Annotated in this window: 53 protein-coding genes, 1 pseudogene and 1 riboswitch (2 of these 55 running past the window's edge); of the genes and pseudogenes, 24 read left to right on the forward strand and 30 right to left on the reverse strand. The window is 60.1% G+C overall.

All coding sequences use genetic code 11. The features are described 5' to 3' along the window. Both ACVW16_RS05875 and ACVW16_RS05880 read left to right on the forward strand, forming a co-directional pair. A protein-coding gene (locus ACVW16_RS05875) for an NADP-dependent isocitrate dehydrogenase (protein WP_456704414.1) crosses the window boundary here: on the forward strand, positions 1-422 show its 3' end. It extends 793 nt beyond the left edge of the window; the window shows 422 of its 1,215 coding nt (coding positions 794-1,215); its start codon lies beyond the left edge, outside the window; it ends in the stop codon at positions 420-422. A 98-nt stretch (positions 423-520) separates the two neighbouring features. Then, positions 521-1,021, forward strand: a complete 501-nt coding sequence (locus ACVW16_RS05880; protein WP_456735614.1) for a DUF3455 domain-containing protein — start codon at positions 521-523, stop codon at positions 1,019-1,021. Positions 1,022-1,040: 19 nt separating this feature from the next. Here ACVW16_RS05880 and alaS read toward each other — a convergent pair whose 3' ends face one another. Further along, positions 1,041-3,719 (reverse strand): alanine--tRNA ligase, encoded by a 2,679-nt coding sequence (gene alaS / locus ACVW16_RS05885; RefSeq protein ID WP_456735615.1) that lies wholly within the window; start codon positions 3,717-3,719, stop codon positions 1,041-1,043. 225 nt (positions 3,720-3,944) lie between these two features. Continuing rightward, positions 3,945-4,033, forward strand: a riboswitch (glycine riboswitch). A 145-nt stretch (positions 4,034-4,178) separates the two neighbouring features. On the opposite strand from alaS, the gene gcvT reads away from it, so the two are divergent. From gcvT to gcvP, 3 genes are all read left to right on the forward strand, one after another. Further along, the gene (gene gcvT / locus ACVW16_RS05890; RefSeq protein WP_456738190.1) at positions 4,179-5,327 is read left to right on the forward strand and encodes a glycine cleavage system aminomethyltransferase GcvT; all 1,149 of its coding nucleotides are present in this window, start codon (positions 4,179-4,181) and stop codon (positions 5,325-5,327) included. A gap of 10 nt (positions 5,328-5,337) precedes the next feature. Further along, complete coding sequence (gene gcvH / locus ACVW16_RS05895) at positions 5,338-5,706, forward strand: glycine cleavage system protein GcvH (RefSeq protein ID WP_456735616.1); 369 nt, start codon at positions 5,338-5,340, stop codon at positions 5,704-5,706. Between the two features lie 159 nt (positions 5,707-5,865). Further along, positions 5,866-8,730: an aminomethyl-transferring glycine dehydrogenase gene (gene gcvP / locus ACVW16_RS05900; protein WP_456738191.1), complete on the forward strand. Its 2,865-nt coding sequence runs from the start codon at positions 5,866-5,868 to the stop codon at positions 8,728-8,730. Positions 8,731-8,996: 266 nt separating this feature from the next. On the opposite strand, the gene ACVW16_RS05905 is transcribed toward gcvP, so the two are convergent. From ACVW16_RS05905 to recA, 3 genes are all read right to left on the reverse strand, one after another. Beyond that, positions 8,997-9,827, reverse strand: coding sequence for a hypothetical protein (locus ACVW16_RS05905; protein WP_456704418.1), 831 nt, complete (start codon positions 9,825-9,827; stop codon positions 8,997-8,999). 47 nt (positions 9,828-9,874) lie between these two features. After that, positions 9,875-10,882, reverse strand: coding sequence for a hypothetical protein (locus ACVW16_RS05910; protein ID WP_456802245.1), 1,008 nt, complete (start codon positions 10,880-10,882; stop codon positions 9,875-9,877). A 161-nt stretch (positions 10,883-11,043) separates the two neighbouring features. After that, positions 11,044-12,132, reverse strand: coding sequence for a recombinase RecA (recA, locus tag ACVW16_RS05915; protein WP_057747344.1), 1,089 nt, complete (start codon positions 12,130-12,132; stop codon positions 11,044-11,046). A 206-nt stretch (positions 12,133-12,338) separates the two neighbouring features. On the opposite strand from recA, the gene ACVW16_RS05920 reads away from it, so the two are divergent. After that, a complete protein-coding gene (locus ACVW16_RS05920; RefSeq protein WP_456738634.1) occupies positions 12,339-12,542 on the forward strand; it encodes a hypothetical protein in 204 nt (67 codons plus the stop codon). Between the two features lie 397 nt (positions 12,543-12,939). Here ACVW16_RS05920 and ACVW16_RS05925 read toward each other — a convergent pair whose 3' ends face one another. Further along, positions 12,940-13,122 carry a hypothetical protein gene (locus tag ACVW16_RS05925; protein ID WP_456704420.1) on the reverse strand — a complete coding sequence of 61 codons (183 nt, stop codon included), beginning with the start codon at positions 13,120-13,122 and terminating at the stop codon, positions 12,940-12,942. Positions 13,123-13,425: 303 nt separating this feature from the next. On the opposite strand from ACVW16_RS05925, the gene ACVW16_RS05930 reads away from it, so the two are divergent. Both ACVW16_RS05930 and ACVW16_RS05935 read left to right on the forward strand, forming a co-directional pair. Further along, entirely contained in the window at positions 13,426-13,641 is a 216-nt protein-coding gene (locus ACVW16_RS05930) for a hypothetical protein (RefSeq protein ID WP_456704421.1), read from the forward strand. A 2,585-nt stretch (positions 13,642-16,226) separates the two neighbouring features. Continuing rightward, complete coding sequence (locus ACVW16_RS05935; protein WP_092228052.1) at positions 16,227-16,430, forward strand: hypothetical protein; 204 nt, start codon at positions 16,227-16,229, stop codon at positions 16,428-16,430. Here ACVW16_RS05935 and ACVW16_RS05940 read toward each other — a convergent pair. Together ACVW16_RS05940 and ACVW16_RS05945 are read right to left on the reverse strand one after the other, a co-directional pair. Beyond that, positions 16,427-16,681 carry a hypothetical protein gene (locus tag ACVW16_RS05940; RefSeq protein WP_456704422.1) on the reverse strand — a complete coding sequence of 85 codons (255 nt, stop codon included), beginning with the start codon at positions 16,679-16,681 and terminating at the stop codon, positions 16,427-16,429. The two genes, ACVW16_RS05935 and ACVW16_RS05940, sit on opposite strands and share 4 nt — an antisense overlap. Before the next feature lie 95 nt (positions 16,682-16,776). Next, positions 16,777-17,070 (reverse strand): hypothetical protein, encoded by a 294-nt coding sequence (locus ACVW16_RS05945; protein WP_456735619.1) that lies wholly within the window; start codon positions 17,068-17,070, stop codon positions 16,777-16,779. Between the two features lie 316 nt (positions 17,071-17,386). Here ACVW16_RS05945 and ACVW16_RS05950 point away from each other — a divergent pair, with 316 nt between their 5' ends. Continuing rightward, positions 17,387-17,851: a PaaI family thioesterase gene (locus tag ACVW16_RS05950; RefSeq protein ID WP_456704424.1), complete on the forward strand. Its 465-nt coding sequence runs from the start codon at positions 17,387-17,389 to the stop codon at positions 17,849-17,851. A 119-nt stretch (positions 17,852-17,970) separates the two neighbouring features. On the opposite strand, the gene ACVW16_RS05955 is transcribed toward ACVW16_RS05950, so the two are convergent. The 3 genes from ACVW16_RS05955 to ACVW16_RS05965 form a co-directional block, all read right to left on the reverse strand. Next, positions 17,971-18,252, reverse strand: coding sequence for an HdeA/HdeB family chaperone (locus ACVW16_RS05955; protein ID WP_456704425.1), 282 nt, complete (start codon positions 18,250-18,252; stop codon positions 17,971-17,973). Positions 18,253-18,391: 139 nt separating this feature from the next. Then, positions 18,392-18,715: a hypothetical protein gene (locus tag ACVW16_RS05960; protein WP_456704426.1), complete on the reverse strand. Its 324-nt coding sequence runs from the start codon at positions 18,713-18,715 to the stop codon at positions 18,392-18,394. 186 nt (positions 18,716-18,901) lie between these two features. Continuing rightward, positions 18,902-19,135 (reverse strand): hypothetical protein, encoded by a 234-nt coding sequence (locus ACVW16_RS05965; protein ID WP_456704427.1) that lies wholly within the window; start codon positions 19,133-19,135, stop codon positions 18,902-18,904. Positions 19,136-19,308: 173 nt separating this feature from the next. On the opposite strand from ACVW16_RS05965, the gene ACVW16_RS05970 reads away from it, so the two are divergent. Both ACVW16_RS05970 and ACVW16_RS05975 read left to right on the forward strand, forming a co-directional pair. Then, the gene (locus ACVW16_RS05970) at positions 19,309-19,692 is read left to right on the forward strand and encodes a hypothetical protein (RefSeq protein WP_456704428.1); all 384 of its coding nucleotides are present in this window, start codon (positions 19,309-19,311) and stop codon (positions 19,690-19,692) included. Positions 19,693-19,804: 112 nt separating this feature from the next. Continuing rightward, the gene (locus ACVW16_RS05975; protein ID WP_456704429.1) at positions 19,805-20,134 is read left to right on the forward strand and encodes a hypothetical protein; all 330 of its coding nucleotides are present in this window, start codon (positions 19,805-19,807) and stop codon (positions 20,132-20,134) included. Positions 20,135-20,190: 56 nt separating this feature from the next. Here ACVW16_RS05975 and ACVW16_RS05980 read toward each other — a convergent pair whose 3' ends face one another. Further along, on the reverse strand, positions 20,191-20,658 hold the full coding sequence (locus ACVW16_RS05980) for a DUF6691 family protein (protein ID WP_456704430.1): 468 nt from the start codon (positions 20,656-20,658) through the stop codon (positions 20,191-20,193). 5 nt (positions 20,659-20,663) lie between these two features. Next, positions 20,664-21,092, reverse strand: coding sequence for a YeeE/YedE family protein (locus ACVW16_RS05985; protein ID WP_456735620.1), 429 nt, complete (start codon positions 21,090-21,092; stop codon positions 20,664-20,666). 182 nt (positions 21,093-21,274) lie between these two features. Between ACVW16_RS05985 and ACVW16_RS05990 the strand changes: the two genes are divergently transcribed. Continuing rightward, complete coding sequence (locus ACVW16_RS05990; protein ID WP_456704432.1) at positions 21,275-22,438, forward strand: GNAT family N-acetyltransferase; 1,164 nt, start codon at positions 21,275-21,277, stop codon at positions 22,436-22,438. Positions 22,439-22,445: 7 nt separating this feature from the next. On the opposite strand, the gene ACVW16_RS05995 is transcribed toward ACVW16_RS05990, so the two are convergent. Beyond that, on the reverse strand, positions 22,446-23,111 hold the full coding sequence (locus tag ACVW16_RS05995; RefSeq protein WP_456704433.1) for a DsbA family oxidoreductase: 666 nt from the start codon (positions 23,109-23,111) through the stop codon (positions 22,446-22,448). Positions 23,112-23,176: 65 nt separating this feature from the next. Then, a complete protein-coding gene (locus ACVW16_RS06000) occupies positions 23,177-23,998 on the reverse strand; it encodes a helix-turn-helix domain-containing protein (protein ID WP_456704434.1) in 822 nt (273 codons plus the stop codon). Between the two features lie 2,539 nt (positions 23,999-26,537). Here ACVW16_RS06000 and ACVW16_RS06005 point away from each other — a divergent pair. Beyond that, positions 26,538-26,768 (forward strand): hypothetical protein, encoded by a 231-nt coding sequence (locus ACVW16_RS06005; RefSeq protein WP_456802246.1) that lies wholly within the window; start codon positions 26,538-26,540, stop codon positions 26,766-26,768. A gap of 102 nt (positions 26,769-26,870) precedes the next feature. Here ACVW16_RS06005 and ACVW16_RS06010 read toward each other — a convergent pair whose 3' ends face one another. Then, positions 26,871-27,074, reverse strand: coding sequence for a cold-shock protein (locus ACVW16_RS06010; protein WP_028141284.1), 204 nt, complete (start codon positions 27,072-27,074; stop codon positions 26,871-26,873). A gap of 362 nt (positions 27,075-27,436) precedes the next feature. Here ACVW16_RS06010 and ACVW16_RS06015 point away from each other — a divergent pair, with 362 nt between their 5' ends. Both ACVW16_RS06015 and ACVW16_RS06020 read left to right on the forward strand, forming a co-directional pair. Continuing rightward, on the forward strand, positions 27,437-27,649 hold the full coding sequence (locus tag ACVW16_RS06015; protein ID WP_456802247.1) for a hypothetical protein: 213 nt from the start codon (positions 27,437-27,439) through the stop codon (positions 27,647-27,649). 802 nt (positions 27,650-28,451) lie between these two features. Further along, positions 28,452-29,018 (forward strand): LabA-like NYN domain-containing protein, encoded by a 567-nt coding sequence (locus ACVW16_RS06020; RefSeq protein WP_456802248.1) that lies wholly within the window; start codon positions 28,452-28,454, stop codon positions 29,016-29,018. 1,405 nt (positions 29,019-30,423) lie between these two features. On the opposite strand, the gene ACVW16_RS06025 is transcribed toward ACVW16_RS06020, so the two are convergent. Both ACVW16_RS06025 and ACVW16_RS06030 read right to left on the reverse strand, forming a co-directional pair. After that, positions 30,424-30,636, reverse strand: coding sequence for a hypothetical protein (locus ACVW16_RS06025; protein WP_456802249.1), 213 nt, complete (start codon positions 30,634-30,636; stop codon positions 30,424-30,426). A gap of 3,118 nt (positions 30,637-33,754) precedes the next feature. Further along, a complete protein-coding gene (locus tag ACVW16_RS06030) occupies positions 33,755-34,198 on the reverse strand; it encodes a cupin domain-containing protein (RefSeq protein ID WP_456802250.1) in 444 nt (147 codons plus the stop codon). A 518-nt stretch (positions 34,199-34,716) separates the two neighbouring features. Between ACVW16_RS06030 and ACVW16_RS06035 the strand changes: the two genes are divergently transcribed. Both ACVW16_RS06035 and ACVW16_RS06040 read left to right on the forward strand, forming a co-directional pair. Next, the gene (locus ACVW16_RS06035; RefSeq protein ID WP_456802251.1) at positions 34,717-35,127 is read left to right on the forward strand and encodes a hypothetical protein; all 411 of its coding nucleotides are present in this window, start codon (positions 34,717-34,719) and stop codon (positions 35,125-35,127) included. 10 nt (positions 35,128-35,137) lie between these two features. Further along, positions 35,138-36,238: a hypothetical protein gene (locus tag ACVW16_RS06040; protein ID WP_456802252.1), complete on the forward strand. Its 1,101-nt coding sequence runs from the start codon at positions 35,138-35,140 to the stop codon at positions 36,236-36,238. Between the two features lie 1,625 nt (positions 36,239-37,863). Here the strand turns inward: ACVW16_RS06040 and ACVW16_RS06045 are convergent. Further along, entirely contained in the window at positions 37,864-38,157 is a 294-nt protein-coding gene (locus tag ACVW16_RS06045) for a hypothetical protein (RefSeq protein ID WP_456802253.1), read from the reverse strand. A gap of 159 nt (positions 38,158-38,316) precedes the next feature. Between ACVW16_RS06045 and ACVW16_RS06050 the strand changes: the two genes are divergently transcribed. Together ACVW16_RS06050 and ACVW16_RS06055 are read left to right on the forward strand one after the other, a co-directional pair. Beyond that, complete coding sequence (locus ACVW16_RS06050) at positions 38,317-38,577, forward strand: hypothetical protein (RefSeq protein WP_456802254.1); 261 nt, start codon at positions 38,317-38,319, stop codon at positions 38,575-38,577. A 1,513-nt stretch (positions 38,578-40,090) separates the two neighbouring features. Then, positions 40,091-40,657 (forward strand): hypothetical protein, encoded by a 567-nt coding sequence (locus ACVW16_RS06055; RefSeq protein WP_456802255.1) that lies wholly within the window; start codon positions 40,091-40,093, stop codon positions 40,655-40,657. Between the two features lie 429 nt (positions 40,658-41,086). Here the strand turns inward: ACVW16_RS06055 and ACVW16_RS06060 are convergent. Further along, a pseudogene (locus ACVW16_RS06060) lies at positions 41,087-41,587 on the reverse strand (IS66 family transposase); the annotation flags it as partial. 201 nt (positions 41,588-41,788) lie between these two features. Here ACVW16_RS06060 and ACVW16_RS06065 point away from each other — a divergent pair. The 5 genes from ACVW16_RS06065 (at position 41,789) to ACVW16_RS06085 (ending at position 46,762) form a co-directional block, all read left to right on the forward strand. Further along, positions 41,789-42,052, forward strand: a complete 264-nt coding sequence (locus tag ACVW16_RS06065) for a hypothetical protein (RefSeq protein ID WP_456802256.1) — start codon at positions 41,789-41,791, stop codon at positions 42,050-42,052. A 722-nt stretch (positions 42,053-42,774) separates the two neighbouring features. Next, positions 42,775-43,218, forward strand: coding sequence for a hypothetical protein (locus ACVW16_RS06070; RefSeq protein WP_456802257.1), 444 nt, complete (start codon positions 42,775-42,777; stop codon positions 43,216-43,218). Positions 43,219-44,307: 1,089 nt separating this feature from the next. Then, positions 44,308-44,616 (forward strand): hypothetical protein, encoded by a 309-nt coding sequence (locus tag ACVW16_RS06075; protein ID WP_456802258.1) that lies wholly within the window; start codon positions 44,308-44,310, stop codon positions 44,614-44,616. Positions 44,617-44,699: 83 nt separating this feature from the next. Further along, the gene (locus ACVW16_RS06080; protein ID WP_456802609.1) at positions 44,700-45,788 is read left to right on the forward strand and encodes an acyltransferase family protein; all 1,089 of its coding nucleotides are present in this window, start codon (positions 44,700-44,702) and stop codon (positions 45,786-45,788) included. Between the two features lie 614 nt (positions 45,789-46,402). Further along, positions 46,403-46,762: a hypothetical protein gene (locus ACVW16_RS06085; protein WP_456802259.1), complete on the forward strand. Its 360-nt coding sequence runs from the start codon at positions 46,403-46,405 to the stop codon at positions 46,760-46,762. Positions 46,763-47,036: 274 nt separating this feature from the next. Here the strand turns inward: ACVW16_RS06085 and ACVW16_RS06090 are convergent, their stop codons facing one another. The 11 genes from ACVW16_RS06090 to ACVW16_RS06140 all read right to left on the reverse strand — a co-directional run. Beyond that, the gene (locus ACVW16_RS06090; protein ID WP_456802260.1) at positions 47,037-47,570 is read right to left on the reverse strand and encodes a hypothetical protein; all 534 of its coding nucleotides are present in this window, start codon (positions 47,568-47,570) and stop codon (positions 47,037-47,039) included. 743 nt (positions 47,571-48,313) lie between these two features. Continuing rightward, positions 48,314-48,862, reverse strand: coding sequence for a tetratricopeptide repeat protein (locus ACVW16_RS06095; RefSeq protein ID WP_456802261.1), 549 nt, complete (start codon positions 48,860-48,862; stop codon positions 48,314-48,316). Between the two features lie 25 nt (positions 48,863-48,887). Next, entirely contained in the window at positions 48,888-49,304 is a 417-nt protein-coding gene (locus ACVW16_RS06100; RefSeq protein ID WP_456802262.1) for a hypothetical protein, read from the reverse strand. Between the two features lie 12 nt (positions 49,305-49,316). After that, positions 49,317-50,915 (reverse strand): type II and III secretion system protein family protein, encoded by a 1,599-nt coding sequence (locus ACVW16_RS06105; protein ID WP_456802263.1) that lies wholly within the window; start codon positions 50,913-50,915, stop codon positions 49,317-49,319. A gap of 442 nt (positions 50,916-51,357) precedes the next feature. Then, complete coding sequence (locus ACVW16_RS06110; RefSeq protein ID WP_456802264.1) at positions 51,358-51,774, reverse strand: TadE family protein; 417 nt, start codon at positions 51,772-51,774, stop codon at positions 51,358-51,360. A gap of 7 nt (positions 51,775-51,781) precedes the next feature. Beyond that, the gene (locus tag ACVW16_RS06115) at positions 51,782-52,216 is read right to left on the reverse strand and encodes a TadE/TadG family type IV pilus assembly protein (protein WP_456802265.1); all 435 of its coding nucleotides are present in this window, start codon (positions 52,214-52,216) and stop codon (positions 51,782-51,784) included. A 9-nt stretch (positions 52,217-52,225) separates the two neighbouring features. Next, positions 52,226-53,662, reverse strand: coding sequence for a pilus assembly protein TadG-related protein (locus ACVW16_RS06120; RefSeq protein WP_456802266.1), 1,437 nt, complete (start codon positions 53,660-53,662; stop codon positions 52,226-52,228). A 3-nt stretch (positions 53,663-53,665) separates the two neighbouring features. After that, entirely contained in the window at positions 53,666-54,574 is a 909-nt protein-coding gene (locus ACVW16_RS06125; RefSeq protein WP_456802267.1) for a type II secretion system F family protein, read from the reverse strand. Next, the gene (locus ACVW16_RS06130; RefSeq protein ID WP_456802268.1) at positions 54,571-55,500 is read right to left on the reverse strand and encodes a type II secretion system F family protein; all 930 of its coding nucleotides are present in this window, start codon (positions 55,498-55,500) and stop codon (positions 54,571-54,573) included. The genes ACVW16_RS06125 and ACVW16_RS06130 overlap by 4 nt, the downstream gene beginning before the upstream one ends. Continuing rightward, positions 55,500-56,777: a CpaF family protein gene (locus ACVW16_RS06135; RefSeq protein ID WP_456802610.1), complete on the reverse strand. Its 1,278-nt coding sequence runs from the start codon at positions 56,775-56,777 to the stop codon at positions 55,500-55,502. Before ACVW16_RS06135 ends, ACVW16_RS06130 begins: the two co-directional genes overlap by 1 nt. 134 nt (positions 56,778-56,911) lie before the next feature. Beyond that, on the reverse strand, positions 56,912-57,440 hold the final stretch of the coding sequence (locus tag ACVW16_RS06140) for an AAA family ATPase (RefSeq protein WP_456802269.1). 668 nt of this gene lie beyond the right edge of the window; the window shows 529 of its 1,197 coding nt (coding positions 669-1,197); its start codon lies beyond the right edge, outside the window; its stop codon occupies positions 56,912-56,914.

Consider the following 57,440-nt stretch of genomic DNA (forward strand, 5'->3'; position numbering starts at 1 on the left):
GGGCCTGCAAGAACTACGACGGCGACGTGCAATCCGACACCGTCGCGCAGGGCTACGGCTCGCTCGGCCTGATGACCTCTGTGCTGCTCACCCCTGACGGCAAGACCGTCGAAGCGGAAGCTGCCCACGGCACGGTGACCCGTCACTACCGCGAGCACCAGAAGGGCAAGGAGACCTCGACCAACTCGATCGCGTCGATCTTCGCCTGGACCCGCGGCCTGTCGCACCGCGCCAAGCTCGACAACAATCCCGAGCTCGCGAAGTTCGCGACCACGCTGGAGAAGGTCTGCGTCGACACCGTCGAGCAAGGCTACATGACCAAGGACCTCGCACTGCTGGTCGGCGCCGATCAGCGCTGGCTCTCGACCACCGGCTTCCTCGACAAGGTCGCTGACAACCTTGTGAAGGCGCTGGCGGCGTAAGCCGTCCGGATTTCACCCGCCTGGGCTAGACATCATCACGGGCCGCGTCTTTCAGCGCGGCCCGAATTTTTTGAGAGCCCCCTTGCGGAGATCCGACCATGTCCACCAAGCTTGCCGTCCCCTGCCTGCTTCTCGCGGCCGTGACTGCGCCAGCGGGGGCGGGCGGGACGCTTCCCGACGCCATCGCCGCACCGGGCCAGAACGTCGTGCTCAGCGTCCACGCCGAGGGCGCGCAGATTTATGAGTGCAAGGCCGGCGCCGACGGCAAGCTCGCCTGGGCGTTCCGCGAGCCGATCGCGACGCTGCTCGCCGAGGGCAAGACGATCGGCCGCCACTATGCCGGGCCGAACTGGCAGCACGCCGACGGCAGCGCCGTCGCCGGCAAGGTCGCAGGCAGCGCGCCGGGCGCCACGCCGGCCGATATCCCCTGGCTGAAGCTGGAGGTCACCGCCCATCGCGGTAGTGGCGTGCTGACGCCGGTCACCACGGTCCAGCGCATCAACACCCATGGCGGCAAGCTCGACGGCGCTTGCGACAAGGCCGGCGAGTTCAAAAGCGCGCCCTACTCGGCCGAGTATGTGTTCCTGAAGAAGGGCTAGAGCAACGCGACGCAGACGCCTAAGCGCCCGCCATCGCTTTTTCGATCGCCGCCAGCGCCTCGGTCGCCTTGGCGCCGTCGGGGCCACCGGCCTGGGCCATGTCGGGCCGGCCGCCGCCGCCCTTGCCGCCGAGCGCTTCGGAGGCGACGCGCACCAAATTCACGGCGTTGAAGCGCGCGGTGAGGTCGGCGGTGACGCCGACCACGACACCGGCCTTGCCGTCCTCGGTGACGCCCACGATGGCGACCACGCCGGAGCCGATCTGCTTCTTGGCCTCGTCGGCGAGGCTCTTGAGATCCTTCATCTCGATGCCCTCGACCGCGCGCGCCATCAGCTTGACGCCGCCGACCTCGCGCACGCCGGAAGCCGCGCCGCCGCCGCTTGCTGCGCCGCCACCCATCGCGAGCTTCTTGCGGGCGTCGGACAGCTCGCGCTCGAGCTTCTTGCGTTCCTCCATCAGCGCGGTGATGCGCGCCGGAACGTCGTCGACCGAGGTGCGCAGCTCGCTTGCTGCGGTCTTCGCCAGCGCCATGGTCTCATTGGCATGCTTGCGGGCGTAGTTGCCGGTCAGCGCCTCGATGCGGCGCACGCCTGACGCCACCGCGCTCTCGCCGGTCAGCGTGATCAGGCCGATATCGCCGGTGCGCCGCACATGCGTGCCGCCGCAGAGCTCGACCGACCAGCCGAGCGCATTGGCGCCGCGCTCGCGCGCGGTCTTGCCCATCGAGACGACGCGAACCTCGTCGCCGTACTTCTCGCCGAACAGCGCGCGCGCGCCGGCCTCGCGAGCCTCGTCGACGCCCATCACGCGGGTCGTGACCTCGTCATTCTCCAGCACCACGTCGTTGGCGATGTCCTCGACGCGAGCAAGCTCCTCCGCCGTGATCGGCTTCGGATGCACGAAGTCGAAACGCAGCCGGTCCGGCGCCACCATCGAGCCGCGCTGGGCGATGTGATCGCCGAGCACCTGGCGCAGCGCCTCATGGATGAGATGCGTCGCCGAGTGATGCGCGCGGATCGACGAGCGCCTGGAATGATCGACCTCGAGCTGCAGCGCGGTGCCGACCTTCAGCTCGCCGCTCTCGACCGTGCCGACATGCACGAAGAAATCGCCGAGCTTCTTCTGCGTGTCGGTGACGCGGAATTTGATCCCGCTCTCGCCCGTCAGCACGCCGGTGTCGCCGACCTGGCCGCCCGACTCCGCATAGAACGGCGTCTGGTTGAGCACGATCGCGCCGGTGTCGCCGGCCTTGAGGTGGGCGACTTCCTTGCCGTCCCTGACCAGCGCCGAGACCACGCCTTCAGCGCTCTCGGTCTCGTAGCCCAAAAATTCCGTCGCCCCGAGCTTCTCGCGCAGCGGAAACCAGATCGCCTCGCTCGCCGCCTCGCCCGATCCCTTCCAGGACTCGCGCGCCTTGGCCTTCTGCCGCTCCATCGCATCGGTGAACGCAGACTGGTCGACGCCAATGCCGCGCGACTTCAGCGCGTCCTGCGTCAGGTCCAGCGGGAAGCCGTAGGTGTCGTACAGCGTGAAGGCGACGTCACCGTCGAACATGTCGCCCTTCTTCAACGACGCGCTCTTCTCGTCGAGGATGGCAAGGCCCCGCGACAGCGTCTTGCGGAAGCGGGTCTCTTCCAGCCGCAGCGTTTCCTCGATCAGGTTTTCCGCGCGCATCAGATCAGGATAGGCCTGGCCCATCTCGCGGACCAGCGCCCAGACCAGCCGATGCATCAGCGGCTCCTTGGCGCCCAGCAGCTGCGCATGGCGCATGGCGCGGCGCATGATCCGGCGCAGCACATAGCCGCGGCCCTCGTTCGAGGGCAGCACGCCATCCGCGACCAGGAAGGCCGACGAGCGCAGATGGTCGGCGATGACGCGGAACGAGGCGACGGTCTGCTCGTTCGGCCCGCTGCCGAGCGCGGACGCGGCCGCATCGATCAAATGACGGAACAGATCGGTCTCGAACACGCTGTCGACGCCCTGCATGATGCAGGCCATACGCTCGAGGCCCATACCGGTGTCGATCGAGGGACGCGGCAGATCCACGCGCTCCTCCTTCGTCACCTGTTCGTATTGCATGAACACGAGATTCCAGAATTCGAGGAAGCGGTCGCCGTCCTCCTCAGGCGAACCCGGAGGGCCGCCCCAGATGTGGTCGCCGCGGTCGATGAAGATCTCCGAGCACGGGCCGCAGGGGCCGGTGTCGCCCATCGCCCAGAAATTGTCCGAGGTCGGGATGCGGATGATGCGGTCGTCGGAAAAGCCGGCGATCTTCTTCCACAGCCCGTGCGCCTCGTCGTCGGTGTGGTAGACGGTGACGAGCAGCTTGTCCTTGTCGAGCCCGAAATCCTTGGTGATCAGCTTCCAGGCCAGCTCGATCGCACGCTCCTTGAAATAGTCGCCGAAGGAGAAATTGCCGAGCATCTCGAAGAAGGTGAGATGGCGCGCGGTGTAGCCGACATTGTCGAGGTCGTTGTGCTTGCCCCCGGCGCGCACGCATTTCTGCGACGTGGTGGCGCGCTGATAGGGCCGCTTCTCGACGCCGGTGAAGACGTTCTTGAACTGCACCATGCCGGCATTGGTGAACATCAACGTCGGATCGTTGCGCGGCACCAATGGCGAGGACGACACGATCTCGTGCCCGTTCTCGGCAAAGAAGTTCAGAAAGGTCGACCTGATCTCGTTGACGCCGCTCATGTTCATCCAATCGGGTGTGCTTGGACCCGCTTATCCCTGATCCAAACCTGGCGATTTGGGCGGATATCTGCGGGCCAAAGCGCTTTTAGACAAGGCCAGCTTCCCTGTCCAGAAACTGTGCAAAGAGATCAGAGGGTTGCCGCAGGCGCGTAATCCCCTTTGGAAAGCCGCAAAGCGCGCGTTGACAGGCTTGGCCGGCCTGTGGTCTGTACCCATTTGTATCGTACGGCCACGTCGGGAGAGACCGGCTTCACTGCCGGCGCCGAAGGAGCAACCGCCCCGGAAACTCTCAGGCAAAAGGACCGCGTGGCTTTGACGACATCTGGAAAGAGGCGCTGGCGGGCTTAAGACCTGGATAGCGTCCGCCGACGGGATAATACTCTCAGGCACAGCGACAGATGGGGCTTCGACCGGTGTCCCAGGGGAATCGTCCCCGGGGAACCGCCGAGGGCCCCCGTGATGCTTGCGTCGGACGACAAGAACTCCCTGAAACGTACACCCCTTTACGACCTGCACGTGTCGCTCGGCGGCAAGATGGTGCCGTTCGCGGGCTACGACATGCCCGTGCAGTACCCGGCCGGCGTGCTGAAGGAGCACCTTCAGACCCGCTCGTCCGCCGGCCTGTTCGACGTCTCCCATATGGGCCAGATCGCGCTTCGGCCGAAATCCGGCAGGATCGAGGACGCCGCTCGCGCGCTGGAGCGGCTGGTGCCGCAGGACATCGTGGCGATCGCGCCGGGACGGCAGCGCTACGCCCAGTTCACCAATGACGACGGCGGCATTCTCGACGATCTGATGGTCGCGAATTTCGGCGATCACCTGTTCCTGGTGGTCAATGCTGCCTGCAAGGCCGAGGACGAGGCGCATCTGCGCGCGAACCTGTCGGAGACCTGCATCATCGATTCGCTTGCCGACCGCGCGCTGATCGCGTTGCAAGGCCCGAAAGCCGAGTCAGCGCTGGCGAGATTATGTGCAGCAGCGCCCACCATGAAGTTCATGGATGCCGGCCCGCATGAGGTTGCCGGCCTCGGCTGTTTCGTCTCGCGCTCCGGCTATACCGGCGAGGACGGGTTCGAGATTTCGGTGCCCGCGGCCGACGCCGAACGTCTCGCCAAGACGGTGCTCGAAAACCCCGACGTGATGCCGATCGGCTTGGGTGCCCGCGACAGCCTGCGGCTGGAAGCCGGGCTCTGCCTCTACGGCCACGATATCGACACCGAAACCACGCCGGTCGAAGCCGCGCTGGAATGGTCGGTGCAGAAAAGCCGCCGCACCGGTGGCGCCCGCGCCGGCGGGTTTCCCGGCGCTGAAAAGATTCTCGCGCATTTCAATCACGGCGCATCCCGCCGCCGTGTCGGCCTGCGTGCCGAAGGCCGCGCACCGGTGCGCGAGGGCGCGCTGCTGTTTGCCGGGAACGAAGGCGGCCAGGCCATTGGAAGGGTCACCTCGGGCGGCTTCGGCCCGAGCCTGAATGCGCCCGTGGCGATGGGCTACGCGCCCACCGCTTTGAGCGCGCTCGACACGAAACTCTTTGCGGAAGTGCGTGGGCAGCGTCTGCCGCTCATCGTCGCCGCCATGCCCTTCGTGAAAAACACCTACAAACGCTGAGGACAAGACAATGACCACGAGGCTGTACACTTCCGACCATGAATGGCTCGCGATCGACGGCGATGTCGCAACCGTCGGGATCACCGATTACGCGCAGTCCCAGCTCGGCGACGTCGTGTTCGTCGAATTGCCCAAGGTCGGCCGCACCCTGAAGAAGGCCGAAGCCGCCGCCGTGGTGGAATCGGTGAAAGCCGCCTCCGACGTCTACGCGCCCATCTCGGGCGAGGTGCTCGAGACCAACGAGGCGCTCGCCGCCGAGCCCGCGCTGGTGAACTCGGACGCGCAAGCCGCGGCCTGGTTCTTCAAGATTAAAATCGCCGACAAGAGCGAGCTTGGCGGGCTCATGGATGAAGCCGCCTACAAGGCCCACACGGCGTGAGGATATGAGTCGAACCGTCTCAACATACTCACTGTCATCGTCCGCGAAGGCGGACGATCCAGTACGCCGCGGCCCATCGGCTCTGGCCGAAGCGCCTGCGCTTACTGGATGCCCCGCCTTCGCGGGGCATGACAACAACTCCTGAAGCGAGGACCCATGATGACCGCGCAGCGCAAATCCAACGGCGAGACCACCCCTTTCGTTCGCCGCCACATCGGCCCGTCGGCGCGCGATGTCACCGCAATGCTCGAGACTGTCGGCACGAAAAGCGTCGAGGCGCTGATGGCGGAAACGCTGCCGGCCTCGATCCGGCAGGCCACTCCGCTCGATCTCGGCAAGCCCCTCGGCGAGACGGAGGCGATCGCGCATATGGCTGAGCTCGCTCGTCAGAACCAGGTCTTCACCTCGCTGATCGGCCAGGGCTATTCAGGAACGATCCTGCCCGCGGTGATCCAGCGCAACATTCTGGAGAACCCGGCCTGGTACACGGCCTACACGCCCTACCAGCCCGAAATCAGCCAGGGCCGGCTCGAAGCGCTGTTCAACTTCCAGACCATGATCTGCGACCTCACCGGGCTCGATGTCGCCAACGCCTCGCTGCTCGATGAGGCAACCGCCGCGGCCGAAGCCATGGCACTGGCGGAGCGGCACTCGAAGGTCGAAGCAAAGGCCTTCTTCGTCGACAGGGACGTGCATCCGCAGACCCTGGCCGTGATGCGCACGCGCGCCGAACCGCTCGGCTGGAATCTGGTGGTCGGCGATCCGCTCACCGATCTCGACAAGGCAGACGTGCTCGGCGCGCTGCTGCAATATCCGGGAAGTTCGGGCGCGGTGCGCGACCTCAGGCCTGCGGTCGCAGCGCTGAAAGCGAAGGGCGCGCTTGCGATCGTTGCCGCCGATCTCCTGGCCCTGACGCTGCTCGCCTCGCCCGGCGAACTCGGCGCCGACATTGCCATCGGCTCGGCGCAGCGTTTTGGCGTGCCGATGGGTTATGGCGGCCCGCACGCGGCCTATATGGCGGTGCGCGATGCGCTGAAGCGCTCGCTGCCCGGCCGCATCGTCGGCCTTTCCGTCGATTCACGCGGGATGCCTGCCTATCGCCTGGCTCTGCAGACCCGCGAGCAGCACATCCGCCGCGAGAAGGCGACCTCCAACATCTGCACCGCGCAGGTGCTGCTCGCCGTGATCGCCGCAATGTACGCGGTCTATCACGGTCCCGAGGGGCTCGCGCAGATCGCACGCAACGTGCATCGCCGCACCGCCGTGCTCGCGAGCGGCCTGCGCAAGCTCGGCTTCGCACCGCAGTCCGAGAGCTTCTTCGACACGCTCAGCGTCGATGCCGGCACAGGGCGCGCCGAGATCATCGCGCGCGCGGCGGCCGAGAAGATCAATCTCGGCGTCGGTGAGACCGGCTTGCGCATCGCGCTCGACGAGACCACCACGGCTGCGACCGTGGAAGCGGTCTGGCGTGCCTTCGGCGGCCAATTGTCCTACGCGGAGATCGATGCCACGACGCACGAGGCGCTGCCGGACACGCTGAAGCGTACGACCTCTTTCCTCACCCATCCGGTGTTCCACGCGCATCGCTCGGAAACCGAGATGCTGCGCTATATGCGCAAGCTCAGCGATCGCGACCTCGCGCTCGACCGCGCGATGATTCCGCTCGGCTCCTGCACGATGAAGCTGAACGCGACGACTGAAATGATGCCGCTGACCTGGCCGGAATTCGGCAGCCTGCACCCGTTCGCCCCGCGCGAGCAGGCCAACGGCTATCACGCGCTGTTCGCGCAGCTTGAAAAATGGCTCTGCGACATCACCGGCTATGACGCCATCTCACTGCAGCCGAACTCGGGCGCGCAAGGCGAATATGCCGGACTTCTGGCTATCCGGGGTTATCATGCCGCGCGCGGAGAGAGTCACCGCAAGATCTGCCTGATCCCCTCCTCCGCTCACGGCACTAACCCGGCCTCGGCCGCGATGGTCGGCATGGACGTGGTGGTTGTGTCTTGCGAGAAGAACGGCGACGTCGATGTCAACGATCTCCGTGCGAAGGCCGAGAAGCATTCGAACGATCTCGCCGCGGTGATGATCACTTATCCCTCGACCCATGGCGTGTTCGAGGAGCATATCAAGGAGATCTGCGACATCGTCCACGGCCATGGCGGCCAGGTGTATCTCGACGGCGCCAACCTGAATGCGCAGGTCGGCCTTAGCAGGCCCGGCGATTACGGCGCCGATGTCAGCCATCTCAATCTGCACAAGACCTTCTGCATTCCGCATGGCGGCGGCGGCCCCGGCATGGGCCCGATCGGCGTGAAGGCGCATCTTGCGCCGTTCCTCCCCGGTCACCCCGCGACGAAGGCGGATGCTCCAGTCGGCCCGGTCTCGGCCGCGCCGTTCGGCTCGGCTTCGATCCTCACCATCTCCTACATCTACATCCTGATGATGGGCGGCGAAGGTCTGAAGCGCGCGACCGAGATCGCGATCCTCAATGCCAACTACATCGCGGCGCGCCTCGATGCGCACTTCCCGGTGCTCTACAGGAACACGAGGGGCCGCGTCGCGCATGAGTGCATCATCGATCCTCGTCCTCTGAAGGCAACGTCAGGCGTCACCGTCGACGACATCGCAAAGCGCCTGATCGATTACGGCTTCCATGCGCCGACCATGAGCTTCCCGGTGCCGGGCACGCTGATGATCGAACCGACGGAGTCGGAATCCAAGGCCGAGCTGGATCGATTTTGCGATGCCATGATCGCGATCCGGAAGGAGATTGCCGAGGTCGAGGCCGGTCGCTTCAAGATCGAGGCATCGCCGCTGCGCCACGCCCCGCACACCGTGCACGACATCGCCGATGACGATTGGAAGCGTGCCTACGCCCGCAGCGAAGGCTGCTTCCCCGCGGGCGTCTCGCGCACCGACAAATATTGGTGCCCGGTGGGGCGCGTCGACAATGTCTATGGCGATCGCAATCTGGTGTGCTCCTGCCCGCCGGTGAGCGATTACGCGGAGGCGGCGGAGTAGGACGCGACGGTGGTTTCGTAGGGCGGGCAAAGCGAAGCGTGCCCACAACCTTTGCATCCGGTGTGAAAGATGGTGGGCACGGCGCTTGCGCGCCTTTGCCCAGCTGTGGCGCCGAGCGCGCCTCTAAGGCGCAACCAACAATCGGCTTTTGCGATCCCATCGCCAGAGCCGCTCGCTGGTCAACTCGGTCCCGCCCCACCAGCGCTTGATCCGGTTGTGACGCCACATATCGTCTTTGCGCGCTACAAGTGAACGCCCAAGCTCAGTCAGCGTGACCTCCACTCGCTCCTGCCGAAGTAGCGATCCTCATTGTCGAACGATGGATCGCCCAACAGGACCGGCGGGACCGAATGTCCCCCCAGTTCGATCAGGGCATCTTGCGCGTCGGATCCGTCGAATACATCGCGAAGCCACCTCGCCTCGGAGATGCGCCCCGGGTCGGTGTACCCTTGGTCCACAAAATCCAGCAGGTCCATTTCGCTGGCACCCAGGCCCGTCACGCTGTCCGGAAGCTCTTCAAGCACCGCAATGAGCGCCGATCGAAGTCTCGGCAGGATCGTCAGATCCGTCATCAGCAAATCGAAACAGGGCTCTGGGGTTTCAGCCCGGTAGGCTCTCCAGGCGCGGCTCGCCGTCGCCAAATGGTTGTCGGTCACCTTGAAGGCCGGCAGCTTCCATTTTGCGACCGATTCCGGTGCATAATTTGCAACAATGTCGTCCGTATGCACGAAGCTCAGCTTCGTCGTGATCTCCTTGTAAGGGCGAAGAAGGTCGAGCAGCCAGACGAGCACGAGCTGATCGTTAGCGAGAGGATCGACCCAGATTTCAATCGAGTCGAACTTTGCACAAAGCTCGAAGAAACCGATATCGCGGCTGCCGAAGCCTTCCAGCGAGCCACGACAAACGCCGTCGAGCCAATGGTCGCCGGGATTGCAGTGCTTGGCTGATCGCCGCTCCAGCCCCATCAAAAGCTGTTCTTCAGAAGGCAATTTCCTCCAAACGAAACGAAGATAGAACCCGAGCGTGAGGTTCGCGAGGCCTGACCCCCGGAGCACGTCTTCGGCAGGATCATTCGTGGCTAAGATCAAATGGGACACGATTGTCTGTCAAAATTGCTACGCAACGCTCTGACGACGCGTACGCATTAATCAGGAGCGATGAGTGAAAAGGCCTCCCGGTCCCACTGCCACAGCCGTTCGCTGGTCAGGTGGGTACCGCCCCACCACCGGTCGATCCGGTTGTGCCGCAGAAAATTCTCGCAGCCACCAAGCACCGCTTTGCCGAACTCGGTGAGCAACAACCGGGATTGCTTGTACCGCGCGTGACGGAGGGCATCGTTGTGCATGTCGAATGTAAATGGCCCTTCCTCCAGCCCGGACACGGCCGGCACCGGAGAGCGGACGAGCCCGTCGAGCAGCGCTCCGACTTCCCAATAGTCGAACACGCGACTCTCGTTGCGCTTCTGATGTCCCGGAAAGACGTCGAAGGGCCGCGCTTCGCCAGGCGCAACCAGTTCCAGGATCCGCGTCTCCGTAGCTCCCAGACCAGATGTGACGCCCGGAAGCTCTTCGAGCAGATCAATGATCGATTGCTCAAGTTGTGGAAACAGACTCAAATCCGCCTTGAGGAGATCGAACCAAGCCTGCGGCGTCGGCTCACGATAAGCCCGCCAGAGACGACCGGCCAGTTCGAGGTGATCATGTGTAGGCCTGACCATCCGCGGGTTGAGTTGCGCAAATTGCCCTGGATCGGCAGCACCAGCAGCGCCGTCCAGCTGACGCATCATGAGCTTGGAGACCGCCGCGTCCTCGCTGCTGCAATGATCGAGCAGCCAGAGCAGAAGCAATTGGGCGTTCGGCTCCCACCCGATCCACAATTCGGCCGAGCCACATTCTGACAACAGCTCGATCAATCCGTGACCCTTCAGGCCCGATTCATCGAGACGCCAGGACGGCGTATCGTCGAGCCAGTGAAGCCCTTGAGGCTGCGTCGCGCGCGGCGCAAAGAACGCATCGCGCTCCGCAGCGGACGGCAATCGTCCCCACACGAGCCGACGCTCGATCGCGATCACGAGGTCGGCACAGCCCGCCTGTTGGATGGCGCCGGCGATGGACGAGTCAGTCGTCACGATGAGCTTCGTCTTTGCTCGCATCACACCAGCCGATCACGACAACGCGCAAAAAGAAACGGGCACTGCCGACGTCGGCAACTCAACGTCCTCAGCGCCCGCTCCTCGCGAAAACTCTTGGAGCATGATCCGGAAAAGTGTGTAGCGGTTTTCCGATCAGATCATGCTCAAAACAACAACCCGGTCTACTCGTCCGCCGGCTCCTCGCCGTCGGCGTCGCTCTCGGGCGTGCCGGCCAGGATCTGCTCGGAAATCAGGCCGGAGTTCTGGCGGATCGCGGTCTCGATCTTGGCGGTGATGTCGGGGTTGGACTTCAAGAACGCCTTCGAGTTCTCGCGACCCTGACCGAGGCGCTGGCTGTCATAAGAGAACCAGGCGCCGGACTTTTCGACGATGCCGGCCTTGACGCCGAGATCGAGGATCTCGCCCATCTTGGAGACGCCCTCGCCGTACATGATGTCGAACTCGACCTGCTTGAAGGGCGGCGCCAGCTTGTTCTTCACCACCTTCACGCGCGTCGTGTTGCCGACCACTTCGTCGCGCTCCTTGATCGCGCCGATGCGGCGGATGTCGAGGCGGACCGAGGCGTAGAACTTCAGCGCGTTGCCGCCGGTCGTGGTCTCCGGCGATCCGTACATCACCCCGATCTTCATGCGGATCTGGTTGATGAAGATCACCATGGTGTTGGACTTGTTGATGGAGGCCGTGAGCTTGCGCAGCGCCTGGCTCATCAGACGGGCCTGCAGGCCCGGCAGCGCATCGCCCATCTCGCCTTCGAGCTCGGCCTTCGGCACCAGCGCCGCGACCGAATCGACCACCAGCACGTCCACCGCACCCGAGCGCACCAGCGTGTCGCAGATTTCCAGCGCCTGCTCGCCGGTATCCGGCTGGGAGATCAGGAGCTCGTCGATATTGACGCCGAGCTTGCGGGCATAGACCGGGTCGAGCGCGTGCTCGGCGTCGATGAAGGCGCAGATACCGCCTTTCTTCTGGGCTTCCGCCACCGTGTGCAGCGCCAGCGTGGTCTTGCCCGAGGATTCCGGCCCGTAGATCTCGACGATACGCCCTTTGGGCAGGCCGCCGATGCCGAGCGCGATATCCAGCCCCAGCGAGCCCGACGAGACCGCCTCGATATCCATCGAACGGTCGTTCTTGCCGAGCTTCATCACCGAGCCCTTGCCGAACTGACGCTCGATCTGGGAGAGCGCGGCAGCGAGAGCTTTACTCTTGTCCATGGAAGATCCTTCGACGATACGCAGGGCAGTGGTGGACATTGGGTCGTGCTCCTTATGGCGAGGATTCGCGCGGGGGACAAACGGTTGGCGGGGCGGCTCGTCGATAAAAACAACGTACACCGTTTGTTCTAGGTTCGCAATATGTTCTTTTGGGAAAAGGGGTAGTGTCCGTATTTGACCCCTGGTGTCCCAGTTTGTTCTGCGCACTGTCCTAATTCGCTGTAAGGTGCGGGATGGACCGCGCCATGCTGCACGAGCATTTAGCGATAGCCGAGCGCCACATTGCCGATGGCCTGAAGCTTCTTGCCAAGCAGGAGGCGCTGATATCGGAGCTTGACCGGCACCAACACGATATCGAGGGCGCGCTGGCCGTGCTGGCGACCATGAGGGAAACGCAGTCGCTGCATATTGACGACCGTGACCGCATATTGAAGGAGCTGGAACGGTAAGGCCATTGATTTGGCGTGGCCGATGGTCCCCCGGGCTCAAGCCTCAGTTTGTGGAGGAGTCCACCCCAGAGAAACGCCCTGAGCCCAAGCCAATCCGGCTAGAGAAGGCGCGGCGCCGCATTGAGGAGTACGCCGCCGAGTTGCGGAAGATCATCCAAAAGCTAGGGCGCAAGATGCACTAAGGCCGCCTCGGTTGCGGCCTCTTTCATTTAGAGCGCGGCTGATAGGTTTGCCATCCCGCGCTTGTATCGGTCGACAGACGGATCAAGCTCCAGCCGTTGCCGCTCCACGATGTATGTCTTGCCGCTGACGAACTTGGCGAGCGGAATCCTCTGATTGCCACTGATGCGCCGCCAACCAAGTTGCAGGTCCCTGCAGAAATGAAAGAGGCCGCAACCTACTCCGCGGCGTCTTGGACGGTGCGGATGCGTGCGGCGCGCTGGGCCAACTGGTCGTAGTTCTTGGCCACCTTGCGGAGCGACTGTCTCACTTCCTCATGCTCGCAATTATCAGCCTTGGTGCGGAACTCTTCCGCTCGATTTCGGAAGTACGTGGGTGAATGCATACGCTCGATGCCCATGACACCAATCCCTCAATTGGGTCTCCGTCCCCATAATGGATTTGAAGCCTATCGTGTTCCCCGGACGAATAGACGTTCGAGGTGGCCCCAAACTGGGCCACTGGGGGGCCAGCGCCAAGCAATCGGTACTGTCCGTATTTGCCCCTTATTGTCCCAGTTTGTTCTGGCTAGCGTCCTAAGTTCACTTTTGAACCAAAGTGACGTGAGATAGTTTGCCCCTCATCACCGGCCGAGGCTCTGCCCGTAGGCGTCGGTGGCTGAGAGACCGAGAGCGCTCCCGCCTGCACAACAGGGAGCACCGCCATGACGGATAAGCCCGTCTATTTTGTCCGCCATTTTGCTGCGGAGATTGCCGAACAGAATGCCCGAATACGGGAGCTGATCGCGCAAGCATGCGAGGTGCTGAAACTGCCAAAGCCAGACACCTTTCTCGGACGCAAGACCCAGGAGCCCTTCCCAAAGGAGGACCTGCCTCCGGTAACAGGCTTGCAGTCTCCGGATCCAAGGAACTCAACCTGATTTGAGCCCCGGCCTGGCCGCACCCATGGTGACTGGCGACTAGCGATGGCTTGCCGAGCATCAGGTCTCTAACCGCCGCAACGCCGTCGTTCGGCGGCGCCGTCATTCCCACACATCGATCTCGCAATCCGCGGAGAAGCTCGGGCTGCATGGCCGCATCAAAGAGGCGCGCTGTGCGATGCTCTTTTGAATTCGCGTGCAAAATGTCGCGAGCACGCTCCGTCCCCGGGCTTCACCCTTATCGACGGGACCGCTTGGCGAGGAATACCCGATGGGCTTTGCCGCGTTGAGGCGATCGATGGGAGATGCTCGTCAATGCATGGCGCGCGCATAGCAAAAATCACGCGATACACACGCATGTAGGTCGGCATGAGCTACGGCTACGCTACGGCCCAATTGGTCTGATTATCAGAATTCTGAGGCTGCAAATATGCAGCGGCCCCACCAACGCTGATACACATGGCGGGGCCGCCTGCTCAACGAGCTCCGGGGCTGGAATCCGAGCCCGAAGGCCACCCGACTGTACGCCCATCCGCCTATAATGGTGCTTGAAACAAAGGAGCACTCATTTCGGAGTATCCTAATCAACGTGTGCGGTGCAGCGGCTCCGGGTACCTTGTGGGACTGGAGAGAGGATCTGACGCCGGGGCCGCGAGCGCACCAACTCGAATACACCTGGCACGCCGCGACAAGGCTCTGCCTCGTACCTTCCTGGCGCACCGCAGCCATGTAGCTGGGCTTCGGGAACGACTGCCATGGACCACCGCGCTTACATCTTGGACCACCAAACTCGGCAATAAGGCCGCCTCGGTTGGGCGAGTTCGTCCAGCCAACGCCGTCGTTCTCCCACCGAGAAATTTGGCATTTTTTTTCAGGAACGATGGCTTTCGCCGCGCGTCTGTTCGGAGCCCCCAGCCAGATAGGACAGCCCCCCGACTGCTGGAGGAAAACCCGCGTCACGCGGGTTGGCGGCCCCTCCCATCGGGGCCGTTTAAATTTCCGAGGGAGAGATCAAGGCCGCCTTCAGTTGGCGGCCTCTTTCATGTCTTTGATGCGTCAAGATACATCGTCAACTTCTCGCGCAACTCGGCCGTCGTACCGGGTACGGTCGTATTCGGCCCCAAGCGTCCTACTAGGCTGAATCTGCTGGACCCCTGCGCGTGGTGTAGAAGCGTCCCGTCGCATCGAGCTTGATGAGACGTGGGACTCCATCGGCAAGAAGCAGAAGCGCGGCGGATGGACTGGCATTCACCTCTGCGGGTGCCTGAATCGAAAGGGGCCGCTTCTCAGCGACCCCTTGCCGGTTACAATCTTGTTCGGGATGAAATCCAGCCCCGGCGATAACCACCGTAGCGTCACCAAAAAGCCAAGTGGATTCCGGACAATTACCGTTCGCAATGCTGTCCTAATCTGGCTCCCGGGCGAACAAAAAAGCCCCGGCTCGCAGGGTTGGGGGGCATGAGCCGGGGCCATTCACTTGGGGTCGCCCTTGGGGAAGGGCATCGGGAAAACTCGGCAATGAGCCAAGCGTTCCAGCGGCCCCAGTTGATTCGCAGACTGGGCGGACTGATGCGTGTTTTGCTCTTACGGCACGGTTCCGTGCGCGTCCGTCCACACCGGTACACTGTTGCAAGTAAGGCCGCGCTTCTTACCGGTCGATGCCTACTGTGCATGGGGTTGTTTTCGCGTTTTGCGGCAAGCCGCTTCCGGCAACACGCCGCAAGCGCCCGTGCGGCTACATCAGCACCAGTAGCACGACCCCGATCACCAACACCACGAAGCCGGCCGCCGTCGCGGCGGCAAATGACCGCTCAACCTTATCCATGATGCCACCCCGCTATCGACGCGCCACGTATCCCCCATGGCTTCGCCGTGCCCGCAAAGTGTCGCCAACGGATGTGTCCTAAGTTGTGCGGCCGGATGTCTGAATTGGGACGCGCGGCCTTTTCGCAAGCCACGCACAAGCTTGCGTAAGGCGTTTGTCAGCCGAATGCTCTAGCGTTGCTTCACCCGATCGACCAACATCGGGTCTCCATACCCAGTCGACCCCGCTCTGCCCCGAGCGGGGTTTTCTGTTTTCGGCGCGTGGGTCTGAAGCTTGACTGCGCAAGTCGACATCGGGTCGGATCCTGCCTTGTCAGGCTGTCGTAAGCTGAGCGGGCTACGGTCACAGGGCTATGGTGTTGCAGCCCAGCACCTCAGCCTCCAATAACCTTCTCCCCGCCCGGCTCTCCCCTGGCGGGGTTTTTTCTTGTGAGGGCTCGCGGCGCGCGCGTGCGTGAGTTCGTGAGTCATCGGCGTCTGTCCGACTCGTCCGGGTCGCCATCACGCGACAAGTCTTCGAAACGCCGGACCCGCTCGGCCCGGAATCCCTGCCCGTGGTTCTCCGGCCATGAACAGAGTTCCTGGCCGAAAGCGCGCGTCCATCGGCTCGGCCTTTCGGAATCTGATTTCGCTTGTTTCGAAGCACGCGCGCTTTCGGGATTTTCGTGAATTTTCCTCGACTTAACGGCAAATTTCTCTTGTGGAATATTGTCGCGCTCAACATGTTAGCCGACACGGAGAGGTGAATCGTGGAGGTGACCATGAATCACAGGGGCGTTGAGTTCACGATTGCGAAGACGGCGATCCCGGGCGTCTGGCAATGGCAATTCCGGATCGGCGATGAGACCAAGACGGGCAGGACCGAGACGAAGATCGATCTTCTGGCAATCCGTCGCGTGCAGCTGCGCATCGATCGGGAGTTGAAGGCCATCGGGCACAAGGCAGAGCGGCCGAACCGGGGCTAATCGGCGCTGGGCAGGCGTCGCATGGTGAATTCGATGTCGCCGCCGGGCAATTCGCGCCAATTCTCGACCTCGCTCATGTAGCCCGCCTTGGGATAGCGCGCGAAGAAGGCCCGCGCTCTCGCCCGTGCGGCATCGCGCGGCAGGGTGAAACTCTCGCGCAGATAGCCGTCGCCGGCCTTGTCAGCCGGTGCGACGGCCTGCTTGCGCCGGCGCGCCATCCGATCGGCGAGGTCCCGCGGGCGATCCGCCATATCCAGCCTCCTCAACGCAATACTGCCAGAGAATGTAGGATCAGGGCCGAGCCAAGGGGAGTCCCGAAAGTCGGTTTACTCGCCCCGGGGCCGGGTCAATTGGCGGCCTTGGTGGTCTTCTTGGGCGTGCTGGTGACGACCGTGGCCTTCTTCGGCGCGGGTTGCTTCGGCGCATCGGCGCGCATTCCGCCCCAGGGATCGTTGGCCGCCTTGGCGTCCGGAATCTTCTTGAGCGTTTCCTTGTAAGCCTGATCGCGTGCGGCATCCGCGGCCTTTTCGTCGTCAGTTTTGGACGGGCCGTCCGCCATCAGATTAATGTGGGGCGAATCCTGCGCGAAGGCCGGTCCAGCCATCAGCGCGAGCACCGCCGCCAAACGAATAAGCTTCATCACTCACTCCTGATTCATCGTCTCGGCGCCGCCGGCGCCTCAATTTGCTAGAGCCGATCCGATCTGCACGATTTCGGCCCCTGGAGCCAGTCGTCCCAGATCGGGCCGCATCTGGTGCAGCCACTCAGCGCCAGACCAAGCACGGCTAGGCAAAATACCAGGATATATCGACGCGACATCGTCCACCCGCTCCCAAGCGTGGCATCATACCGGGCGAAGTCGGGCATTTTCAAGCCGACCGCCGGCCGGTGACTTGGCCGGTCGCAAGCGGGCAAAATGGGCGAAACATCCGGCAACCCAGGAGAGAACGACAGCAATGCCTTCGCAGCCAGAAGCCGAATTCGGGATCATCGAGGCCAGACGCATCCTCGGCGAGGTCTTTGCGCCCTGGGTGCAGGATCTCAACCTCTCCGTCGAGCGCATCGAGCACGCGCCGCCCGCGAACACGCCGGACTGGCAGCCGGGCGCCCTGCTCCGCATGCCATTCTCGGAGCGGCTATGCCGCAATGGCGGCGTTGTCTGCGGCCAGGCCTTGATGGCGCTGGCCGACACCGCAATGGTGATCGCAAACCTCGCCGCCAACAGCGGCTATCGGCCGATGACGACGGTGGACCAGACCACGCATTTCATGCGCGCGGTGTCCTCGTCGGACGTGCTGGCGGATGCGCGCGTGGTGCGCCTTGGTCGCACCATGAGCTTCGGCCGCGTCACCCTGCTCTCCGCCATCGACAACAAGCAGGTCGCGATGGTGTCGAGTGCATTCGCGATGCTTCCGGGCTGACGATCGCCCGAATATAACAGAGCCGCGTGAGCGCAAAAGCAAACCGCGGCTCTCGATGACGATCCTGCCGAAGCGATGGACCGGTACGTGATCGCGTGTCCGTCAGCACGCTTCGATCATTACTTGCCGCCGACTTCGTCGGCGGCGGCGACGATGCTGACGTTCGGGTTGGTGCCGCAATAGGCACCGAACTTCTTGGCGTTTTCGACAAACATGTCGGTGTCGATGATCGCGTTGTCCTCATCGCCCTTGTACCAGCCGTCCATCCAGGTCAGCACCATCTTGATGGTGTCGTCCCCGCTCTCGAGCAATTGCTTGCAGCTCATGGTCGCGAGATCGAGCTTGGTGGCGTGGGCGGGCATGGACGACAGCGAAAGCGTGATCTTGATCGGAATCTCCACCGGGGCGAAACGCCATTAAGGAAAGGCTTGCGGGTAAACTCGGCGGAAAATGACTCGCCGTCTCAACGTCGTAAACGAATTCTGAATCGCCGCGCAAGTAGCGCCGCGGTTGAGTTTAGATCAACGCAATTTCCATGCACTAGTTTACGATCGTCACTACGGATGAACGCAGATGATTGAGAAACGCGCAGCACAGCGTCACCGGGTCTTCAAAGGTGGCACGATCTGCTTTGAAAATAGCGGTATCGCGTGCACCGTACGAAACATGTCGGACGGCGGCGCGGCGATCGACCTCGATACGTCTGTCACGTTGCCACACTCGTTCACGCTCTCCATCGCACGCGACAAATTCGTGCGGAATTGCCGTACCGTTTGGCGGTGCGACAGGCGCATCGGCATCGCTTTCCTGCGGTAGCGCACGCGATGTGAACGACTGTTCGCATCGCATCGACATCACGATCATGATTGCCTGATCGTTGTGCCCGGCGGCGGATTGGATCCGGTGGCCTCGGCGTGAACGGAAACACCAGCGTGCGTTCGTCGATGGCGGCGTGAACGGGCCGTCGTTGCGGGCCTCCGCGAACTGCCGTTTGCAGGACGAGGACGCAAGCCGGCGTGATCTGCAGCCGTCCCGCCACACCGCCTCGTTCTATTTCGGCTTCGTCGCCGACCCGCTCGGACGCGCCCCGCCCCATGGGTCATACTTTTCCTTCGGCTCCGGAATACGCTCGAGCGCGGCCTTGTAAGCCCTATCGTCGACCTTAGGCTGGTTGTCCGTCTTCCGGCTGTCGTTGGCATGACGCCGACCGCCGCCCCCCATCTGCGCCTGCGCGGCGGCTACCGTCAGCGCCAGCACCGCGGTCGCAATGACCAAAATCCTCATTGGTGCTATCCCCCTGATCTGAGGTACAAACTAGCGTGCAATCCCATGTTAGCCAATGTGGCGACCTCCGCTTCTTCAGCAAATATTGATTTGGCGGGACTTCGTCTCGACGAATTCAAGCCTATTTGTTGCCCCGCGGGGGACCTTCACGGATGTCGCGGATTGTTGCTCATGTGTTGCTGCTTGCCGGCGCGCTCGCGCTCGGCGCGTGCGGCTTTGCCGACAGTCGTGCGCCGGTGCCTGAGTTCATGCGCCTCAAGGAAGCCGAGCAACCGCCTCCCGAACCGCCGCCCGACGTCAAGCGGGTCGTCCGCGAGCAGATTGACGTGGTCTTCCTCAACACGTCGTATCCGCGCGACGTGCAAGTCGCCCTGCCCCATCACGAGGTCCGTGGAGCGGGCTGGACCGCCTGCGTCCGCGCGCAACTCACCTCCGCCACCGGCTCTGCGTTGGGCATCCAGACTTACATCGTGACAATCAACGGCGGAAAGGTCATCGACCGGCGGCGCGCGGAAGCCGACGACATCTGCGGGTCGGAAGCCTATGAGCCGATTTAGCGACGGATCGCACCAACGATCATCCGGTTCCGGGAAAAAGCTGTAACTCGGCCGGAACGATCGTTGCCTCCCATTCTTGTTACCGCCGAGGGCAGTTTCGGAGGAGCACAGGATGAGGACGTTCACGATTGCACTGCTGGCCGGTGTCGGGGCTCTCGCTGCGGCGAGCAGCGCGAGGGCCGCGGATTTCTACACGACCAGCGAATACACCAGTCCCGATCTCGTTCAGGAAGTTCGGCTCGTCTGCGATGACGCCGGCAATTGCTATCGCACCCACGGCGGCGCGCGCGTGATCGTACGCGACTCCTATGCGCGGATGCCGCGCGAGCGCTATTACGAGCGCCGTTCCTATCGCGACTGGGACGATGGTCCGCACGCCGGCGTCGGCATTCGCGCGCCCGGTGTCAGCGTGGGCGTCGGAGTTGACGGCGACCGCTGGTAAGCAACAAATCACGGTGGACGGGACCGGACGAGGCAGTTCGCCCGGTCCCGTCTGTTTCAGGTCTCAAGCGGATCGACCGGCGCGGCGAGGCGCGTCGACGAGGGCAGCTGCGCGAGGAAGCGAGCAAGCACCATGCCGGCAAACATCGCGACGACAAAGACAAAGGCCGAGATCGATCCGAAGCCGAGCGCGGTCAGTGCCGGTCCAGGACAGAAGCCGGCTAGCCCCCAGCCGATGCCGAAGATCGCAGGACCGACAATGATCTTCGGATCGATGTCGCTGCGCGTCGGCACGTGGAAGCGATCCGCGAACAACGGGTGCGCAAGCTTCAGGACATGTCTGAAGCCGGCAAAGGTCACGGCGACGGCGCCGGCCATCACGAAGGCGAGGCTGGCGTCCCATGTCCCTGCCGGGATACTGCCGAGATCGAGGAAGTTCAGCACCTTCGCCGGATTCGACATGCCCGAGATGATGAGCCCGAGGCCGAACAGCGAGCCGATAGCGAATTGGACGAGAACGGTCATCGCAATCAGCTCCAGTGCCGCATCAAGTAGACGGTGGCGACGCCCGTCGCCATGAAGGTGACGGTCGCGATCAGTGAGCGCAGCGACAAACGCGACAGACCGCAGACGCCATGGCCTGAGGTACAGCCGCTGCCCCATACCGAACCGAATCCTGTGAGCAGTCCCGCGACAACAAGCACCAGTGTTCCCGCAGCGATCGTTTGCTCCGGCAGGCTGCCGGTGACGAGCCGCACCAGCACGGGCGACGCAATGAGGCCCGCGACAAAGCCGAGCCGGCCGGCGAATGCGCGATCCTCATAAGGTGGAAACAATCGCGACGCGATCCCGCTGATGCCGGCGATCCGCCCCGTCGCCCACATCAGGAGCACGGCGGACAGGCCGATCAGCGCGCCCCCGCACAGCGAGGCAATCGGCGTGAAAGGCGTGGCGACCATTTGATCCTCCGGCTCGAGGGCTTCCCCTACTGCATCGGACGGGGAACCTGCCTGATGCTCAATGAGACGTTAACAATACCACTCGAATTGAGGTGGCGTCCCAACTGTATTTTCCAATCTTTGCGCTAAGCATGACCGCGTAACGCTGGTCGCACGCCCAGCGTGAACGGGGACGACGGGACGTGGTCGATATCGCGCACCAGGCTGCGATGAAACCGGCATCGGTGAAGGATGCAACGCGCGCGCTTGTCCCGCTCACGGCGGTCGAGCCCGGCCAGTGGCGCGCGCTGGCGCAGCGGGCCGTCGAGCCGAATGGCTACTACCTGCCAGCGTGGGAACTGGCCGTCAGTGCCAGCGCGCGCGGCCGTGTCGGTGCCTCGGCCCTGTCGGTTTGCGGCGGCTCCGCGACGCGTCTGATCGGCTTGATGCCGGTGATCTCGCTTTGGCGGGCCTGGAAGATACCGCTGCCCGCGCTGGTGAGCGCGCATCCCTATGGCACTCTGTGCAGCCCGCTGATCGACCGCGACGTCTCGATCGAGGCCGCGACGCGGCTGCTGCAAAGGGCGCGCGAGGCCGGAGCACATGCGCTGATTCTGCGCGACGTCGCGCTCGACGGCGCCGCGATGGGTTCGCTCAAGGACGCACTCGGCCGGGCCGGCCTGAAACCGCGCGTGCTCGACTGCTATGTCCGCGCCAGCCTGGATGCGACGCAGGACGGCGACGGATTACTGCACGCCGCGCTCGGTACCAGGAAACTCAAGGAGCTGCGCCGGCAACGCCGTCGCCTGGCGGAGCATGGCTCGATCAGCTTCGACGTCGCAACCAAGGCGGAGGAGATCAGGCCGGCACTCGAAAATTTCCTGCAACTCGAAGCCAGCGGCTGGAAGGGCCTGCGAGGCACGGCATTGATCCAGAACGCCGGCGATGCAGCCTTCATCCGCCGCGCCGTTCCCGCGCTCGCGGAGACCGCTCAATGCGAGATCGTCACCTTGCGCGCCGGCACGACGTCCGTGGCCGCCGGCATCGTGCTGCGCCACCAGGATCGCGCCTTCTTCTTCAAGCTCGGCATCGACGAGCGCTTCGCCAAATATTCGCCGGGCGTACAGCTTACGCTCGACCTGACCCGCCATCTCTGCGCCGATCCGTCCATTGCGAGCGCGGACTCCACCGCGAGCGCCGATCATCCCATGATCAACCCGATCTGGCGCGGCCGCCTTGCGATCGGTGACGTGCTGATCCCGCTACGTCGGAACGATCCGGTGGTCGGGCTGATCCATGCAGCGCTGGTCGCGCGTGGCTATGCCCGCGAGACGGCACGCCGCGCGATCCAGCTGCTCAGCAACTAAGCCGGCGCTACTCCGCCGCCTGTGCGTTGATCTCCGCCGAGACCTGGCGGATGGCGCGCGCAAGCATGTGCGGATCCTGCGCGCCGGAGACGGCATATTTCTGCGCGAACACATAGGTGGGCACGCCGGAGATACCCTTCTCGGCAGCCTCCTGTGCGTCGGCCGACACGCGCGCGACATCCTGGTCGGTGGCGAGGCGCTTGCGCACCTCCTCGGCATCGAGACCGATGTCGGTGGCCGCCTGCACCAGCACGTCGACGTCGGTGAGATCGCCGCCATCCCGGAAGTACAGCTCCATCAGGCGCTGCTTCATCTCGGGCGCCTTGCCGATTGCTTCGGCCCAGAGGATCAGGCGATGGCAGTCGGTCGTGTTGGGTTGGCGCGCGACCAGCTCGGGCCTGTAGACGAGGCCCTCTTCACTTGCCGCCGCGACCACGCGGCCCGCAATGCCCTTATAGGCCTCGACCGAGCCGAACTTGGTGGTGAGATACTCCTCGCGGCTGATGCCCTCGCGCGGCACCCAGGGATTGAGGAAGAAAGGGCGGAAATTCAGCTTAACCGGGACGTCGGGCACGAGCGCGAGCGCGCTCTCGATCCGGTGCTTGCCGATATAGCACCACGGACACACCACGTCGGAGACGACATCGATCTGGAGCGGTTTCAGGGTGCTCATGAGCGCCTCCTTCGGCGGTGCGGGTTTTGCCCAAGATAAGCCGCTCCCCCGCCCAGACAAGTGCGCTAGCACATGGCTGCGGCCATCTGCCTGAGGCGCTCGGCAGTGCGCTCGTCCGCCGGAAAGAACGTCTCCAGCGCCAGCTCCGACAAGGTGATGTCGACGGGCGTGCCGAACACCATGGTGGTGGAGAAGAAACTTAGTATTTCCCCGTCCTGGCGCAGCTTGAAGGGGATCGCGACATTGTCGCCCGACAGCGGCCCCGCGCGCGCCGGAATCGGATAGCTCTTCAGGTCGTGGTAGAGCTTGATCAATTCAGGATCGGCCGTCGCCTCGCATTGCCGGTGCAAACGCTCGAGCAGATGCGCGCACCACTCCGCAAGATTGACCGTCCGCGGTGCCAGTGCTTCGGGGTGAAAGGCGAGCCGCAGCACGTTGACGGGCTGGCCGAGCAGCCGTTCCGGAATGCCTGCGAGCAGCGGAGCCACCATGCGGTTGGCGGAGACCAGGTTCCAGTGCCGGTCATAGGCCAGCGCCGGATTGGGCTCATGGGCCTTGAGGACGAGGTCGATCGCTTGCCGGGCTGACTTCAAGGCGGGATCCTCCAGCGTGCGCTGCGGAAAGGCCGGCGCGTAGCCGGCGGCAACCAGCAGCACATTGCGTTCGCGCAAGGGCACATCCAGACGCTCGGCGAGCCGCAGCACCATCTCGCGCGAGGGCGCGGCGCGGCCGGTCTCGACGAAGCTGAGATGGCGCGCCGATATCTCGGCCTCGCCCGCGAGATCGAGCTGGCTCATGCGGCGGCGCTGCCGCCACTCGCGCAAATGGTCGCCGATATGGGCCGGCTGGCTGGGTTCGGCTCGTGCCGCGGATGCATGTGCGTTCATGGTCGAAAACCTACCACGCACATTTCGCCCCATCCATTACCCCCGAGGTAATGGATGTCGGCACCTGGCCGATTGCAATCACGGCTTCAAAACATCCCGGCGCAGTCGCTCCCGATCTTTCCGGAACAGCATCATCAGGCTTCCGGCAAGCGCGTGAAGAGCCATTTTCCCGCAAGCGCCCTGCCTTTCGAGGTACCTCGGCCTGGGAGGTCAAAACAGGCGGTGGCCTGCCTCTTTTGAACAGTCATTCCTTCTCGATTGCAGGCGTAAACTGCTTGTGCGAACCAAGCTTTGATCGGATAGCTCTGGCTCGCGAGCCGCGGCGGCCCTGCCGGGCTCCTGCGAGACGGGAGGCGCGTCATTCGGAGCTCGCGAGCGGAATTGGAGCTCTCGCTGAAGGCTCTCTCTGCCGGTCGAACCAAAGCTCGGGGTCGGCAAGGCTGACGGCGGACCTGCAACTTTCCGAAGTCTTCACACGGGCACTTAACAAACGTCTGGATCAGGTAACTAACTCTATAGCCGAGCCCCTCAAATGCTCGATCAAATTGGGTTCGTTTTGCCAACTTTTGCGCTTTCTCATCCCAACATCCGTCGTTCCTCGCGAAGCAGGCCTGCCGCTCGACGGCGGGGAGCGAGATTCATGGCGTTCCAGTGACACCAGGCGCCGTACCTGCCCATGAGACAGAGATTGCAGATCCAGCGTTGGAACCCAGCTTTTTCGTATAGCTGCCACTCGCAACAACTGTGCTTCGGCCCGTGCCATTTCTGGGGCGCCTGGCTTTTCTAGCTGGCTGGCGCCTTCTGGGATCAGGAGTTCCGCGATCCGTAAGCCTGGATCCCGGCAGAAGGACCATCGGCTGCCGAATTGAAAGACCATGGCGCGGGCATTGCGGCCTCATCCGCCCGGTTAGACTTTTCGGCCCCGTACTCCGCTTTGCGTTCTCGGGCTTCGCCATGGCGATGCGCGTCAAGATCCATGCCCTCTGCCGGTTCCACCTCTTGGCAAGACCTGTGCCGCTCTTGGTGGGCAATTGCACCTGCCTTCCTGACTTCACCTCTTGGCAAGACCGCCCTCATCTCATTTTGCAGCTTTCGGCGACTGCGTTCGCGTGATGAAAATTATCCCCTCAAACATCAAGATGGCGTCGCGTTATTCTGTCCTGACCGCGCGAGCAATTCTGCTTCCGTCATTCATACTTCGCAAGCTGCGACCGGACTCGTCTCTTTCCTTATTGCTCGCGCTGAAACGCCTATTCGCCCGGCGAGCAGCATTGTTGTTCCGCCGACTTCAATCGATCTTCACCGGGGAGGATCTCACTTAAGAACTACTCCACTGCAAGCCACGGCCCACCGCGGATGATGGCGCTCGTAGCGCGCCGAAAAACACGCTCTTCCCACAGCTTTGTAACAAGGTCTTTCAGCGCAATCCAATACAACACACTCTGCGGTCGGTGCCCATCGATCGCTAAGGACGCAATCTTCCAATATAGGTTGGGGTCTTCGCCCTCGAGCAGAACTGGCTCGACGAAAAATCCAGTGACTGATCCGGAATCTTGGCGGCCAATTGTTACTCCGACTACTCGGCGCGTCGAATCAAACGAATACTATGATTCGCTGATATTTGTTGCGGGGACGAGCCGTTTTATTTCCGCGTTAATTTCTATTAACGAACGGCTCAGCTGAGCTATGACTGCCGGGTGACGCATGAGTCAAAACTATAAGGAGGTCAATGCATTCGACACGCGTGACGCGTGACCACGCGGACTCTGTCCGCTTGTCGAGGTCGTTGACGTCCCTTTTTGAGCATTCCAACTGTTCCTGGCTCAGCTAGAACCGGTAGCTGGTTTCCATCTGTTCGAAGATGTGCCGGGTGTTTCCGTATGAATGGAGGATGACTACCACCAGGCAGCAGCACCGGATACAGCTAACAGAGAACCGAAAGCGAGGTAGCGCCTCGGCCAATTCCTGAAGCGTTGGCAAAGGCTAAACGTCATCATGCTGGTCGGCGTGTCCGAAATGACATTGGCCGACAGGCCCTTCGCGGAAGACATGGTGCCTACTGCCCCTAATTCGCTCGAATCGAAACCCGCGTCACGGGACCGGAATCGTCACGAACCTCAATGGTGGCTTCTTCGGGCTTGATGCCGCTGCAACTTTCCTCGGCGGCATCGGCCATGGCTTGGGTGGCTTCCCGTTCTACGCACTCCATTCCGCGAACTCTAACCCTTCCTCGTCAGCCCTAAGGCCGCTTTTGGTGAACCAGATCGAAGTAGTAGCGTGTCATTGACTCAGCGTATTCTTTTGGCCGTCCGATCCGGAACAAAGGCCGTTGCGCGAAGCAGGTGGCGTGGAGAGCAACAACGGTCATCATCCCGGCTTGTAAGTCTCGTCGGCTCGCCGGTAGGAGCCGGCGGAGCAGCTCCGGCCCATACCCTAAATTAGCCTCCTGCGGAGCCGGGGCGGTCTCTCCGACATGTGATGGCCCAAGCTCAAGAGGGATCGATGACCGTCTTCGTGTACGTCAATACCCGCCGGACCCGTGGGCGACAAGGATCACATCAAGGTTTTCACTACGGTGGATGCCGCGGAAAAGTGGTTCGAGGAGAACGACCTGGAGGACGTCGCTTTCGAATACGACCTGATCGAAGATGTAGGCCCGCTAGTGAACCGGCGGGCCATTTTCATGACGCAAGAAGCACTCCGGAAACAAACCTCGTCTAGCTTTGCCTCCATGAACAAGGGGGATTGCGGTCATGTGGGCACTTATTGAAGATTGTTGCCTGACACGCCTCAACGAGATTCGCCGGTACGAACTCAGATTGAGCCAAACAAACATCCGGCGACCGGCGTTTTGAGCCGGCGGTCGCCCCGATCAACCTATCCGAAGATTTTCCGCTGAGTCTTTGCCGCGATTGTTCACCACATCAAAGCTAACCTTCGCTCCTTCTGCGAGCGAGGTGAAGCCGGCTTTCTCAACCGCCGAGATATGGACGAATACGTCCTTGCCGCCGTTGTCGGGTTGGATGAACCCATAGCCCTTTGTCGGATTGAACCACTTAACTGTACCCATAGCCACTTAAACTTCTCCATTTTCTGAAAAGTAAAACTAGTGTCCCAATTGGCTGTGCGGACGCGCACCGCAGGTTGCCGGAGTCTCCAACCCAAGTCTGAGGAGCCTCTCCCGTTTTGTTAACTTTCGATTCACACCTGTAAGAGCGGGAACCCTCGCCATTCCGTATACCCCATTAACCGGGGCTGGCCCATATTTCACTTAGATCTTTTTACCCGGTTCTTTTGACCAAGCGCGGGCCGCAGCGAACCCAATCGCTGCGGCCTTCGTCGTGACTGCGCCCAACCCTATGGCTCAGCTATCCTTGCTTAAGCGGTCGATGCCCATAGTGTCCCCTTTCAGCCGATACTACTTAAGGAGCATCCGTTGTGGATTTGGATTTGCGGGGCGAGCTCGAAGCCTTGATGACAGAGATAAAGAAGCGCCAGCGGCATATTGAAGACCAAGCATTCCTGATCAGTGTTCTGGAGCGGGACGGTCACAACACGGTGGAGCAGCAGGCCGCGCTCAAGCTCGAACGCAAGCAGCTCGCACTGCAGATGGAACGGCAGACAAACCTCCTACAGAAGGCGCATCTTTGATTTTAGCGCCATTCGTTCTCAGGCACTGTCCCGGGTGGCCGCCGAAGTTGCTCCAGTCCCTCCTCGATCACCCGAAGGTCCGCAAGTACAGCATCTCGCGCCTGAGCCGGGTCAATGCTAGATGTGGCCTGTACTTTCTCCAGCAACTTGCCCCGAAGGTCTCGCATGCTCTCCAGGGCTCGCCGGTTTTCTAAACGTACATAGGCGGAAACGATCGCTTCAATGCTTGATGGCAATGTAGCTCCTCTACAAAAGGTTGAAGAGTAACTTATTCGAGCTAACCGGCAAGCGCTGCACTGCGGAAGCTCGCAAAACACCTTCCTGTAGACCCAAAGTTTCCCTGGCATGCCCGTTCGCCAGCCCCGGCGGGCCTTCCCACCAGCGGTCTAGTGCTAGGGAAGGCCAGCGCTTTCTGAACACCTGCGACGAAGATGATCCCAATTCCGAGCGACGTCAGGCTTTGCATCCCACTGGCCACATCGATATGCGTCTCGGCATCGTCGCGCCTGATCAGCAGTCGCGCTCAGTCCCCTCTCCCTCCGCCGCAGCGAAATTCGGACTGCGTTGGCCGCCTGTCGCCGGCGCGTTCGAGACGGGATGCCGCCACGCTTGGAAGCATCCCGCCGACGAGTCCATTAGCCCACGAAAACACTTTCACCGGCAAGAGATCGAAGATAGCCTGTCGTAGCCGGAGTTCAGCTGCCACCACGAATGATAGAGCGGCGCCAAGCCGCTCCACCGGCTCCGGATAGATGGGTCAAGGCGCTGCTTGCGGGCGTACTTTCCGCATTCGGGAGTCAGAATGCCTTCGGCACTTAGCAGAATCGCTCTTTTCATCGACGGGGCCAATCTTTACGCCACGACCAAGACGCTTGGCTTCGACATCGACTACGAGCGCCTTCTGATGGAATTTCAGGAACGCGGCGCGCTGCTCCGGGCCTTCTACTATACGGCGGTCATCGAGGATCAGGAGTTCTCGTCGATCCGCCCACTGGTCGATTGGCTCGACTACAATGGCTACACGGTCGTAACCAAGGCGACCAAAGAATTTGTCGACGCCTCCGGGCGTCGCAAGGTCAAAGGCAACATGGATGTCGAGCTCGCGGTCGATGCCATGGAACTCGCTGGGCAGCTCGACGAGATGATCCTGTTCTCCGGCGACGGTGATTTTCGGCCTGTGGTCGCGGCGGTGCAGCGGCGCGGGGTCCGTGTCTCCGTGGTCTCGACGATCGTCACGCGGCCACCGATGATCGCCGACGAGCTACGCCGCCAGGCAGACGTGTTCATCGATCTAGCAGAGCTGGAGACGAAGATAGGCCGCAATCCGTCCGAGCGGCAAGTGGCGCGCGAGCGCGAGCGGCGCGGGTAGTATGATCAGCGTCAGACTTCCTTCAAGCCGAGCAGCGACAACGACGAATTTGATCGCTGAACAAGCGATAACGAAGATCCAGAGCTTCCTGCAGGCGCGCAAGTACAGCAGACAACGTTCCGGGGCATGTTCATCTGCTACGAAACCCGCCGGTGCCCATGTCATGGCGCTGCTTTGGCGAAGCCAGAACGTCTACAATATTGCCCTTGTCGCGGCGTTTCTCTCTACGCGGTGATCAACAATCTCCTCCTCATCATCGCGGCCGCAAACTGAGTTCGTACATCGCTCTTCGGCATATCGGATCAAAAGAAATTTATGGTCGCCTAATGCCCGCGATCTTCCCGTTCCGGAATTAACTTGCAGCGCGGACATCAAGCTTAACAGTGAAGTTAAGTTGTCGATGATCGGGAGCCTTCTATTGTGCGTCAACCGTGGCCACCTCTTTAGCGCGTTGGCGAGCTGTCAGGGATTTGCCGCAGCATAACTGCGTCGGATCCCGCCCAGGCTAGACCTCGCTGAGTACCCATCCCATGTGGCGAAATTTTCCTTACCGTACCAACCGGCGTGGCCAAATCATTTTGGCTAGTCTCACTCCAGACGAGACTTTCGAATTTGAGTGGTTAGCCAATCAGATTCACAGAACCCCAGGTGACGAGATACGTTTTCGATCATTGGCTATGAGGTGCGGTGTGGCGGAAGCAGGCCTAGGCGGACCAGACCTCGGGACCTAGAGAAGTAACACCTTCATCGAAACTGATGATCTTTCGGCCATCCGCGATGCTGATGCCCCGTATAATTCGAAAGGGTTACTTGTGCAGGCATGAGCCGGGTCTAAGCTTTCGAGAGGCGGGTCCCTGCTCCGTCTAACAGACCGCCGGTCCAACACTGTCATCCAAAACGGCGGGCCGGCTAGTGTTAGGGTTACCCTTCACAGTTGGTTGATGATTTGAAGCACGAGCCCTTGAAAGCAAGAGGAGGCGAAAATGCGCGCTTTATCTGTCTCGTTCTTTGCATTGGGTTCGCTAGTCCAGGTTCATGCTCAAGACACTACCGACAGGCCTAGAAGATCAGATCCTGGCCTGAACAATGCCTGCACGTATACGATAGGTGGATATCCACGAGAGGTTGCAGCGGGCGTTAGCCTCTGTTGGCGCATAGCATATCCGTATTTGTCTGAGTACGCGTTATTGCACTGTGACCCAAAAAACAATCTCCAGGAGATCACGACGGTGAAGCGCGGTGATCGCCGATGTCAGCGATATGAGTACCGGCAATAGCCGCTTTGGTCGCCACCACGCGCATCGAATTGCTTCAACAACTCGCCCTACGACGCGCCGCGCGAACTTCAATGCGATCGCACGCGACTTTATCGGCAGGCTGGCTAGTCTGGCAAGTGGTTACTTGGCTAGCCATCTCGGCAACGAATGCCAAAATTGTCGCAGGTTAGCGCAAAAGTTTCTTTCGCCGCGACATCTTCGAAACAGAAGCGTGTGCCAATTTCGACGCGATCGGTCCACCAGTTGATCCGTTTTCCCTTTGCGATGCGCGAAGCTTCTCCGCGCAGCAGATCTAACTGTCTTCCAGCTGCGTGGACGATAAGGCAATGTTCATTAGACATTATACTCAATCCTAGAAGTAAATCGGAGAATACGAAGGCCGCAGCTGGAGGCAGCTGCGGCCCCGCGCATTGGTCAAAAAAAACCGGGTGAAAAGATTTAAGTGAAATATGGAGCCAGCCCCGGTGAGCCCCAACGTACTGCAACTCTGCCGTAGCGCAATGTCATCTAAGACACACTTGGAAATGTATTTAAGGCGCAGCAGGTGAGGGAGGGCCCGCCCGGGCTGGCAAACTGGCGAGCCCCCAACCCCAAGCACAAGGCCGCGTATGTCCCCGCGGCCCCGTCCCAAGCCTAAACTATGTGCATGGCATTAAGGATAAATTGATGGTGCCTTTCACGGCCGTTGGCTGCGGTGCTATTAAACAAAGGAAGCGATAGGTGTCCGTCTCTCGCTATCTGAATAACTCCGGCCAGCCGCACAAGGCCGGCGGGTTTTTCGGAGAAGCGCCGTTCGTTCCCAGCAGTCGCGAACGCGATCACTGCTTCGCTTCGGGGCCGGTGATTTCGGCGGGCGGCGGTGCAGCCCGGGAGGGCGGCGGAGGTGTTTCCGCCGAGGCTGCCGCAGAAGTGCCGTCACCCGCCCAGATCTTGGTGCCCCCTGGCCGTGCAGACTAATTTGCAACCCATTGGCGCAGCGACCTGGGCTGCGCTGCCAGCTTGGCCTGTTACTCGCTTTCGGTGGAGCAGTTTGAGCAAATGCGCTACCCGTAAAAAACAGCGCGACGATTCCGATTAGTGGCTTCATGGTCTGTCCCCCTATAGCTGAGCGCGTTCACCTTCCCAATGACAGAGGTGAACGGTGATAACGCGGCTGCTTGTAGTGCTTACCACAGTCAGCGATATTGATCGCGCACGCGATCGACGCTCTGCGTTGATGAATTAGGCAATGCCTCCACGGCAAGATCACTCCTGCCGGTGCCGTTTCGAACTTGCTTGAGAGCTTCACGTGGTTTCGCCATCCTGAGGCCGGTACAAAGCAGCCTCAACTCAAAGGATGCGCCGGCTCATCCGTGCGGAACTTGAATGACCATCATGGCGGGCGCTTGGCCGGGCGCTTTGGCTGAGCGACAGAGCGCGTTCCCTGCTGCCTAACGAGGTCGTCCATCAGCTTCTGCTTTAGCTGTTCGGCCTCTTCCTTGGTCAACCTCTCACCGAAGCGACCATCTTTTCCCAACTGCGCTGGCCTCTTGAGTTCTCGATCGTAGACCATCCAGTCAACGCTTCCCTTCCGAACGATGAACCTGGGGCCTGGCGGCTGCGTGTTGTTGGCCAACGTTAGCCTCCCACTTGGTCGGGCCGCTGGTTTCAAATTTGCACACCAGGCGGCAGTTTGAACTTGAACTGGGACACCGAAGTCCCAGCATCGTCTAAACTGCAACCTCTATGCCGGTCGGTACGTCTCCGCGTTTCAGCCGTGATCTTTTCAGACCAGCTCCAGCGCGCTCAAAAAGTGAGCGCTGGTATTCGGGCTTTCTTGCTCTCGCCACCGGCGCGCCTCAAAGTGGCTCAAATTTCGGAGCATCGCCCCAGGCCGAAGTCTCCTGCTGCTAGGGAACTTAGATGGTGCATGTTTTGCTATTGCTTTGCTTACCACCGCTCGCGGCACTTGCAGTCGCGGTATATGCTAGTGCGATGATCGCTCGGCCAAGGCATGAAAGAGAGCATCGAAATTCAGTTTTCTCCGCCGCGGGAGAACCGCTGACCTGAATCGGGTGCGCTCATTCTTCCTGCCTCGCGCGCAGCAGCTTGATGTACTGATCGAGCTGGAGCGGCTCAGCCATTTATGGCCTCGCTGACTGCCGTCGATACGGCGTGCGCGACGGGCCGCTTCTATGCGGCCTCGAACTTCTTCCAGCCGTCGTTCAAGCTGAAGAAGGAGCGACGTGAGGGAAGTCTGCAAGCGCTATAATCCCCCATCGACCGCCTATGAGCGTGCATTGGCGCATCCTACGTTGACGTCGGCCGTCAAGAAACGGCTACGCCATCAGTATCGCTCGCTCGATCCGGTCTCGCAGTCCAAGCTAGACCCGCATATTGCTACGATCGAAGACTGGCTCACAGAGCAGCTGCAGCTTTGGGCGCTCGCAATCGTCGGCCCGGCCCAAGCAAGAAATACCCGAGGAGTTTGGAAGAGACAGCATTGATTGAGCAACGTCTGCTGAGGGCGCTCAGACGGAGAGCTGCCGAACAATTGGTCGCCCAGAGCCCGCTCGGCGACACCACGACCTCCACCCCCTTGCCCGAGGTTGTAGACCGCTCAGGCCATGTAGGGCCAGCCCCTCACCCGCATCCGTCTGCTCGGCCGAGTGGTTGGGTGAAACGAAGCCGCCGAACGGAGTATACCGTTTCGATGGCTCGGCTGGGGCGGCGGTCCGGACGGGCAATCGTCCGATATCTCAACTGCCGGGGGATAAACCAAAAGATGACTTTCGCGCAGTCCCCGGTTTCTCATAATTCGCTCGTCACGCGCCGGAGCGCGTTGATTCGCGATGCCGGAAAGCATTCTCGTGTTGCTCGGAATCGGAAACGGGGCGGTTCTGACGATCTCGATCTGGGCATCAGCGCGAAGCGAGCGGTGACTCGGAATCGACCTCGCGTTTCTCGACTATCGAAGGGGGGCTCGGCATGTCGGCATCTTCCTGCTTGAACCGCGGCGATCTGGTAATGCTGACAGAGGAAGGCGTGCGCTGGATGGTGCCTAATCCAAAGCTTCACGCGCGCTGGAGATATCGCCGCGGCGTCATCGAAAGCAATTCTAGGGGTGGCTGGCATCGCGTGCGTTGGGACGGCAACAAATCGTCTACCGAGGCAATCCCGGCTAAGTTCTTGCTACTGGAAGCGTTGCAAGGCGATACGACGGGGACACGAACCCCATCAGCGTGCCGCTCCAATTTTGGGCCGAACTGCGGCGAATCCCTAGAACTTCGCGCGGCCTCAATAAAATGAGAAAAAAATGTCAGGCCACCGTTGCATGTGGCCCCGGATCAGCAGAAACATCCTTCACGTCCGATCGTGCGCTCAAGCCGGCCTTTTGTAGATCAATGACCGAGTGATATGTGGCAAGGCTTAACCACGGAGCGATCCTCGGTGGCAGGCAACATGCAATCACTCGGCGATCTATTCCGCAAGTAACCCGCCGGTCGCCCTCCCCGCTATTAAGGACCTGAGCTTGTTGACGGCGCGGATGGCAATACCGAACGGGAACGGATTGGTCAGGCGTAGGAAAGCAAGCTTCCTTACATAGCCCTCGACGTGCCATTTGGCTTGCGCACCCCTGCGAAAATGGATCACGTCACCGACGCCATAACGCTTTGGCTGCATGCCTTCGCTCTCAAGCACGATTGATCCTTCTAAAATCATAATGGTCTCGTCGAGATCGTAGTGCCAGTTGAACTTGCCTTCGGTGCAAGACCAAATCAGAGTGCGGGCCGTCTTGCACGCACTGATCGACAGCAGGCCCGAGCGAGCTTCGGGATTTCCTTCGATGATCCAGGATGGTTCAATCGGCGAAGGTTTGAGATCCAAGTTGCAATGGCCGGTTTCAATAAGCGAGAGCGGCATATTTCACCTCGTACAAAGGGCGCCTAGGGTTTGCCGAGCTTTCCCTGGATTGAAAATCCGCTTTTCCGCAAACAGTGTGAAGAGGCCACGTTGTCGCAACTTTCAAGTCGGCGAACGTTCCCAGACTGGTTCCCTCGACAACTTTAGGGACGATTGGAAACAGAAATGAAGTGATCAGATTAGCCTCTGCTGTCAAACGCCATCCGGAACTGCCCCCGCATTGCCTCGTTAAAAATGTTACCGGACAACTTCCCTGTTGTATCTGGGGCGGAGCTGCGGAATCAGTTCGGTGGCGGCTAGGGCAGGGAAGATCAGCATGCGCGCAAAGAGCGAGATCACATCAGCGCTGGCCGATCGTTATCGGGCGAGCGGGCGGCTCGAGAAGGACGGATCTAGACGAGCTGTGCGCCGTTGCGGGATGGCATCGCAAGCACGCGATCCGAACGCTGTCAGCGGACGGGGCATCGGGATCGGCCGTGCCGCGGCGGCGTGGCCGGACCTACGGAGCTTCCATTGGCATGGCGCTGATTGTGCTATGGGACGCGTCCGACCGGCTCTGCAGTAAGCGGCTCGTCGCAATGATCCCGTTCTTGCTTCCGGCTCTTGAACGGCACGGCAGATTGAAGCTTTCGGCCGATGAGCGGTCGAAGGTTTTGAGGGTTAGCGCGGCGACGATCGATCGCCTGCTGAGCGACGTAAGGATCGCAGCAGCCGGAGGACGCCGAGGACGGTCGGGCTTTTCCAGTGCCGTACGGCGGCAAGTCCCGGTGCGTACATTCAACGACTGGGGATCACCTCCGCCGGGGTACTGCGAAGCGGATCTGGTTGCGCACGGCGGCATGTCCGTATCCGGCGCCTTCATTCAGACGCTAACAATGGTGGATATCGCAAAGGGGGTGGACCGAATGCTTTCCGCTCGTTGTGCGTGAAGCAGCGCTTGTGGTCGAGGCCCTCAAGCGCGCGCAGAACCTATTTCCCTGGCCCGTTTGCGCGCTCGATTTTGACAACGACGGCGCCTTCATGAACGACACGGTCGTGTCGTGGTGCCGTTCTCACGATGTCGAAGTCACTGGCTCCAGGGCCTACAAGAAGAACGATCAAGCGTTCGTTGAACAGAAGAACGGAGCTATCGTTCGTCGCCTCGTGGGCTACGGGCGATTTGAAGGTATTGATGCCGCTCGTTCATTGGCTCGCCTGTTTGCCGCGGCACGGCTGCACATCAATTTCTTCCAACCCTCGTTTAAGCTGGAGGAGAAGCACCGCGAAGGTGCCAAGGTGATCAAGCGTTATCTTCCTCCTGCTACTCCGTACGAACGAGCATTGGTCCACCCGCATCTCAATGAGGCATTCAAATGTCGGCTGCGGGAGATTTACCGCACGCTTGATCCCGTGGCATTGCTGGCCCAGATGCGGGACGCTCAAAATGAGCTGGGCAAGCGCGTTGATCAGCGCGCCGGAAAGCCAGGGATGACCGTCGCGCTTTTGCAAAGCGACTTGGCCGCCTTTGCCCGAGAGCTCGGCGATGGTTGGAAACACGGTGAGCAGCGGGGTATTCATCGGCGCTGCTATGTGCGGCGCAAACCTGTGCCACGTCGGTCATCGAAGCTCGACCCATACATTCCCATGATCGAGGAATGGCTTGCCGCGGCTCCGCACTCGTCCGCGGTCGATCTTCTCTGCCGGCTGACCGCGCATCCGCCCGATGAGTTCAGTGGCCATCAGCGGCGTACGGTGCAGCGGTTGGTGAAGAATTGGCGATCAAAGGCCGCCCGACAGCTCATCAGCAGCACCGAAACCATACTATCGGTCCAAGCTTCCCTCCGTGCCGCAAGCCGCCTTCCCGCTACGGCGCTATCTGGGGGGGCGCGTCCGGGCGGCTTTGCTCTACCGAGCTACACCACCGCCGGGGACACGACTACGCCGACCACATCACCTACGAAAGTGAGACGAGCATTTTTCCAGTGTAACCACGACTATGAAGATCGGCCGCCGCCAACTGCCAGATTGGATAGGTTTCGACGCCTTCCGCGGAACATTTAAGTCAGCGACGACGTGGCCAATCCGATGGCGTCGTCCGCGGGATGCGCATCAACGATGACCTCGAGCATGTTTGCCGAAACGTCTGTAAGTGCTCGATCTCCCACCGCCGATATTCATGTTGCCGTGCGCGGCCGCCAGATTTCCGTTTGAGAGCGTGGTGTTCGAAGCCGGGCGGTCGAACGTTGCGCGACTGCTAACGCCTCTCGAAACAACTTGGCTGCGTCTGGCGGCAAGTGAGCATTTAACAGCATTCATTGTTCTTCAGGTTGAGGAGTTTTGAGGCGCGGTCCCATTCCGGGCCCAATCGACTGCGAATCCCGCCGGGCCGGCGTAGCTAACCCAGTCGCACCGAAGTTGGTTACGAAGCAATCGTAAGGCGTGTCGCCGCCGGAATTTCAGGCAGCGTCGTTCGTTGCACACTGAAGGCGAAAAAAACAGCGGAACGGCTCGTGGTCGCGCGGAGCTAGTTTCGCGAGAAGCGTTTCTAGATCCTAAGGGAGCGGTTCTCCCCTTTAACCTTGAGCGGTTAGCTTAATTTCACCGCGTTATTGCAGGCTGCCCATCAAACCGGCATCGTTATCGGCGCCCGTCCTTGGTAGCTACCAGCGGATACTGGCTGGAAAGCTGGCGCCCAAAAGAGAAACCGCCCGCAGATCTCAGCTAGCGAAGATTCGCGCTGGTGCGGCTTTCGCCCGCTGCTTTCCAGATAGGCGCAAGAATGGTGTGTGACTTACTTCACACTCGCAGGTGAGTCATGTCTGATACAAACCGGCCAAGCAAGCCTGGGGTCAACGTGACCGCGCAAGAACACAACGCCGTTCATGAGAGGACTTTTCGTGCTCGCGCCTTCGTGGCTGCCTACGCACTAGCGGTCGGCGTCGCGACGGCTGGCTGGCTCTACACCATAGTGCGTGCTGCGCTAAAACTCGCCGGTTGGCTCTTAGGTTAAACGGCCGCTGCTAGCTGGCTGATCTTGATCGCGGCACAAACGATCATGCCCCACAGCGCGAAATTGATCTGCAACGCGACCGCCATTTCCAGTAACCCTTATTTTCCGGACAGCCGCGTTCTTGATGACAGGGGTCTAGGCCAGAGCGACTTTTGATCCGATGGATTGTCAAACACCGGTTACGTTCGGCAACCCCGGACCACTACTGACCCACAGCCCTGAAGGGAATGCGGTTATCTATCCCTAAGGTAGTATCCCATCACCGGCCCGACGATCCCCTCTTCCGTCTGCTTTGCGCAAAAGCTGCCCAAATTGATCGGCGCGACGTTTGCGGTTCGAAAAGCCGCGATCATCAAAGGATGGTGCCCGCCCTTTCTGCGCTGAGCCGTGACGAAGTTGTCGGAAGTGTTGGCATTTGTGCTCAACAACGCAAATCTTCTCCGCGCGAAATTCCATGAAGCTCCCCCGTCCAAGATGAACGTGTTGGAAAATTTCAAATCCGTTGCAGCGGGGAAACTCGAGGCTAGGACGGTTCGTCGTTGAGCGAACCGAACGGTGATGCCGGTGCTACGGGGTTACGTCGACAATGACCCAACCTTGTCCGCGAATTCTAGGCAACGAATCATTTCGAGCTTGCTGATCTTGAAACGAATGCCGACTGCAATTCTGTCAGTTTTCAAATCCATTCGCTTACGAGATAATTTTGGGCCGTGGTTATGTGGCTAAAACGCTCCTGGTGCTCTCCGTCTTGCTGCTTGGGTTCACGGATCTGTTCACTACTAACATGATCCTCAATCTCGGCCTTGGCGAGTTGAATCCATTCGTGCATATTGCTCAGACGTGACTTGGTCCTTGGTGGCTTATCCCGAAGCTCGGTTTGACCTATTTCCTGATATGGCTGCTTTGGCGTAGCAAGAATCCTTACAACATCGCTCTCGTCGTCGCTTTGCTGTACGCCGGTACTGAACAATCTCCTCATCATCGCAAGTTCACACTGAAGCGCTGATCCACAGCCAAATGTGCTGACGAAGGGCGCAGGACCGGACTGTGAGAGGCTGGCACGGAGGTTGCGAGACGCAGCTTAGGACCGCACGGCCGCCCTCGATCCGTGCCAAACTGGAGCAAGCACATGCGGATGCCATCCCGCTTCAAGACGCCTTCGCATCCCCTAAGCACCAGGATCAAGCTGCAAGCCCTACTCGCCGACCTTCATTGGAAAGTTCACCTGCTCAGCTCCGATATCGTCGCGGAAGAGCAGCGGACGCACATCTCAAATCTTTCGGACCGAGCATACTCAATCCTCGCCAGAAACCACCGGTCCCGGCGTGACAACCTTATGGCGACGATTGCTGTGCTGGAAAAGCAGCTTGTTGTAGCGGAGCAGCCTTGAACCCTTGTCTCTCCGGTGAGTTCCAGAATTAACGGGACCGCGCGATATCAAGCTTAATTCGAAGCCGAGATTGCAAGCACGTCGGCCACGGCTAGTGTTGTTGATAGCCGACATTTCCCCCCGTTCGGGCTACCCTGGCGAAGTCGGCGCGCCATCATACTCGGCGTGTCGGCTTCGTTCTATCCGCCGCAAGCGCGAGAGCTTCATTTGGCGAATGAACCCGACCATGACCCGTTGGATCTCGCTGAGCTACGAAGACAGATCCCTCGCAAAAGTCTGACAATCGTCTCGTTACATCGCGATTAAGTCGCTTCCTAGTGAAGATTGCGTTCCTGTCAGAGCCAAAGGAGGCGGCGCACGCGCAACGTCTGCGCTCCAAATTCAGACGATCGCTGCAAACTCTTGCAGCGATCGCGGCGCAGAACCATCTGCGAAGGGAATCAGGCGTCGCTAAGCAGCCCAAGTAACATTAACGCAGACGTTCTTCCGCTTGCTGGGGCCGCCGCCGCTACTAGATGCAGTCGCGAAGTCGTCCTCGTCTCCCGTACCTGCGACCTCGCAGCGAGGAATCGCCCTCGCCTTTGTCAGCGAAACGAAGCCGACGAAAGTGGGATCGTAATCATAGCCAACTAGGGGACGACACTGTTTCAGCGGAATGCCGCTTCTGGCAGAGGTGCCACGCTTGTCTCGCAATGCCAACGATCTTGGTCAGCGCGTTCGTTGCGCTGACCGTCGGCTGATCGTGGCCGTGATAGCCTGCCTCGTGGGGACGCGCTGTTGAGCCCCAAAGAGGTCGACAACGAGACTGGCGCATTCGCTGGCCAAACCGAAGCCGGAAACCGACGAATTCTCTCGATCTCGGACCCAACCTCGAACTGAAGCCAGCGAACATCTCGTCGGTATTTGGTTATGACGTCCGACGAAGTGCTGTGAGGACCAATCAACAAGCTGAACATCGTATTGGCTGCTGAGGCCGGACTTCGTGCGTCGAGAGGGGCGGCGTCTGCAAGGTGAACCGCGGTGCGCGGCCCGAGCCCAGGCATGCGCGACGAAGACCATCTGCGGCCTCGGAAAGCCTGCTCCAATACTGCTGTCATTGTCCTCAATTGACATAGGGCTCGCTTATCGGCACGGTCTACGTCGAGGTCCATGCTAGAGGGATTTGCAGTTCCGGCTGCGTCTGCTCACAACGCGCAGCGTCCAGACCGACGGTCAACTGCCCCTCTCATGGACCGTCGGCACAACCGCTGATGTTGACAGATGGCTCCATGAGAACGGATAATGGCCGGTTCAATCACCAGATGGAGGACGATCCGTCCCGCCCTCATTCGCACGCCGCCCAACCACCGGCGGACGATAACGTCACCGAGGACCGAGAGCCGGATCCAACCATCGATCAAAGCGACAGTTCGCCGATAGTTCATCCTCCCCAAGAGACCTCCGCCCTGTCATCGGCGCACACTTCGGTTACGGCCCAGAGAAGTCCGGACGTGCAACCGCAATTGCGGAGTGGATGCAGCAAGGACACCATATTTGGCGCAGGCACCTCCAGCACGATCAACTCCCCGAGGCGACCGGAGGGGCGATCGGAAACATCGAGCGCTGGTTGCTCGCATTGCTGAGCGTTGTTGTCATCGTGATCTGCGTTTCTGCGACCATAGTTTTCATACAGGTCAAGTCGCTCAAAGGGGAGATCGCAACGCTGCAACGCGAGATCATTGCGTTTAAGCTTCGCCTAGCTAAACTTGATCAGATCGCTCTCGCCAATGAAACACATGACAAGTCAAGCGGGACACCCAAGCCACCGGCGCAAGCTCGTCCTGACCAGGCTTTGCTGCAGCTATCGCGCGAAGAGATCCAGTTGGTCCGGGATTATATCAAGCCTGCCCCCATCGCAGGCTCCGCGACTGATGCGATTAAGATTGGCGATCCCGTTTTGGGAGAAACCATCCCGTTCCCGTCTCAGGTCACGGAGAAGGTGCGGAAATTGACTGGCGCGAGATTTACCATTCGCAACGGCGTCATTCTCATTACTCGAAACGGCAGCAATCGCGCCGACGTTGTGATCGGGCCCAATTGACCCCGCAGTTGGCAGACGTCCCTGCCCCGCCCGCTCGATTCAAAAGCCGATCAAAGAAAGCCAAATTATCATTTCCCTGCTAACAGGGAAATTTACAGGGAAAACACCCCTCGCAGGCAGTCTTCGCAAAACGACAATTGGCAAGAAGCACCCGAAAATCCTCAGAAATCCCCAGGGCCCCAGGATGCGCCCACATCAGAACAGGGAATTTTCTGATGGCGAATAGGGAACCTGTTGTCTTGGGAGCACCGAAAAAAGCCCGTCTCGGAAAGCCCCATGGTCTTGCGATTGGCGTTGGGGGGTGGATTGATTATCAGGACGGACGCCGTGCTGGGGTGCAGCCGCGCCGCTTCGAAGGCCGAGGCGAGCGCAAGATAGGTCTAGGGGCGGTGCACAGTAAGCGTCGTTATTAGGCACGGCTTTGAGGGCTTGAGCGCGGTAGGCCCAGGGCAGTAGCTGGTCGATGTCGCGGTTGGGATGCCGGTTGACGATCCTGGTCGGGACGTCGGAGAGATAGGCGAGCGGATCGACGTCGTTGAGCTTGCAAGTCTCGACCAGGCACGCGACGACAGCCCAGTGTTGGGCACCGCCGTCGGATCCGGCAAACAGCGCGTCCTTGCGACTGAGCTTGATACCACGGATTGATCGTTCGACTATTGTTGTCGAGTTCGATGCGGCCGTCATCGATGAAGCGCGTTAAGCCTTGCCAACACGAGAGGGCGTAGCGGATGGCCTCGGCGAGCTTGATTTTCTGGCTGATGAGAGTCACCTTGGCGCGCAGCCCTACCTCGAAGGCACTGCCAGTGAGTCGGCTCTTCTGCTGCCGCACGAGGCGACACTCCTCCGTGCTGCGGCCGCGGATCTCCTTCTCGATCGCATTGAATGCGGCGATGTGCTTCAGCGCCTCGCTCGGATCGGAGCGGGGCCGGCTGTTATTCCGATTCGATTGGCCGACCGTTTGTCCGAAGTTTATAGGAGTAGTTCTTCAGGTTTTGGCCCTCTTATGACGCGCTCCAATGACGACGATGTCCGGCGTCCCGTTTGTGAAAAGTGCTCGCGTCGAATGTCGCTTGTGGGCGAATTGCCCGAGGTGTCGCATTTGCCCAGTGTTAGCATTTTCAAGTGCTCCCCGTGCGGCAGGATTATTTCAAGCAAGCTGCCGCGCACCAAACGAAGATAGAAGCTCCCAGCGGCTGGCTGATAACGCTCTTCTGGGCCTCATCTGGACGCGATGTGCTGGGTGTCGACGGGATTTCCGATTTCAGCGGGCTACACTCGCGCAAGCATGACCATGAAGTTCAGCTCTTCGCCTTTGACATCCTAGGCCTAGGCGGCGACGATCTTCGGTGGCTATCCCTGATGGAAACAGAACCTGGCGCAGCTCGCGCCGGCTGAGCAGCACAGGTCATAGTAGTGCGGACGGGCAAGCGGTTATTCTGACTTTTTGCCAACGACCCATCTCACGATGGGCCAGCCCACTACGACGGACGACGCGACCGCACCGATCATTCTTACGAAGGCGTCACCCACATCCTGATCGAAAGAAAATGGCGCTCTCTGATAGAAGATAAGCACGAGGATGACGCCAAGCGCGCAGCAAAGGGCAACTAGCAACCGAGAGACCTGCCCTTCCAGAGACGTGAGGCGATCGTTGAGTTTGTCGTGATCCACGGCCCTTCCACCTCATCGCACGTTAATTCGTCAGCCGACGGTCAAAAACTATCCAGATGCGGATTCGGCCACCTCGACCAGGCAAGACTATAGCCGAGCCTACCGCTCCTTCGCGCGATTGAACCAGGGAGTACCCCCAACGCGCCGGATTTCAGAAGAGCAAAGTGGTCCAGAAAACAGGCGGCCTGCGTTTTTTCATTGGACGACCCATCAAATTAGCCTTCGGCCCGAGAAATCCCCCTGGAGCGCGCGGCCCAATTGGAGCTATCGTTAACGTCCATCCGCTATCGTCGACAGTGCCACAACCAAGCAACTGGCGAAGGCACTCGCGCGGGCTGAGCAGAACAGGCTGGACGGCCAGGGAGATCGCTGCACCAACCGTGCGGCCAGACGAGCCGAGGCGATATGATCTTAAGCACCCACGCAGTTGTCGGCGGCGCCATCGCATGCCTATTCCCGTCGCACCGGTCCTCGTTGCGGTTGCGGCCTTCGCAAGCCACTTTGCGATCGATACGATCCCGCATTGGGATTATCCACTTCGAGGGATCACGTCAAAGTCCCGCGCCAACAATCACCGCCTGCTAGTAGATCAGAAGCTTTTCCTCGATTTGGCTCTTATCGGCTGCGATGCGTGCGCGGGTCTATTAATAGCAATTTGGCTTTTCGCGACGCCGGCAACGATTGAAGTGATCGTGCTCGGCGCCCTCGCAGGCATGAGGCCGGATCCCCTGCAGGTCGTGCACAGGTTGGTTCCGAAGCAGCCCCTGACGACCTTGCAACGTTTTCATAGATGGGCCCACACGAAGCGGAGGCTTGGTTGGCCGCTCGGCGTCAGTTCTCAAGCACTCTTTGCCGCATCCGTATCCTGGGTAGTTTTGACCGTCGGGTGAGGAACGAGGCCGGGGAATTACCCTTGCCGCTCCGGCGCCCAACCTAGTCAGATCAGACGAAGCATTGCGTCCGGCGACCGGCCATCACCGGGCCCTTCCGCTTTTGGCGCGGCATAACCGCACCGACAAACATACGACATTCACGGCTGGCCGATCGTGAGGGAGCCTCCCCCTAGTCCATGCCAATGGATACGGTGAGCGGTGGTTTACTGGTTCCGGCAGTGCGTTGACTAGGCCTACAGCGTGCGTCCCGTCGCGCTCTGTTCCACGATGATCCGTGCGAGCAGACCGGAGCCGAGCAGAATCACGCCCGCGAGCGTAACCGCCAAAAAGGCAAGAGACGTAAATTCTTCACGCAAATACGTTTCGACAACGAACTCACCGCACCCCGACCATTACAAGAGTGGAGATGCTCAGATGCTCAAGGCCGAGCAGCACAAGATGATGACTGGCGCAACTAAAGTTTGGTGAGACCGCATTGCTGGCTCTCCGAGTTAGAACACTCCCACATTAGGTCGGCCGCGTTTTGCCGTGACTTCGCGGTTGCCGGAAACGGGTTCCAATCCGAGGTCTTTGTTTCGTGCTTGCGCGGACGAACGAAGTCTCTTCACGGTTTCGCGAACGCGAAACAGAGCCAAAGACCGATGAATCCCTTCGGATAAGCCCCGACCTCCGCTTGCTTTTGACAGACGCAGTTCATTACGCTGACGCCAGCCCTCGTCCTAAATTGACATAGGGCTCACTTGTCGGCACGGTTACTTCAGGTCCATGCTGGCTGATTAGCGGATCCGGCGGCGGCCGCTTTAAGTCTGAATTAGGGGAGCCTTATCTTCATGGCGTCGCCGGTAATGCCGGAGCCGCACGCTGGCGCAACCTGTTGCAGGTTGCCGGCGCGAAACGAGCCTTAGCAAGCATCCAAGACGACGAGCCGGCGCGGCCGGCTGGTCGAGAAGTGGACCACAGTCGGCACCATTGCAGTCGGGCCTCATCGGTCGCTTCCTGTTATTCCCAGAACGCAACTGGTCCAGCGGCGTTGCTCGCCTCCTAATCGTAGTGATATGTTTTAGGTATTCGCACTGGGGATTGTTCATGAAGTTTCTTGGATCGGCGTCGTTTCTGGCCGTTTACTTCCTGTTTGCTGTCCCCGGCTCGGCCGAGGATAGGCCAAACGGACCACAACCTTTGTCGTCGTCTCGAGCACCTGCGAAAAGTTATATGGGCTTCGAGAAGCCTTGCCCGGACCAAAATCCAAACATGCGCGAGCCGCGCAGGAATGAAACCTGCGATTATGTAACGATCATCAAGCGCTGCGAAGGCGACCTGACGGAGCGCCTATTCCGCCAGCCGCGTGAGATCGGGGTGGACCATCCGCGGCGTCTTGCCTGTCATTCAGACTGAGTCCACAGTGGACTGAGTCCACAGTGGTAGGTTCACGCCAGGACGCGGACGCTGCCGCGAGTGTCGAGAAGCTGGGCGAGGGCATGCGGCCAGAATTCAGGGCGTTGACGGGGCTTCGAGGTGTGGCGGCAATGACCGTCGCCTACATACACTTCCAGCAATTATCGGGAAGCGCTCACGGGCTCTTTGCGTGGCAGCACGCAGCCGTTGACTTATTCTTCTGCCTCAGCGGGTTCACGCTGTCTTACGTCTATCGCAGGGAGCACTTTCAGTTTTCGAGCTATATCATCGCTCGAATTGCGCGGATCTACCCCCTTTACTTCGTCACTCTGATCATTGCTGGCGCGGGCTATATCTTACCGATAGCCATTAATCCTGAAAATTATCCCGTAAGCGCTGCCAGCACGGACTTTCTGCTGCAGCTATCGATGCTTAATTCCTTGCCGGTCATTGGTTCAGGCGTCTTCTGGAATCCTCCGGCATGGTCGATATCCGTCGAGTGGCTATGCTATCTTGTGCTGTTTCCACTCTTACTGCATGCAAAGGCACCGCGCTCACCTAACGCTCGACTGATCTGCCTTGTTGTACTCGGAGCAGCTTCATATGTTATTTTCGTGCAATACTTCGACGAGCACCTAACCGTACCCGAGCTATACGTCGCAAAGAGCCAATGGAGCTATTGGGTAAATCCAATCCGAGGCATCCTTGAATTCACGTCTGGATGGCTCGCCTTCTTCTGCTTCAACACGCAAGACGATCTATGCGTCTTCAGCGGGAGGCATTCGACATACATCTGGCTGACTTTTGTCGCCATTTTGGTGTTTCAGTTCTTCGGAATTGTCAGCTCGCAGGCCCTGATATTTCTCTTTCCGTTCGTGATACTTGCTGCGACAAATCCCGCCTCACTAACATCGCGGGTGCTGGCATCTACCGGGTTACATTTCATCGGCGTCATCTCCTACTCGATCTACATGACGCATGTGATCGTGCTTATGGCGTTCGGATTCGTCTTCGGGCTACCCGATACATGGCCGATGCAACTCTACGCCGTCACGATCGTCGCTGCCTTCGCCGTTTCGGTATGCAGCTTTTTTGCGCTCGAGAGGCCAGCGCGCAACATAATACGAATCTGGCGAAACTCCGGCCAGCGCCAAGCTTCTTCGGTTGGTTGAAGCCAAGGAGATCGTCGATGGGCCGGCCTGCGTGCTTTGCAACGACACTGGGTGGGTCTGCGAAAATCTCCTGATCAACCGTGACCGAATCACGCGCCTGCAGCCGTCCGGATCTCACTTTCCCGCCCCGCGCGGCTACGCGGCTACGATACGCTGACCGCTTTCATTCTGGGTATTTCAATGACCCGTGCAGTCTGGGCAATTGCCGCCCTCAGTTTTGTTGCAGGCGTGCTTACCTGATTACCGTCATTGCTCTTTTCGAAATTATGAAGGAGAAGCCCGCGCCAGCGGCGGTCGCATTGACCGACGATCAACCGTGGACGGCTGCGCTCGGCTGATCGAGGGAGCGAACACGCTCGCAGCCAGTTCCTGAAACTTCCGAACCTCCTCGGCTGTATTGCCATCTCTACCGCAGAAACCGGCCAGCGAAATTTCTGAGTTCAATCTCACGACCACAAAAACTGCTCGGCGTCGCTGAGCGCACTTATAGGGGGCGTCGCCCCACCAGCTAGCCGTCTCTCCGCCACCACGATGCCTGCCGTGCCTGAGTGGACAAACCCAGTCGGAACAGCCAAATGAGGGCTCCGAGTACATGAGCTCCAAGCGAAACACGCATGGCAAGGCCATTCGGCCGCCCTCGCTTTCGGCCTCAATTGGCGGCCGCGGGTTTCGAAACACGTCCCGCAGGCGCGACCGCAGAGGATAGCGTTGGACAAGCGGCCGAGCCGATCCTAAGCTTCGCCTATTGCGGAAATCGAAGCTTGCTAGGCGCGGTTCTGAGTATGGACTGGACCTACTATCTCGCGGGGGCTGCAGTGATCCTGCTTCTCCTTGCCTATCACCTGCATGGCAGGCTGTTCAGGAGGGATACGCTGCGGGACGAGAAACTGAATCGACTGATCGATGAACGCATCGATCGCATGGACCTGAAGCGTGACAAAAAGCAGGATCAATCGTCCCGCATCCCGCCCTAGCGGTCACCTTTTCCGCCGCAGCTCTGCAGTCTGCTTTCCGGCACGCGGTTAAGAGCGCTTGCATTCTTTGCTTTCGCACCCGGGGCCCCTTTCGGCGCCGCGGCAAGGCCCGCGAAATCTTCGGTTCGAGAGCCTGAGCCTGCTCAATGCCGCATTGTCAGCCGACCCGCGATTTTCCGCCGACATTTTGCCAGACCCCTTTTAGTTGCCGACCGCGAGCGCGGCCATTCCGGCATCTGTACGCGCAGCAGTTCGGCGGCGCGGCGAGGCGACGTCATGCGGTTGTTGGACGAGACGAAATCGTACGCAACCAACTTACCAAAGCGCTGATTTCCCTTCGCACGTGAAGGAAATAGAGAAGGTGCGTGATCGCAAAGGAGAGAAGGCAAGTCCCCAAAATGGTCGCCATCACGTACAGACCGGCACCGGTCGGGACCGCCACAGGAAGTAGCGATGCCTGCGTAACGGTGGGTACGAAAGCCTGCCAGGAAATGACCAAGAAGCCCGCATAGGCGGCGCTCAAGTGGGTAGCGACGGTAAAGGGAAGCCTCGATTTGGCCAGCAACCCGTAGCAGGCCAGCAGGAAAATCGGAAGCGCGACCCCGAACAACTGAAACCCTTCAATCGTAACGATGTAGCTCAAGAGTGCATCGCTTCGCTGAAAGATCCCGAACATTCTGAGGTTGACGAACCAGAGAAGTTCGGAGCTGGGGGCATATTGAAGAGCACGCGCGGCCAGTTCGGCGCAAAGCGTGGCGACAAAGAGCGCCAACGGTCCGACGAATTGCAACCTGAAAAGACGATTCATCAGAGGAACGCCAGTAGGTTAAGAAAAGCTTGGTCTGGCTTACGTCAGAAACGTTTAGGTTGTCTTAATTGTTCCCTGGCGCGGGGCTCGCTTTTTTGCCCATATCGATAAAATCAAGGGGCCGGCCTCGTGACGTCTCGGGCGGCACGATGGGACTGCTGCAGTCGGAAGCCCGCCCTGGAGGTTGAGCGCAGACCTGACTGCGGCGCGGCGAAAGTTCGAGAGGGCCTATTCGCTCGACCCGGGCAACCCGGTGACACCAGGCAACCGCGAGCTTCTCGATGGCAGCCGGCGGTTCATCGAAAGGCCGCTCAGCACAATTTTCAATTATTCGTTTGATTCTTGCGTACGAAAATGGGCATTGTTCTGTCGAGTCAATTTCGGGTAAAGTAATACCTAGATCGAATCGGCTGACCTGGCAGGCCGCAGCTTGGGAGACCTGTTTCGGCTTGGCCGGACATTTTCAAGGATACCGCGCGTAACGCGTTATCCTTCGGGGCGCATGCTCGCAGCGTACCGATTTAGTTTGCGCAGTTCCGGTATGAGCCGCCGCACCGCCGCACCGCCACCGCGGTGCCCTCACGAAGCCACCGCGGCCGGCGCTGCCTGTCGGACGTCCTGACAAGGATCGACATCATGCTTGAGGCGCGTATTCGGATGCGCGCCGCTGACATCCTCGACCGCCACCTAGCCCAAGGCGCGGCTTCCAGCGCCAATTATAAAATCGACACTCCGCCCCCACTTTAAGGCTGATTGTTCGGCGGCCTCTCAATGAACCGCCGGCTCCCATTGAGAAGCTCGAGGTTGTTGGCGATCACCGGGTTGCCCGGATCCAGCGAATAGGCCCTGTCGAACTTTCGCCGCGCCGCACTCAGATTGCCCCGCAGCATGTACGAATATCCCTGATCGTTCAGGACTTGAACGGTTTCACCGCCCAGCCGAATCGCTTGTGCATAGGCCTGATCGGCAAGATCAAAGCGGCGCAGCCGATCGTAGCTCGCCGCCAGCCCGATCCAGGCGGTGACGTCCTTCGGAGCCTTTTCGACCGCCTCCTTAAAATACCGCTGGGACAGTCCGAAATTGCCGCGATTGTAGTGCTCCAACCCCATCCGTACAGGTTCATCGGATGGATAATATTTGACGTCGGTCGGCTCCTGCACAGGGTCTGGACCGGCTGGAGCGCCGGGCGCAACGACAGCAGCGTCACGCACCGTATAATCTTGCACCGTCTCGCAAGCCGCCAAGGCCGTGGCCAGCGAGGCGCAAGTTAGCCAAACAAAAGCTCGCCGCATGAGGGTTTTCCAACGAATCATTGGTTTACCGTGGCGGGGGCGAGGCGCCTACGCCCGCCAAGGCACTTCCTGATCCAAGATAGATGCTACTCCCGTTGTTTGCGTCCACGGCCGCCCCGATTGCGCCCGCGGCTCCCATTGGCTCGTGCGCGAGGCCCGGCCCGTCTCCGCCGAATCTTGGCAACGGATCGCGCGGTTGGTTGCCGACACGATAGCGTTTGATAGTGCCATCAGTCTTCGCCGCTTGGGACACGATCCGGCGATCACCAACGTAGCTCGGCCAGGGATTGATCGTGTGGATCGCGGCGTTGACCTGCTTGGCGTCGCCGGCGCTCATGGTGATCGTGTCCGAACGCTGGAAATAACGATCCATCTCGTCATGGCCGGCCAGGCCGTTGCAGGCCCCTAACGTAAAGACCGCAAAAAGCGCCGTGCATCCCATATCGGTCGTCCTTCAATTGAGAGTCTTCACAACGGGTTGGTCGACGACAACCGCCGGCGCCGGTAAGCGCACATCGGGCGCGATGATGTGGCCGTAAGGCCCTTTAAGATCCCCGCCGGAATTGACGTAGTCATTGTAGCGCTTCTTTACTTCCATCTGGCCATTGAGGAAGAAATCGACATCATTGGCGGGCAGCCGCGAATCGAGAGGCGACGCCAGTTGCTGGCCAGGCACAGCCGGTGCGACCAGCCGCGGCGTCACGATGATGACCAAGTCTGTTTCTTTCTGTTGATAGGATGCGCTTCGAAACAACGCCCCCAGGACTGGTACCGAACCGATCCATGGCAATTGCTGGACATCTTGTGTGTTGCGGGTTTGGAGCAACCCGGCGATCGCAAAGCTCTGCCCATCGCGCAACTCAACCGTGGTTCGGGCGTTGCGGCTGGTCAAGGCGGGGACGGTCGTTCCCTGAATCTGTACTGCGTTGGTGAAATCGAGTTCGCTTACGGACGGTTCGACCCGAAGGTTGATTACGCCGCGGGAGAGCACGGTCGGCACAAAGGCCAGCTCAACGCCGAACTTCTTGAATTCGATGGTGACGGTCGGAAAGCCGTTCGTGGTGTTGGAGGCAACCGGCACCGGAAATTCACCGCCAGCCAGGAATCGCGCCGCGTCGCCCGACAGTGCCATCAGGTTGGGCTCGGCCAAACGACGCACCAAGCCTTTCTCTTCAAGTGCCTGGACAAACAGATCCACCGACGTACCGTTATTCAGCTTCAGTACATTGGTTAAGAGGCTACCGAATGGTTGAGTTGCGGTACCTATGAGCCCCGAGGCGGCACCGATAAGAGGAACACCTTGGGGGGTGCTGGCCGCGATGGGGGGGCCGGACGTTCCGCTCTGGCCAACCTGATTGAGACTGCCGTTCCCCGCGTGGAGGTTCACCCCCAGTTCGCGGCCAGCCGTTCGCGAGACCTCGAGGAAGCGAACCTCCAACATGACCTGCTGCGGACCCGCCACGTTAATGGCGTTGACGATTTTCCAGTCTGACGGAAAGCTGGCGGTCGCGATCGAAGTGGCTCGTTCGGCGGCGACCGCATCGGCCACCGTTCCGTTCAGGACCACTTGGCCTTGCGAAACAGCGACACGCACCCCGCTGGTGCCTGATGACTGAATCGTTTGTTGCAGACTGCGCGCCCGCTGCTGCAATTCACGTTGCAGATTCTCCGCATCGACCACCACATCGACATCAAGGATCCCGATCTGCTTCATCGAGTTATCGAACAGGATGACGTTCGTCGAGCCTGCCTGCTTGCCCTGGACGTAGATCACGTGATCGCTCAGCGACCTCACCTCGGCGATTTCGGGCGAACCCGACACAATCGTAGAAAACGCCGTTTCGACCCTAAAGGTGCGCGACTTGTTGACGATCACCTTGACGCGCTGGACGTCGCCGATCTCGCTGACGAAGACGCCGCCGGAGGAACTCTGCCGGTCTGCCGCCCCCGCGCCATTCGCCGCGCCAAATGCGGCAAGCACAGCGCCAAGGACGATCACGCCCAAGGCGGGAAACCGCCCATCTTCATTGCTGGCAATGCGCCGGCCGCTCATTCCACCCCCCCCTTCGCCGCAATCCAGCGCCTGTCCCGCAAATGGACGCCATGCGCTAAAAACTCGCCTCCGCGCACGTCATAGAGCTTACAACCGGTTTCGTGATAAATCGTTACAGCCGTATTTCCAATTCCTGGCGGGCACGCACGAACCAATTCCGGTCGGCGGAGCACACTCGTCTGTCGCCTAGCTCCGGCAAGATCATCATCCAGCACATGGCGCGTTTGCAAGAAGCGAACTGCACCCGACACTCCCAACGCGAGAGAAAATTGCCCAATGTTGCCAACGAGCACCACCACCCGCTCGGGAGCCGATGGAAGCGCGCGGAGCATTAAGACCTTTTCCAAAAGCGGCAACCACAGGTCGTAACGCGCCCGCCACAGTACAGCGGTCCTTTCGGGAATTCCCCTACGAAGCCGAAGCGCTCCGACATACATCTCGCTCAGTAGCTAAGCTGAGTATTCTGGGCGACCCGGGTTATGGTTCCTTGCCATACAGGCAGGATAAAGCCGAAATTGTAGCTCGCGCTCGCAGTAACCGCCATCACCCCTGTGGTAGCATCGGCCGTCGACCGAGAAGCGGCCGGCGTCGTTGCAAAGCCGCTCGCTGCGAGGAAGGGCACGGCCCCCTGCGCAGTGGCGACACTATTTGTCCCGGTCGATGGCAGTGCACATTGTGTGAGTTGCGACTGCCCAGCGCAGTAGATTAGGGTTTGTCGCACCAGTTCGCTCGCCAGCGTGCGAACCGAGTTTTGCGTAACATAGAACCTCGCCACATCAGATATCGCGACCAACATCAAAAAAAACGCCGTAAAGATGATAACGAGTTCAAGGGCGACAGCCCCCGCGTTATCAAGCATCTTGGTTCTACTTGACGCGGACTTCATAGCTTACTCTATTGCTGAATGATTGCGACCACCAAGGGGTTATTATGGAAGAAGCGGGCATACTGGCCGAGATTTGAATCAAGAACGGAGTATTGCACGTCGTTCCCGTCGCGATCGCGCTGCACGAGGTCGCTGTCCCCGCGCAGGAGCAAGTTACCGTCGGCGTTCCACTCAAGCTCCATCCCGAGGGAAGAGCGCTCGTTACGGTATTTTGAATGCCACTCGAATCGGTGGGGAAGAAGTAACGGGCATATTCTCCGCCTGCTCTAACGGCTGACTGTATGGCGGTCTGGCGTTGCGTTACGTCGCCAACTTCCACGACAGCGAACAGCAGTGGGACCAGCACAAAGACGGCGACGATTATGAACTCCAACGCCGCGGCCCCACGCTGATCCCGGAGGAAATTGTGGTACATAGCGTATTCCTACTGCACGAGGGCTATAGCCTGAACTTGGGCGGTCTTGGTGGTCGTGCCACATCCCGTCACGTTTTCCGTTGCGCTGCCGGTGAAGGTTAGCGACCAGCCGACGATCGACATGCACGTCGTCGAACTAGAGAATGTGTTGCCGGTTACGCAGACGCTCGCGTCGGGGAAGTACATGCCGCCATTCAGCGTAATGGTCGAGCTGCCTTGAATTGAGACCGGCGCACTACCGCAGGAACTGGTGTGCTGTGAATTCCGGTAGTCCATGTAGAAAAGCATGCCGTTATAATTCGTGTTGGCGTAGCTGGCGGTCGTTGGAGCACTCATGTTCACCGTTCCGCCGGTGATGTTCAAACTGGCTGAGTTACCACCATAATTTGGCGACGGACCGGTGAAAATGAAGGTGCAACCCGAGCAGCTGAGCGATCCGCCCGAAACCGTGATGCCAGAATTGAAAAAGAAATAGGTTCCCGAAGCAAGCACGGCACTGTCGCCGGCGTTATGGACGGTCAAGGTTTTTCCTACGCAGAACACGCCAGAGGAGATGACATACGGCGACTGGGCAGTTGTCGAATTCGTGCAATTCGTGCTGTTGACCGCCGCGGGAATCGCGGACGGGTCCTGCAGAGCTGCATATGGATCGGTCGTGGGGGGCTGGTACATCAGATTGCCTCCCGCAGTGCATGGGGTAGCAGAGCCAGACTGCGTACAGCCGCCTGCTCCGACCAAAATGAGGTTGGTCTGTGTTTTGTTGGCGCCGGCGCCATTGAATGTGATGGAGTCTCCGCCGGTCCTATTCGAAGCCAAAGAGCAGTTTGTTCCCGTGACTGACCCGTTGCCACTAAACGCAAGCCCCCCGCCCAAGGCCAAAGCACATGCGGGTCCGGTCACTAACAGCGCGGCAGTCGCCACCTCGCGGACGTTCTGCGAGCCCGATCCTACGATAAAGGAACTGAAGCTCCGCGGTTCTGCCCGAACCATTTGCGCCTGGACTGCGTTGCACGATGGCGTACAGGATCCACTGCTGTCAGCACTGAAGCTGCCGCCACTCCAGTTGCCCGGCTGGATGGTGACGGTTGTATTCGATCCCGACGTATATCCGTTGTCTGTCGCAACGCTGGTACCTGCTGTCTGGGCGTTGGAAAAGCCTGTTGCGCCCGCGATGGTTGTGGTGGCGTAGTTGAGCCCTCCCAAAACACCTGCAATGGCCGCAGCATCGGCAGCATTCTGTCCGTGCCGCCGCTCAAGGTACCAGGAGCTGACCTCCATTCCGAAGCCGGCAATCCCCAAGAACAAGGCTGAAGATGCGGCGAACATCAATGTGCTCACACCGCGTCTGTCCCGCAACCCATCCAAGGCTGGAACGAACCTCATCGCCGGCGAGAGGTGTATCATCCAATCGTAAGACCAGCTTTTGAACAGGGTAAACGTGCCCATGGCTTACTTCCCTGCGTTGGTGAACGTCGCTATGAGGCGCAGATACGGACTTCCGCCCAAGATGACGAACATGGCTGGAAGCATGAACAACACCATCGGAGCCGTCAGCTTGGCGCCCAACTTGTGTGCTCTTTCTTCCAGCTTGGTGATACGCTCTCGCCGTAGGTCGACCGCGACACTGCGCAGAGCCTGGCTCAACGGCGTTCCGTATTGCAGGCTTTGGCTGACAATGGTGCCGAATCGGCGAAGTCCCTCTGACGTAGATCCGAATTTCTCAAACGCCTCGCTGCGGTTTGGCAAGACCCTGAGGTTATCAAGAAGATCGTATAACACCCCGGCGGTCGCAGGATTCGTCTCGTTCATTTCTTCCGCAACGCGTTGCACCGCGCTCTCCAGCCCCATTCCTGCTTCGGTGCATACAACCAGCAAATCGATAGCGTCCGGCGTGCCGAGCCGAATGGCCGCATCAAAGCGCCGTTTGAGCAGCAACAGGATCAATCGCGGCCCCATGATGCCGATCACCCCGCCAACGAGGGTGAAGATCAACACATCGGTCAGTGGCTTCCCCGAAAGCTGCGCAACCACAAGCGCCCCGATTGGAAACAAGAACATGCTGACGGTTTTGACACCGATCCAGATTGGCAAGACTCGAAAATGATTGAAGCCGGATGATTGAAGGATCGTTCGCAGTTGTTCCAGATTTTCCGGAGCGTAGAAGCGCTGATACCTCGCGCCGAGCGATGAAAACAAACCGGTCACGTTCTGGATGGGGGCTGACTGGCCAGAAACACCGATCACGGCGTTCGACACCCTCGTGTTCAATGCACGAAGGTGAATTTCGCGGATGATCAACACCGCGGCCGCAGTCGCAACTGCTATGGCGGAGGCCGCTAGACCGAGAACAACACTCATAGTGCCGTATCCCTTCTGATCATCCAACGTATCACAAAGTGCCCGGCAAGCACCGAGCATACCGCATACGCTAGCAGTTTGTTTCCGGTCGGATCCGTGAACAGCAGAGAAATCGATTCCGGACTGAGCCAGTAGAATATCCCACCTACAATGACGGGCATGCATGAAAGGGCTCGCGAAGAAAAGATCACCTCGGCTGCCAGCGCCTTGGCGCGAGCAGCCAGCGCAACGCGCTGACTTACGGTGTCTCCCAGAGTCTGCAAAGTTTCAGCCAAACTGCCACCAGACTTCATCTGGACTGCCAGTGTCACCGCAAACATCGCATACTCTGCCACTTGCGTTCGCCGATAGACCGCCTCTACAGCTTCCTCGGGAGGCCTCCCCACACTCAATTCGCTGCATACGATCGCAAACTGCCCAGCCGTTGGTTGCGGCATCTCGCGTGAGATGGTGCGGAATGCTTCGTTCACAGGCAGCCCGGATCTAACAGTACTTGCCACTATCTGGATCGCATCAGGTAGCTGTCGAAAAAGTTGATCGGCGACGCGACGTTGCTGCCACCCAAACAAACCGCGTACCACCATGATGGCGACAATTGCCGCCGCCAGATATGCGTAGAGGGTGGTGAAATCCAGCAGGCTAGTAACATAAAGGACTGCCGCTGCCGCGATAACGCCGGCAAGGAGCGGATACGCAGGGTGCCAAAGGTAATTTGTCTCTGCGTTATAATTGACCAAGCGGTGGAACAACCGCTGTCGGGATCCGGCCTGTAGCCGACGGATGGAGGGCCGGCTCGCCGAATGTGAGGTTGGTAAAGCTATCGCTACCTGACGTACGATGCGGCTCTCTCGACCGTCGAGCCACAACGACACGACCGCTGCGCAGATCAGGAGCGCCAGGATAACGATGATCAATACTGGCAGCATTATAGTTGCCTCATAGCCTCAGCCCAAGCTCGATCAAGCCCATAATAGGCAAGACGGCTCTTGAATTTCGGGATTGAATGGGTGGACCGGTAGGCGCCCAAAATCCGCCCGTGAACATCATCCTCTTGGTACTCAAACGCCGCGATGTCATTGGTGGTGATCACGTCGGTTTCCAGGCCGGTCACCTCGCTGATTTGGACAATGCGCCGCTGTCCATCTCGCATGCGTTCCACTTGCACAATGACATCCAACGCCGCAACGATCTGAGCTCGAATCGCCCGCAGCGGCAGATTTGGCTGTCCCATCTGCACCATGTTTTCAATGCGGGTCAGTGCGTCGCGGGCGCTGTTAGCATGCACCGTGGAGATCGACCCATCATGGCCGGTGTTCATCGCTTGCAGCATGTCAAACGCTTCAGCACCGCGCACTTCGCCTACGACGATCCGGTCAGGACGCATCCGCAGGGCATTCCACACCAGATCGCGTTGTGTCACCTGCCCCGTGCCCTCGAGGCTAGGAGGCCGGGTCTCCAGGCTGATCACATGCGGCTGTTGCAGCTGCAACTCTGCGGCATCCTCGATCGTGACAATGCGCTCACTGTGATCAATGTGTTGGCTCAGGGCGTTCAACAGTGTCGTCTTGCCAGAACCGGTACCGCCAGAGACCAGAACATTGAGCCGAGATCGCGCGGCAATCTCCAGCAATTGTCTCATGGCAGCGGTCATTGTGCCGTTTTCGACCATTCCGGCCAAATTCAAACGGCGACTTGGAAATTTTCGGATCGAAATGCAGGGACTATGGATCGCTAGCGGCGGGAAGATGATGTTGACTCGGCTGCCATCCGGCAACCGGCAATCCACCATCGGGCTGGATTCGTCAACCCGTCGGCCAACTCGGGCCGCGATCTTCTGCGCCACCGACGCGATGTGCTCATTGTCGCGGAATCGCAGCGCGACCCGTTCCAGCTTTCCGTATCGCTCGACATAAACGTTACTTGGTCCGTTGACCATGATATCGTTGATCGATTCATCCAGCAGGAGCGAACGCAGCGGCCCGTAGCCGGTCATGTCGTCCGCAATCTCGTCCGCTAGCTGAAACTGCTCACGGCCGGACAATTCGAGCCGTTCCTGGTTGGCGATTCCATGGATGATTTCCTCGATCTGCCGCCGAAGAACATCGCGGGAAACAGTCGCGGCCACCGATGGTTCAATCTGCTCAATGACCCTTTCGCGCAGCGAAGCCGGCAGGTCGGCTCGTTCGTGCGACAAAACTTGCATCACGGCCTGGTCGATCGAAGGTTCGTCGCGGTTTGGCGTCAACGCGGGCAAGCCGGTTGGCGCGCCGTCCCTTTCCGCAGATGCAGGAAAACGGGTTGACGCGCCTTCGCGTTCGCGCGAGCCGAATTTTTTCGTCACCGGAACAGCCTCCTGAACCATCCCTGCCGCACGATGCCGACGCCAGTGATCTCCCGGACAATGGGCGCGAGGTGACGGCGCAGTTTTCGTACGTGCTTCAAAGCTGGAATTCCCAGATTGACCGCTTGGGTCATCCCCTTGCCGAGATCGGGAATCACCATGTCCGGTTCTGCGCCTAAGGCCTTGACAACCATTGCTCTGGGAAGCCCCCCCGGACGACCGGCACGATTGAGCAAAGTAAAAACTCGGTCTTTACCAGCGATGCTGGTGACGGCAGCGCGGAGGGCATGCGCATTGCGAAGTCCGGTCACTTCAGCCTCCAGCAGCACCAGCACTTGGCGAGACAGCATGATCACCGGATGGATGGATGGCGGAAACGGCACTGGTACATCGACAACGATGTAGTTGAACCGTTGACGGAGCAGACCCAGTACGTGTCTCACTCCCGCTTCAGTGATGTCCAGCTGTGCATCCAAATCCTCATCGGCGGAAATCAAACAAACACGCTCGTTGATATCAATGGCT

The sequence above is a fragment of the Bradyrhizobium sp. USDA 4474 genome (assembly GCF_054057515.1).

Coding starts and splice junctions, on each gene's coding strand:
- ACVW16_RS05910 (WP_456802245.1), bottom strand. CDS start 10,882: ATGCGAGCAAAGACGAAGCTCATCGTGACGACTGACTCGTCCATCGCC.
- ACVW16_RS06100 (WP_456802262.1), bottom strand. CDS start 49,304: ATGGGATGCACGGCGCTTTTTGCGGTCTTTACGTTAGGGGCCTGCAAC.
- ACVW16_RS06050 (WP_456802254.1), top strand. CDS start 38,317: ATGCGGATGCCATCCCGCTTCAAGACGCCTTCGCATCCCCTAAGCACC.
- ACVW16_RS06110 (WP_456802264.1), bottom strand. CDS start 51,774: ATGCTTGATAACGCGGGGGCTGTCGCCCTTGAACTCGTTATCATCTTT.
- gcvT (WP_456738190.1), top strand. CDS start 4,179: ATGCTTGCGTCGGACGACAAGAACTCCCTGAAACGTACACCCCTTTAC.
- ACVW16_RS06025 (WP_456802249.1), bottom strand. CDS start 30,636: ATGTCTAATGAACATTGCCTTATCGTCCACGCAGCTGGAAGACAGTTA.
- ACVW16_RS05965 (WP_456704427.1), bottom strand. CDS start 19,135: ATGAGGATTTTGGTCATTGCGACCGCGGTGCTGGCGCTGACGGTAGCC.
- ACVW16_RS06095 (WP_456802261.1), bottom strand. CDS start 48,862: ATGCGGCGAGCTTTTGTTTGGCTAACTTGCGCCTCGCTGGCCACGGCC.
- ACVW16_RS05950 (WP_456704424.1), top strand. CDS start 17,387: ATGCCTTCGCAGCCAGAAGCCGAATTCGGGATCATCGAGGCCAGACGC.
- ACVW16_RS06035 (WP_456802251.1), top strand. CDS start 34,717: ATGGCGCTGATTGTGCTATGGGACGCGTCCGACCGGCTCTGCAGTAAG.
- ACVW16_RS06120 (WP_456802266.1), bottom strand. CDS start 53,662: ATGGGCACGTTTACCCTGTTCAAAAGCTGGTCTTACGATTGGATGATA.
- ACVW16_RS05945 (WP_456735619.1), bottom strand. CDS start 17,070: ATGAAGCTTATTCGTTTGGCGGCGGTGCTCGCGCTGATGGCTGGACCG.
- ACVW16_RS05960 (WP_456704426.1), bottom strand. CDS start 18,715: ATGATCGTGATGTCGATGCGATGCGAACAGTCGTTCACATCGCGTGCG.
- alaS (WP_456735615.1), bottom strand. CDS start 3,719: ATGAGCGGCGTCAACGAGATCAGGTCGACCTTTCTGAACTTCTTTGCC.
- ACVW16_RS06090 (WP_456802260.1), bottom strand. CDS start 47,570: ATGAATCGTCTTTTCAGGTTGCAATTCGTCGGACCGTTGGCGCTCTTT.
- ACVW16_RS06085 (WP_456802259.1), top strand. CDS start 46,403: ATGGCAAGGCCATTCGGCCGCCCTCGCTTTCGGCCTCAATTGGCGGCC.
- ACVW16_RS05975 (WP_456704429.1), top strand. CDS start 19,805: ATGAGGACGTTCACGATTGCACTGCTGGCCGGTGTCGGGGCTCTCGCT.
- ACVW16_RS06115 (WP_456802265.1), bottom strand. CDS start 52,216: ATGTACCACAATTTCCTCCGGGATCAGCGTGGGGCCGCGGCGTTGGAG.
- ACVW16_RS06105 (WP_456802263.1), bottom strand. CDS start 50,915: ATGAGCGGCCGGCGCATTGCCAGCAATGAAGATGGGCGGTTTCCCGCC.
- ACVW16_RS06070 (WP_456802257.1), top strand. CDS start 42,775: ATGCCTATTCCCGTCGCACCGGTCCTCGTTGCGGTTGCGGCCTTCGCA.
- recA (WP_057747344.1), bottom strand. CDS start 12,132: ATGTCCACCACTGCCCTGCGTATCGTCGAAGGATCTTCCATGGACAAG.
- ACVW16_RS06075 (WP_456802258.1), top strand. CDS start 44,308: ATGAAGTTTCTTGGATCGGCGTCGTTTCTGGCCGTTTACTTCCTGTTT.
- ACVW16_RS06125 (WP_456802267.1), bottom strand. CDS start 54,574: ATGAGTGTTGTTCTCGGTCTAGCGGCCTCCGCCATAGCAGTTGCGACT.
- ACVW16_RS06055 (WP_456802255.1), top strand. CDS start 40,091: ATGCAGCAAGGACACCATATTTGGCGCAGGCACCTCCAGCACGATCAA.
- ACVW16_RS05985 (WP_456735620.1), bottom strand. CDS start 21,092: ATGGTCGCCACGCCTTTCACGCCGATTGCCTCGCTGTGCGGGGGCGCG.
- ACVW16_RS06000 (WP_456704434.1), bottom strand. CDS start 23,998: ATGAACGCACATGCATCCGCGGCACGAGCCGAACCCAGCCAGCCGGCC.
- gcvP (WP_456738191.1), top strand. CDS start 5,866: ATGACCGCGCAGCGCAAATCCAACGGCGAGACCACCCCTTTCGTTCGC.
- ACVW16_RS05980 (WP_456704430.1), bottom strand. CDS start 20,658: ATGACCGTTCTCGTCCAATTCGCTATCGGCTCGCTGTTCGGCCTCGGG.
- ACVW16_RS05930 (WP_456704421.1), top strand. CDS start 13,426: ATGACGGATAAGCCCGTCTATTTTGTCCGCCATTTTGCTGCGGAGATT.
- ACVW16_RS06030 (WP_456802250.1), bottom strand. CDS start 34,198: ATGCCGCTCTCGCTTATTGAAACCGGCCATTGCAACTTGGATCTCAAA.
- ACVW16_RS05940 (WP_456704422.1), bottom strand. CDS start 16,681: ATGGCGGATCGCCCGCGGGACCTCGCCGATCGGATGGCGCGCCGGCGC.
- ACVW16_RS05995 (WP_456704433.1), bottom strand. CDS start 23,111: ATGAGCACCCTGAAACCGCTCCAGATCGATGTCGTCTCCGACGTGGTG.
- ACVW16_RS06135 (WP_456802610.1), bottom strand. CDS start 56,777: ATGCAAGTTTTGTCGCACGAACGAGCCGACCTGCCGGCTTCGCTGCGC.
- ACVW16_RS06130 (WP_456802268.1), bottom strand. CDS start 55,500: ATGCTGCCAGTATTGATCATCGTTATCCTGGCGCTCCTGATCTGCGCA.
- ACVW16_RS06080 (WP_456802609.1), top strand. CDS start 44,700: ATGCGGCCAGAATTCAGGGCGTTGACGGGGCTTCGAGGTGTGGCGGCA.
- ACVW16_RS05935 (WP_092228052.1), top strand. CDS start 16,227: ATGAATCACAGGGGCGTTGAGTTCACGATTGCGAAGACGGCGATCCCG.
- ACVW16_RS06020 (WP_456802248.1), top strand. CDS start 28,452: ATGCCTTCGGCACTTAGCAGAATCGCTCTTTTCATCGACGGGGCCAAT.
- ACVW16_RS05925 (WP_456704420.1), bottom strand. CDS start 13,122: ATGGGCATCGAGCGTATGCATTCACCCACGTACTTCCGAAATCGAGCG.
- ACVW16_RS05880 (WP_456735614.1), top strand. CDS start 521: ATGTCCACCAAGCTTGCCGTCCCCTGCCTGCTTCTCGCGGCCGTGACT.
- gcvH (WP_456735616.1), top strand. CDS start 5,338: ATGACCACGAGGCTGTACACTTCCGACCATGAATGGCTCGCGATCGAC.
- ACVW16_RS05920 (WP_456738634.1), top strand. CDS start 12,339: ATGCTGCACGAGCATTTAGCGATAGCCGAGCGCCACATTGCCGATGGC.